The sequence below is a fragment of the Parafrankia sp. BMG5.11 genome (assembly GCF_004337455.1).
On record NZ_SJXI01000044.1, the window covers coordinates 288,358 to 346,028 of the forward strand.

Genomic DNA, 57,671 nt, shown 5'->3' on the forward strand with positions numbered 1-57,671 from the left:
CGGCCCGAGCTTCTCGCTCGCCCGCAGGATCGCGGTGGCCCGGCCGATCTCGGCGGCGGACAGCGGTTCGAGGGGATGCGCCGGTCGCGCCGGGATCGTCCCGGGCTCCGGGGACGCACTGACCGTCATGGCGACCTCCACCAACATCTCGGGTGCGTGACCCGGCACGCAAGGGACTGGGCCACCCAAAAGTAGAGGTCGCCGAACGCGGGCCATCGGCGGCCCGTTCGGCGGTTTCCGGACGTCCGAAATGGACGCCGGTCAGCATTTCCCGAGATGGGCCTCGGCAGGATTCCCGCAGCAGGTCCGGTCAGGACTCCGGAGGTGGGTACTCCCGGAGGTCAGGACTCCCGGAGGTAGGTGAGGACGGCGAGGACCCGGCGGTGGTCCGTCCCGGAGGACTCCAGCCCCAGCTTGGCGAAGACGTTCGAGATGTGCTTCTCCACCGCGCCGGCGCTCACCACGAGCGCAGCGGCGATGGCCGTGTTCGACCGGCCCTCGGCCATCAGCCCCAGCACCTCGCGCTCGCGCGGGGTGAGCGTGGCCATCGGATCGTTGCGGCGGCTGCGCACCAGCAGCTGCGCGACCACCTCGGGATCCATCACCGTCCCGCCGGCGGCGACGCGCCGCACCGCCTCGACGAACTCACGGACGTCCGCGACCCTGTCCTTGAGGAGGTAGCCGACGGCACCCGCGCCGTCCGCGAGCAGCTCGCTGGCGTACTGCTTCTCCACATACTGGCTCAGGACGAGCACCGGCGTACCGGGTACCTTGTCCCGCGCGGAGATCGCGGCGCGCAGCCCCTCGTCGCGGTGCGACGGCGGCATGCGCACGTCCACCACCGAGACGTCGGGCCGGTGCTCGACGATCGCGGTGACCAGGCCGGGGCCGTCCCCGACCGTCGCGACCACCTCGCAGCCGGCGTCGGTCAGCAGGCGGCGGATTCCCTCGCGCAGCAGCACGGAGTCCTCCGCGATCACGACCCGCACAGCACATCCTCCTCGCGTCCGTCCGGCGGCGTGAGCGGGTCGCCCGGGCGCAGGATCGCCTCGGTCAGCATGGTGACGTAGACCCCGCAGTCGGTATGCCCGTAGTTGCTGGAGAGTTCCTTGAGTATCCGGATGTCACGGATCCCCGTCTCGGGATTGACGGTCGTCGCCGCGCAGCGTGGCGTCCGTGCGAGCACGCGCGCGCGGGCGGCGCCGAGGCCGAGCTCCATGCCGGCCCAGCCGAGCTCCGCCCACGGTGCGATCCCGTCGATGTAGACGTTCGCCCGGAACCGCAGCGGGTCGACGGGCTCGCCGACCCGCTCCGCGAGATCCCGAACGGAGGCGAGATTGATCACCGAGATGGCGTGCATGAACGTGTCCCCGCCGGCACCCGTGTCGGTGAAGCGGTGCCGCCCGCGGGCGGCGACGAGCCGCGGCCGGCCGCCGAGCCGGGACCCGAGCACCGCGAGGACGTAGTCCTCCAACTCGGCGCGCCCGGCCGGGGTGTTCAGGTCGACCCGGCGCACGTCGACGAGCCCGTCACCGGGCCTGGCAGCGGGGCCGCCACCGGGCCCGTCGCCGGGGCCGTTACCAGGCACGTCGCCGGGGCCGTTACCAGGCACGTCGCCGGTGTGTGCCGCCTGCTCGCACAGGCCGAAGGTCAGCATCCCGGACGCCGGGTCGAACGAGCTGCGGATCCGCGCGAGCGCCTCGTCCTTCTGGAGCATGACGAAACGGGTCTTGGGCAGGACCTCGGGGTCTTCCTCGTCGAACATCGTGTCCGGGCGGGCGAGTGCGAACATGCGGTCACCGGGGACGCTGTCGCCCGGATGGAGCGGCACCTCCGGGAGCGCCTCGGGTGTCATCCCCTTCAACGGGTACCGGAAGAGCCGGACGACGCGGCCCACGGCGGGGCTCGCGGTCGTGCCCGCCTCGCTGCTGTCGTCCATGCCCGTGCTCAACCTTCCATCCCCGAAACCGCCGGTGTGGGCCGAAACTGTCAGTGGGCCGAAACTGTCGGAGCCGGGTGAAACCGTCTCGTCATGTTCCGCGCGACCGTACGCTCAGACCGTCATGGTCAGTGCTCGGATCACCCCTCGGACCACCTCCCGGACGGCGCGCCTCATACCCGCCCTGGCCCGGGGCGCGGGTGCGGCGCTTCTCGCGTTCCTGGTCGGTGCGCTGTGGCTGGTCGCGCTCGCCCGCCCGGCGTCCGCGCACACCGTCGGCGGGGCCGGCCCGACGAACTACCACACCACGCTCACCGGGGACCCGGCCGTACCCGGTGTGCGGCTGAGCGTCGTCGAGAACGGGAACCGGGTGCGGCTGGTGGCCACGGCGGGCTTTCCCATCCTCGTCGAGGGATACGAGAAGGAACCCTACCTACGCCTCGACACCCGCGGAGTGTGGGAGAACCGGCGTTCCTCGGCCACGTACCTCAACGCCAGCCGCACCGGCGACGACCCCGGCCCGGCCGACGTGGTCGACCCGTCGGCCCCGCCGGACTGGGTGCGGGTCTCCGCGGCGCAGGGCGGCCGCGTCGAGGCGTTCTGGCACGACCACCGGGTCCACTGGATGGGGTCGGCGGACCCGCCCGCGGTGCGCGCGGCGCCGGACCAGCGGCACCGGATCCAGGACTGGTCCGTCCCGCTGACGGCGAATGGGCGGCAGGCCGTCTACACGGGGACGCTCGAGTGGATCCCCGGCCCGTCGCCGCTGCCGTGGGCGGCGGGCACGGTCGCGGTGCTGGCCGGCACCGCCGCGCTGGGTCTCCTCCGGCAGGCGCAGTGGCCGCTCGCGGCCGTGCTGGCCGGTCTCGTCGCGGCCGACGCGACGCACTCCGCGCTGGTCGCGGCGGCGAACGCGGACGGCCGCCTCGACGCCTTCGTCTGGGGCAACGCCGTGCAGATCGCCGTGTGGGCGGGCGCCCTGGCCGGCGCGGTCCTCGTCGTCCGGCGCTCGCCGACGGGGCTCTACCTGGCGGTGAGCGCCGGGCTGCTGATCGCCGTCCTCGGCGGCCTGCCCGATCTCGGGGTGTTCGTCCGCTCGGGCACGCCGGTGGTCGGCCCGGTGCTCGTGGTCCGGGTGGTCACCGCGGTGACGCTGGGCGCTGGCGCGGGGCTGGGGCTCGCGGTGTGGCTGACATTGCGGCGTCAGCCCGAGATGTCCGTTTCATCCGGAGCGCCGGAGGTGCCGGGGGTATCCGGGGTGTCCGTCCCGTGACAAGGAATGTGGTCCTTGGCGCCAGTGACGTCCCCGCGTGGCAGGCTTGCTGACTGTGACAGGTATGCCGGGAACGAGCAGGCTCGCGAGAGCGGCCGTCTTCGGTGTCTCCTCGGCCTGCCTGGCGCTCGCGGCGCACGTCGCCGCGGGCGGGGAACGCCCACCCGCCCTGCTGGTCGCGGCCGGCGCCGGGCTTCTCACCCGGGTCGCCTACGGCCTCGCCGACCGGGAACGCGTGCTGGGGCAGATCCTCGGGGCCGTCCTGGCCGCGCAGGCCACGCTGCACACCGCCTTCGTTCTCGCGACGCACCACCCCCCCGGAGCGGGCGGAGCCGGCTCGGCACCGACCGCGGTCGCGGTGGTGGGGCCCGGGGTCGGTGAGCACCTGGTGGCCTCCCTGTTTCCCGGCGGGTCGATGGTTGCCGGGCACGCCTGCGCCGCGTCGTGCGTGGCCGTGCTGCTGCACCGGTGCGAGCGGCGCCTGTGGTCCACCGCGGCGCTGCGGTTGGCGGTGGAACGCGCCGTCACCGCCGTGGCGCGGATGACGTCCAGCGTGCTCGCCCGGCTGCGCGCCGCGGGGCGGATCGTGCCGCTCGCCGCGGCGGCGCGGCCGCGGGTCGCCGCCGCGCCGGTGACCTCGATGCCCGGGCGGGTCGCCGGCGGCGGGGCCGGTCCGGGGATCCGGTGGCACGCTCATGTCCTCCTGCTCGGAACCGACGCCGCACGGCGCGGGCCGCCGACCCGTCGACCGGGGTCGAGCCTCCGACCGGCGCTCTGACAGCGCACGGCGGAAGCCGGCACGCACGCGTCCGGAAGGTCCGCGCCGCTCGCGACGATGCGGCCTGCGATGCGGCCGTCGTGACGCTGCCGTGTCCTGACGTCGCCGTCCTTGACGGTGCTGTCCTCGGCGGTGCTGTTCGTGGCCGTGCCGCCTGGGCCCGCGCCCGCCGCTTCGCGTCGGCGCCGCCGGCCGTGCCGAGACGACCCCGGTGCTCGGGTCAGCAAATCCGATCACCGACGGAAGGCCCGACCGGCCTTCGAGGAGGACTCCGATGTCCCGCACCATCCGCACAGCCCGGCTCCGCCGTGGGGTCCTGTGCGCGCTCGCCGCCGCGGCGGGCACCATCGCGCTCGCCGTGCCGGCGTCCGCGCACGTCACCGTGTCGCCGGCGGAGGCGGCCGCGGGCGGCTACGCGACCCTGTCGTTCAAGGTGCCGACCGAGAGCGACACGGCGTCCACCACCGGGATCGACGTGCAGTTCCCGACCGACGCGCCGATCGCGTCGGTCACCGTCCAGCCCAAGCCCGGCTGGACGTACAAGGTCACCAAGGGCGCGCCGCCGGCGCCGCTCACCGTGCACGGCAGCCAGGTCAGCGAGATCGTCACCCGGATCACCTGGACGGCGCAGGACGGCGGCGGCATCAAGCCGGGCGAGTTCGACACCTTCAGCGTCTCGGCCGGCCCGCTACCGGAGAAGGGCGACCAGGTCGTCTTCAAGACCCTGCAGACCTACTCGGACGGCGAGGTCGTCCGCTGGGTCGATGTCGCGGCGGCGGGTGCCGCCGAGCTGGAGCACCCGGCGCCGACGGTCACGCTGACCGCCGCCGCGGCGGCCGGCCACGACGACGACGGTGACGACACCGCCAGCATCGAGTACACGGCCGCCACGGAATCGGACTCCACGTCGGACGGCACGGCACGCGCGCTCGGGATCGCCGGGCTCGTGCTGGGAGTCCTCGGGCTGGCCGCCGGGGCCTTCGCACTGATCACGACCCGCCGGCGGGCCTGACCCCGCGGGGTGCCTCCCACCCGCCGGTGGGAGGCACCCCGCACTCGCAGACACCGGCCGGCCGGGGTGACACCCCCGCCCTGGGCGGAACATCACCCGGAACGGAACATCATGACCGGATCCGAACGAAGGGGCTTGGAGCGTGGCGCCGGCCGCCGGCGCGCCGGCGAGCCCTCCCGCCGCCACGTAGGCGCCCGCAGGGTGCTGGCGGTCTGCGCGCTCGCCGCCGTCGCCGTGCTGGGCATGGCGCTGCCCGCGTCGGCGCACGCGGTGCTCACCGGCAGCGACCCGGTGGGCGGAGCGGCCCTCGACACCGCTCCCGCCCGGGTGACCCTGACGTTCAGCGAGTCCGTCTCGGTCAAGTCCGATTCGATCCGGATCCTGGACACCGCCGGCGCCCGCGCCGACGAAGGCGGCGCGCACGCCGGTGCGGCGGCGTCGCAGGCGACCGTCGCCCTGCGCGCCGGGCTCGGCCGGGGCACGTACGTGGTGAGCTGGCGAGTCGTCTCCGCGGACAGCCACCCGGTCGGCGGCGCGTTCGCGTTCGGGGTCGGAGGCCCGCCCGACGCCGGCGCAGCGGCTGCCCTGCCCTCGGGCGGCGGCGGGTCCCGGGTGGTCGGGGTGGCTTTGGGCACGGCGAGGTTCATCGCGTTCGCCGGGGCTGCGCTGCTGATCGGCGCCACCTTCTTCGTGGCCGTCCTGTGGCCCGCCGGGGGGCGCCGCTCCGCCCCGGTCCGGCTGATCGCGGCCGGCTGGCTGCTCAGCCTCGTCGGCGCGGTCGGGATGCTCCTCTTTCAAGGGCCCTACACGGCCGGGTCCGGAATCTCCGGCATCTTCCGCGGTGACCCGCTGGCCACCACCCTGGACGGCCGTTACGGCCAGCTCCTGGCGATCCGCGTGCTGGCGCTGCTGCTGGCCGTGCCGCTGCTGCGCCGGCTGCGCGACCCGGAGATGATCGAACCGGGCGACGACGGCGTTCGCCACCCGTCCGGGGCCGGCCGCCGGGGACTGGTGGAGCTCGCCGGCCTCGGCCTGGCGCTTGTGGTGACCATGGCGATGATCGGCCACGCGAGCGCGGGGGAGACGGTCTGGCTGGCGACGGCCAGCGTGACCCTGCACACCGCGGCCATGGCGATCTGGCTGGGCGGGCTGTGCGTGCTCGGCCTGACCCTGCTCGGCTGGTCCGGGCAGGGCGCGGGCGACGGCCACGGCAGCAGCACCGGCAATGACACTGGCGATGACGGCGTGGGCCGCGACGCGAGCCTCGAAGGCGAGCCCGTGCCACCCGCCCACGCGGTCGAACTGGCCCATGTCCTGCCACGCTGGTCGAGGACGGCGACGATCGCGATCGCCGTGATCGTCCTGACCGGGGCCTTCCAGACCTGGCGGGAGATCGGCGAGTTCGGGGCGCTGTTCGACACGACCTACGGCCGGTTGCTCCTCTACAAGCTCTGGTTCGTCCTCGGCGCGCTCGGGCTGGGGTTCCTCGCCAGGCGCTGGGTGCTCCGGCACTACCACCCCGAGCCGGGGCCGCAGGTCACCTCGATCGCCCTCACCGGGCTGCGCCGTGGCGTGCTGTTCGAGGTTCTGATCGGTGCCGTGGTCCTGGCGGTCACCGCGATCCTGGTGAACACCATCCCGGGCCGGGACTCCTACGCCCCGCCCTTCGCCAGGACCACCGTCGCCGGCCCGCTCACCGTGGACATCAACGTCTCGCCCACCCGCACCGGGGCGCAGACGATGCACGTCTACACCTACGACCCGCAGGGCCGGCCGCAGCGGCTGGTCGAGGCCAGCGGGGAGCTGAGCCTGCCCTCGGCGGGTGTCGGCCCCCTACAGGTCCCGCTGGTGGAGGTCGCTGACGGCCACGCCGTGGCCGAGGGAGTGGGCGTGCCCCTGCCCGGCCAGTGGCAGCTCCGCTTCACCCTGCGCATCAACGACTTCGACCAGTACGTGACGACGGTCTTCTACGACGTCCGCTGAACTCCGCCCGCTCCGTTGCCTCGGCCGCGTAGGGACTGGCTGAGGCAACGCGCTTCGGTTGAGCTACTTCCGATCGGTTGAGCTACTTCCGACTCGGGATTAGACCGGGACCGGGCTCTGCACGTCTTGGGCGCCCGACGGGAGGCGCTGGTCGCCGGCCGGTCCCGGTGCGGTCGTCGCCGGGGCCGGTGCCTCACTGGTCGGCGGCGCCGGGGCCGGAGCGGTGCTCGGGGGCGGGGCGGGCTCGGAGGTCGTCGCCGGCGGCGGCGTCGTGGGAGCCTCGCCGTCCGGCGGCGTCGTCGGGGTGCCCGTGGCCGGGGGTGCCGTGGTGGCCGGGGGCGGCGTCGTCGGGCCGGGGGTCGTGGTGGGGCCGGTCGTCGCGGGCGGTGTCGTCGGCGGGGTCGTCGGCGGCGGCGCGGGCGCGTTCGTGGTGGGCGGCGGCGGTGTGCTCGGGGCCGGCGCGGGTGGTGCGGCGGGCTGGTCGGCGCCGCGCTGGCCGGTGTCGACCTCGCGGACGACCTGGCCGGGTCGGGATACACCGGGACGGCTCGTGTAGGCGCCCGCGACGGTCGGCACCACAGTGGGCGAGGGCGCCTCGGACGCGACCGGCGGCCGGGCGATCGTCGGCAGGGGGCCGGGTGGCGCCGAGGGGGCGATCGCGACGATGCCGGGGCCGCCGTCGGCGACCAGCGCGGCCTCGCCCGCGGGCCAGGAGATGACGGCGGTGAGCCCGGCGACGGCGACGACCAGGGCGGCGGCCACGGCGATCGCGGGCCGGGCCCGGAAGTCGGCGAACCCGCCGGACCCCGCGGCGTCACCCGGGTAGGCGCGGTCCACGGGGATCAGCGGGAGGACGTTCCCGTACCGGTCCTGGGCACCGGCACCGGCCGGTGCCATGGTCTGCTCATGCTGGTCGTCCTGGCGCTGCGTGCGCAACTGCCCGGTGGACGGCGAGATGACGGTTACGGCGTCCTCAGGGGCGTAGCCGCCCGTGGGGCGACCGTCCGCGACCGGTGCCGGACCGCGGCGGTCCTGGGTCGGGAAGGCCGAGGCGGTGAAGGCCGGGACGGCCGGGCGGCTCGGGGCGGCGGCACCGGGATGGCCCGGCACCCCGCCAGCAGCCAGGCCCGCCGCGGCGGCCAGGTCGTCGACTCCGGCAAACGCGACGCCCGCAGGCTCGGTACCGGCGAACTCGGAGCCGGCGCGCTCGGCGGCTCGGCGGCTCGCGGCCGCCGCAGCGGCTTCGGCGGCGACGGCCGCGCGGTCGAAGGTGCGCTCCAGACCGGCCCGCAGGCTGGCCGGCGCGGGCACCACGGCGCCGTCGAGCAGCTCCTCGGGTGAGACGCCGTGCGGGACGGGAACGCTGCGCGCCTGCGGGGATCCCGACCAGGCCAGCGCGCTGCCGCGGGCGAGCTCCAGCAGCCAGGGGCGCAGTCGGGTCGGGTCCGAGAGCGGGTTGAGCCTCGTCCTCGCCACGAGGGCGAACGCGGTGCCGGCGGCCGCCCGCGCGACCGTCGGGTCGCCGAGGATCAGCAGGCACATCGAGAAGACGTCGTCGGCGTAGCGGTTGTACAGGTCATCGAAAGCCTGACGATCGCCGCGCCGAACCCGCGCCACCAGGTCCGCGTCGTCGTTCATCCGCTCAGCATCTCCCCGTGACGGCGTTCCTGACCTCGGCATCGGGACCAGGCTCCCAACCATTGTGGTGCCGGCCTGGTCACCGGTCAGGCAGGTCAATAGTAGGAGGTGCGTCATCCTGTTGGGGTGAATGCTGGGAAGATCTTTTGTCGCCAGCTCGACACCACGGTCAGCTTGACGCTGATCGTGGTGTCGTATCCCACTTCGTCGGGCGCGCTGACCACCTTATACGAAGGCAGCTTCGACGTATCCGCTCCGGCATCGCCGGGGCCGGACCGGTCCAGGCGACTGGTGAAGAAACCGCCTGGTATTCCCGAGAACCATCGTCAGTGTGGTGATCAGGAATTGGGCGGTTGTTCGAGCAGCGTGACCGTCGCGGTCTGGCTGGAGCCGTCGCGCTGGTAGGTGACCTGCACCTGGTTGCCGATCTCGTAGGACCGGACGGCGGCGATCAGCGAATCCACGTCGGTGACGGCGCGATCCCCCACTTTGGTGATGACGTCACCTACGCGCAGGCCCGCTTTGTCCGCCGGGCCTCCGCTGACCAGGGAGCGGATCTGCGCGCCCGTCCCACTCGCGGCCGTCGACCGGGTGTTCTCGTCGGCGGTGGAGGCGCTCACACCCAGATAGGGGTGCTGCGCTGCGCCGTTGTCGACGAGCTGGCCGGCGACCTTCTCCGCGTAGTTGCCCGGAATCGCGAAACCAACCCCGATGTTTCCGGACTGCTGACTACCACCAAAGGGTGAACTGCCGCCGACCGTCGCGATTGCGGTGTTCACGCCGATGATCTCGCCCTTGCTGTTCACCAGCGGCCCACCCGAGTTGCCGGGATTGATGGGCGCGTCGGTCTGGATCGCGTCCAGGACGGTGTTCTGCTGGTCCCGCACGGTCGCGTCGCCGGTGCGGACGGGCCGGTGCAGCGAGCTGACGATGCCGGAGGTGACCGTCCCGTTGAGGCCCAGCGGGCTGCCGACGGCGACGACGAGCTCGCCGACCTGCAGTGCGTCGGAGTCCCCGAACGTGGCGGCGGGCAGGCCGGTAGCGTCGATCTTGACCACGGCGAGGTCGGAGCTCGGGTCGGTCGCCTTGACCTGCGCGTCGAAGGTCCGGCCGTCCTGCATCGTGACCGTGAGGGTGCCGCCCTGCGAGGCGCCGGACACCACGTGGTTGTTCGTGAGGATGTAGCCGTCCGCGCGGATGATCGTCCCGGAGCCGGTGCCCGACTCCTGGCTGGACTGTTCGGCGATCGTCACGACACTGGGCAGGATCGCCTGCGCGGCCGCGGCGACCGTGTTGTCCGCGGCCGGAGAGACGCCGGCCGTGCCGGTCGACTGCCGCAGGCCGGCGGAGGAGGTCACCACCGCCGGGGAGTCGTCGCTGGCGACGAGTGCGCCGACGCCGCCGCCGATGCCGCCCGACACGAGCGCGATCGCCAGCGCGGCCGCGATCATCCGACGCCGGCGCATGGGCGCCGGGTTCGGCTTCGCGGGGGTGAACCGCCCGTAGGGGTCGGAGCCGCCCGGTGACCCGGGCGCCCGGCCACCGGGTGCCTGACCGCCGGGAGCCGCTCCGGGCGGCACCGGGGCGCCCCAGCCGGGATGCCCGGGGTTCCACCACGCGCCGGACTGCTGCTGGCCCTGGCCGGTGGCCGGGCCGCCCTGGTCGACCCGTTGCGTGCTGTCACCAGCGCCGGCGGTGGAGCGGGGGTCGGCCCAGCCGGAGGTCTGGGCGTAGGGCGCGGTCGGCCGGGGACCCTGCTGCGGGCCCGGCTCGTAGGGCCCACCGGGCGCGCCCGTGCCAGGCGCCGGGCCGGCCGGGTGCGGCGCCGGCGGGGGGCCCGCCGGAAAACCGCCGGTCTGGTCAGGACGGCTCGGGCCGGGCCCGGCCGGCGGCGTACCGGGGTACTGCTGATGTTCGACGGGATTCGACCGTGGGTCCACCGACCCCTCCGAACTGTTCGCCTCGGCCCTGGTCCGCTCCGGCGCGTCGTCGGGCGGAGCCCAAGGGGACCGGGCGTCGTGCGTGGCAGTCATGGTAAGCACTTTCCCCCGGGACCCTGAGCGATTCCTGAATTCCAACCTACGTTCCGCTTAGTCGGCGCCGCGAAGGGTGTCCGCTCCAGGACATCCTGCCCGAGTCTGGAAATGGCATCCGTTGTGGCCCCGGCCCGTGGCCCCGGCTCTGGTGCCGGCCCCGCGCGCAGGGCGGCCGGGTCGCGCGCTCCTGGGCTGGTCACGGCGCTGGACTGGTCGTGGTGCCGGCTCCGCCGGGCACTCCGCCTGGCTGCTGACCGTGGCCGGCCTCCGTACCCGCGGCGCCTGCCGCGTCCCCCGGCGTGCCGGTGCCGGTGCCGTTCACCGTCGCCCGGCCGCCAGCAGGTCCCGGATCTCGGTCAGCAGCCGGGTCTCGTCCGTGAGCGTCGGATCGTCCAGCGGGGACGTCTGGCCGCGCCGTCGCCGCTCATTGATCCTGCTGACCGGTGCGACCACGACAAAGTAGATCACCGCGGCGATCGAGAGGAACGCGATGAGGCTGTTCAGGAATCGACCGTAGTAGAAGACACTGTTGTTGATCGTGAAGGTGAGCTGTGCGAAGTCCGGCTTCCCGATGATCGCGGCGATGAGCGGGGTGAAGAGGTTCGCGACCAGCGACGTGACCACCGCGGTGAAGGCTGTGCCGATCACGACGGCGACCGCGAGGTCGACGACGTTCCCCCGCAGCAGGAACTCTTTGAAGCCCTTCATGCATCCCCCCGGACGTCGACTTCCCCGCGATGCCGTGCCGAGTGTGTGACCGCCCGATCGGGTGGTTCGCGGTGGTTCCCACCCGCCACACCATCGGGCCGGGTGCCGCGACCGCCGGTGCCGCCCGCGCCGGCCGGCGACGTCGGCCGTCGGTGATGGCGAGGACACTAACGGCGGTGGCGGCGGCCGGCAGCGCGATGAGCCGGGGCCGGCGAACTCCGGCGGGCCGACTTCCCCGGCAGGTCGGGAAATGGGCCACGAGGTGGGCTGAATGTCAAGGGGGCTCGCGCAACACTTCCGCAACGGCGTGATACACCGGTATCCGCTGGGTATTCCCTGCATGGCCCGGAATCGGAGGTTGTCTGGTGACGGACGGTGCGTGGAGAGGTGACCCTCGGGATCCGGCTGGGCCCGGCTACCGGGAACGGCCGCCCGGCGCACCGGACGACCCGGGGCCGGACGGCTACTGGGACGGCCCGGACCAGCATCAGCAGTACCGGAACGATCCCCGCGCCAACGGTCCCCACCAGGGCGTGCCGCACTACCAGGGCGGCCCGCCCGCGGGATATCCCGACGGCGCCCAGCCGGGCGGCGCCTACCAGCAGCCGGGATACCCGCCGGCCGCCGACCCCGGGCGCGCCTACGGCCCCGGCCCCGGCGGCGGTCCCTACCCGCCGGCGGGCCCGGCGGGAGGCCAGTACTCGCCGCCGCCCGGTCCCGGTGCCCGCCCGCCCGCGGGCGGTGGCGCGCCCTATCCTCCGGGCGGCCCGGGCCCCGCGACCGGCCCGTACCCGCCGCCCGGCCCCGCCACGGGCGGCTACCCGTCAGCGGACGGCCCGAGCGGCCCGGCCAGCCCGGGCGGTCCGGGCGGTGGGGGTGCCCGCCGGGACTCGACCTCCGTCCGCGGTGCCCTGGTGCCGCGCGCCGGTGCCGGCCGTGCCCCGACGCGCCCGCCTGGGTCGACCGGTCCGGCGCCGCGGCAGGCTCCCGAGCGGGGGAGCGCGGTAGATGCCGGCGCCGCCCGTCCGGACCTGTATCAGCCGGAGCCGTCCCGAGCGGCCGCGCGCCCGGGGACGGACCCGGGCGCGCGCCGGGGCGGTCCCGACCCGGCCTACCGGGACGCGGCGTACCCGCAGATGGCACACCGCGACGTCGCGGTGCCCGACGCCGACCCGCGCGACGCCGGGCGGCGGGACGTGCCCTACCGCGACCAGGAACGCGGATACCGCGACGGACCCGCGCGGGACACGCCGTACCGCGACCCGGACGGCCCGGCTGACGACGACGGCCGCGGCCCGATGCCCGGCACCGGCCCGCGCGCGCGGGCCCGGGCCGCCCGGCGCGCCGGCGGCCAGGACGGCACCGGCCCGCAGGACCGGGCCAGATCCACGGGCGCCGGCACCGAGGTGCTGGGAGCCGTCGGCGTGGCTTCCGCCGGGACCGGGCCGCGCCGGGCCGCGCCCCCGCGGCAGGGCGGCTTCGACGAGGTCGACTTCCCCGGCGAACCTGACTTCCCGGACGACGGCGACGGCCTCGACGGTCCGGACGGCGGCGAGAGCGCCGGGCTCGGGCCCTTCCTGCGCCGCCTCGTGATCGCCCTGGTCGTGCTCGGCGTGGCCCTCGCGGTGGGCGTCGGTGCCGGCGTCATCTGGGAGAAGGTGCGCCCGAGCGGCGATACGGCGACGACGGCGAACACGCCCCCGACGGCGACGCCCGGCACGGGCCCGTCGGCTTCCCCCGCGCCGTCCACCGGTGCCCCCGCGGGCGGCGGCCAGCCGCAGGCCGCGGTGCCCGCGGACTGGGTGGCCTTCACGGACCCCGACCAGAAGGCGACGTTCTCCCATCCGCCGACCTGGAAGCAACGACGGGACAACACCGGTGTGTTCTTCGGGGAGCCGGGGGCGGGTGCGGTGGGCACACCCGCCGAGTACGGCCCGCAGATGATCGGCGTCGCCCGGGTCGCGGGCGCGGACGCCGCGACGGCGCTCAGCCAGGTCCAGGGCAGTGAGTTCGGCAGCGTCTCGGGCCTGACCCAGGACCGCTCGGGCCCGGCGACGGACACGTCCGGCGCGACCGTGCAGGAACTGGCGGGCTCCTACGACCGTGACGGCCAGCGCGTCTCGTACCTCATGCGCACGAGCGAGGCGCCCGGCGCGGTCTACGTGCTCATCGCCAGGGTTCCGGCGGACGCCTCGGCGTCACTGAACACGATGATGGGCGCGCTGCGCGCCTCGTTCCAGCCGGCCGCCTGAGGCCAGCTCAGCCGCCTGACGCCGGCTTGGTTGTCTGACGCCGGCTTGGCTGTCTGGGGGTTGTCTGGGGCCGGCTTGGCTGTCTGGGGCAGGCAGGGCGGGATCGCTCAGATCCGGGGGCCGGCGGTGGCCGAGCGGGCCGGCCCCAGCAGCTCCCACAGCACGGCGGCCGTGTCGAAGGAGCCGGCACCGGTCAGCGGCGGCCAGCCGTGCCCCAGCGCCGGCAGCACGTACTGCACGAGGCGGGCGGACGTCGAACAGGTCGTCTCGTGCCGGACGGCCACCGGCGGCGCCTGGACGGGCGGCGCGGGCGGCTGGGTCGCGGGCGCGCCCGGTCCCGTCGCCGGCGGCTGGCCGAGCGGTGCCTGGCCGAGCGGTGCCTGGCCGAGCGGTGCCTGGCCGGCCGCCGGCGGTGTGGTGGCGGGCAGCAGCCCGGGGCCGGCGGCGGCGATGATCGCCGGGTCGGCTGGCCCGGCGGTGCCGGACCCGGCCGGGTCCACCGCCCCGACCTGGGCTCCGGTCGCGCCGATCGGACGGCCGTCCGCGCCGGTGGTCGTGGTGTCGGCGGGCTGGGTGGGTGACGGGCAGCCGTCCACCGCCCGGAACGGGGCGAGGCTCACCTCGACGGGCGTGATCCCCGTCTGCAGGGCCTCGGACCACAGCGCGCCGGCGTACGGGACGTGGCCGTCCATTCCGCCGTGCACCGACACCATGGTTACGGGCGCGGGCGGAGTGCAGTTGAAGGTCTGCAGGCTGGCGGCGACGACCGCGAACCCGGCGAGCTCGTCCCCGTGCTCGCAGGCGTAGCGGTAGGCCAGCATGCCGCCGTTCGACAGCCCGATGATGCTGACCCGGCGCGGGTCGATCGGGTACCTGCTCTCCAGGTGCGCGATGAGTGAACGCAGCCAGCCGACGTCGTCACTGCTGGCGGCCGCGGCCGGGCCGCAGCAGGTGCCCGCGTTCCAGGACATCCCCAGCCCGTCGGGGTAGACGACCGCGAAGCCGGCCGACCGGGCGAGCGCGTCGAGCCCCCAGCCGTGCTGCGGCTCGGTGCCATCGTGGTACAGGCTGTGCAGCGCCACGACCAGCGGGTACGGCCCCGGCGTGCCCGTGTCCGGCAGCGTCAGCCGGATCTGACCACCCCGTCCACTTTGCTCGAAGGCATCGGGACCGATCGTCGGCGGCGGGGTGGGGATGGTCCCCTCGTCGCTCGTCGGGCCGGGCCGGGCGCTTGGCCCGGCCCCGCCCGCGAGCCCGCACCCGGCGACGACCAGCAATGCCGTGAGCAGGGACATGAGAAGCCGTACCGCGACGAAGCGGCGGCTGCGGGCGGCCGACACGACCGGTATTCTGACGCGCCGCCCACAGGCCCGCGCGTCAACGGTGTCGTTGATTACTCTTAGTGTTAGGGCTGATACGTGCGAGGTCGTTCTCATTTGCCCGCACCACGTTCAGGCGGGGCCGGTCACGTGGGGACCAGCGCTCGGGCACGGCCGGTTCCCCACCTGTCGGTTCTCTTCCGGCCGGGGCCATGCCACGCGGGTTCACGTGCAGGGGCATGACGTTCCTCGAGTCGACGTCGAACGAGCGCGGATCGCCGCTCGGGACCGCCGACACCCCGCTGTCGACCTTGCCCCTGTCTGACTTGCTCCTGTCGATCCTGGTTCTGTCGCGACCGTCCTCGGCCGCCCCCGCCCCGGAGCCGGCGGTGCTCGCGTCCATGATCCGCGTTGCCTGGGCGCGGTCCGCGCCGAGCCCGCGGGGCTCGGTGGACTCGGCCGCGCTCCGGTAGCGATCGAACGCGACCTGCGCGCGGGTCTCCAGGTCGTCGACCTTCGCGAGCGATTCGCGGACCCGTCGTTCGCCGGCCGGGCCGGCGGCCAGCAGATCGGACAGGCAGTGGTCCACTGCCCTGCGAGCCGCCAGCCATCCGAGGAGCAGCCGTGAACGTTCCATGTCGGATGGCTCGTTCACCGAGATGTCCCTTCGCTCGCAATCTCTCGACGCCGGTGCGGCGTCGCCCCCCGCGAGGTCCTGCTTGTCCGCGTTGCGTCCTGGCGTAGGTGTCTCCCACCGTCGTGCGGCGTGGCGCCGACGCCGCGCCGCCACCCGAAGTCTTCCCTTCCCAGAGTGCCCCACCCGGCGGCGCGGCGCGTCGCAGTTCGCCGAACGCACACCCACACGTCAGTCGGAAACAGCGCCAGGGAGCTGGTTCTCCCCCCGAACAGGGGATGTCGGCGGCGTGCCGGGGAGCCCCGACGGCGATGGCAGGGTTGTGCGTGGCGACGCGGGTGCGGGATCCGTGGACGGTACCCGTCCCGGCACGTCGGCCGTCGAGGGGGCCCGCGGTAGCGCTCCCGGCGGGGGCGGTGGCACGGGCACCGCTGACGGCGCCGGGGTTCGACGCCGCTCCGACGCCGTTCCCCGCTCGGACGCCGTTCCCCGCTCGCCCGGTGGCGGGACGGGCGGGTGCCGCGGTGTGGGCGCCGGTGCCGGTGTGGGCGCCGGCGCCCACACCGGCACCGGAGTCGGCGTGGGCACGGACGCCGGTTCCGTCGCTGGCCCCGGGTGCGGGCGCGTCTGGGGCGCTGTGCGGCGCGCCACCGCCGTACCCGGGTCGGGTACGGGCACGCCGCGGTCCGGCCCCGGCTCACCGAGGGGTGCCATGGGCGTGCCGCAGGGCGGCGTGGCTGTGTCACGGCTGGCTGGCGCGGGTGGTGGGGGCGTGCCGCCGGGCGGGGTGGACGGCCGTCCCGGGGGGCTCTGGCCGGCGCTGTTCGGCGGTGCCCACCGCGCCGCGCCCCGGTTCGCGTGCCAGGCGGCGCGGGCCTCTCCGGCGCCGTCCTCGGCCCGGTCGAGGATCTTCTCCCAGCGGCTCTGCATCGGCCGGACGAGACCGCCGCCCACTCCGACCACCACCACTCCGGTGCAGGCCGCGAGCACTGCGTAGAGCAGCGGTGTGGTGACCGACGTCCCGATGCCGAGCTCGTCCAGCGCCGCCTTGCCGAAGGCGAGGACGGCGAACCCGGCGACGGCCCGGCTCAGCGCGTTGCCGTGCCGCAGCCCGGCGAACGACTCGGTGACCAGGCGCCGCGCCCAGGCGGCCAGCGCCAGCCCGAGCAGCGCGATGACGGCCGCGAGCAGCGCGCGGGCGAGCAGCGCCAGCGCCGTGCCGGCCATCCGGTCGGCGGGACTCGGCCCGAACACCCCGAGCGCCGCACGCAGGATGGCCAACAGGCAGATCACGGCCACCACCCGCAGCAGCCATCCCCTGATCACCCCGGTCTGGCAGCGCAGCAGCCGCGACGCGCCGGCCCGGTCGAGCGCGCCGTCGAGGCCGGCCTGCTCCAGCACCCGGTCCGCGGCGTGGAGCGCGCCGCGGACGACCACGGCTCCGACGGTGAGGACGAGCGCGAAGATCAGGATCTTGGGACCGATCTGCGCGATCCGTGACCACGCGTCCGAGACGCCCTGATCCCACTGCACCGCCTGCGTCATCGCGACAGCACAGCAGGAAGCCTCTGACCGCGGGTCCATGCCACGCCGTGACCTCGCGTGACATCGGAGTGGTCTCCGTTGGTGACCCGTGGTGACGGGCTACCGTCCGTCGGATGAGCTCGCCCCCCTCGACGCAGGCGGTGTGGTGGCTTCGCCGTGACCTCCGCCTCGACGACAACCCGGCGCTGCTCGCCGCCGCCGAGTCCGGCCGGGTGCTGGCTCTCTTCGTCCTCGACGACGCGCTGCGGCGCCCGTCCGGTCCCGTCCGCCTGGCGTTCCTCCACCGGTGCCTGCGCGACCTGGACGCCCAGCTCGGCGGCCGGCTGTGCATGCGCACCGGAGACCCGGTGGACGTCGTTCCCGCGCTCGCCCGCGAGATCGCCGCGGACGCTGTCCACCTCGCGGCCGACCACGGTCCGTACGGCTCCCGCCGTGACAAACTCGTGGAACGCGCCCTGGCCGCGGACGGCCGGCAGCTCGTGCGCACCGGCTCGCCCTACGCGGTAGCGCCCGGCCGCCTGCGCAAGGCCGACGGGACGTCCTACCGGGTGTTCACGCCCTTCTACCGGGCCTGGAAGGAACACGGCTGGCGCGGGCCGGCCATCCCGGCGGATCCGGTCTGGCTCCAGCCCGCCGACCTCGACGGCGGCAGCGAACCGATCCCGGCGGATCCGGAGCTCGGGGGCACCGAGCTACCCCCGGCCGGCGAACACGCCGCACACGAGCGCCTGCGTGCCTTCCTGACCGAATCGCTGGCCGGCTACGCGGCGCACCGCGACGAGCCGGCCGCGGCCGTCACCTCCCGCCTCTCGCCCTACCTGAAATGGGGCTGCATCCACCCGCGCACCGTCCTCGACGCGCTGCGCACGGCCACGGCCACGGCCACGGCGAGCGAATCGGGAGACGCCGTACCCGGCTGGTCCGGGGCCAGCCGGGCTGGCGGCGCTGGCGGGGCCGGTGCGGCTGGCGGGGGCGGCGGGCTGGCCGGTTCGGCCGAGAAGTTCCGCTCCGAGCTCGCCTGGCGGGAGTTCTACGCGGACGTCCTCGCCGGCACCCCCTCGTCGGCCCGGACCGACCTCACCGACACCCTGGCCGCGTTGGCCTACGAGCCTCCCGGTGACACCTTCGAGGCGTGGAAGTGGGGCCGCACCGGTTACCCGATCGTCGACGCCGGCATGCGCCAGCTCCTCGCCGAGGGCTGGGTGCACAACCGGGTCCGGATGATCGAGGCCTCGTTCGTCTGCAAGGACCTGCACGTCCACTGGACGCACGGCGCCCGCTGGTACCTCGAGCGCCTCGTCGACGGCGACCTCGCGTCCAACAACCACGGCTGGCAGTGGACGGCCGGCACCGGAACCGACGCCGCCCCGTACTTCCGGGTCTTCAACCCCGTCTCGCAGGGGCGCAAGTTCGATCCCGCCGGGGAGTACATCCGCCGATGGGTCCCCGAACTGCGCGGCCTCCCGCCCGACGCGGTGCACGAACCGTGGAAACTCCCGGCCGGCCCGCCGAACGGCTACCCACGCCCAGTCGTCGATCACGCTGTCGAACGCCGGGAGGCCCTCGACCGCCACGCCCGAGCCCGACACCACGACTAACCGGCTTAACCGGCATGACCGGCTCGGGCACCACCGGGCCGGGCGGGTCCGCGGCGGATCGCCAGGTTCGCCCCACTATCGGGCCGACTGGTCGTGCCGCAAGTGAAGGTCGTGTCGGTTATCCGACAGCGCCCGATTCTGCGGACCGCCGGTTCCCGCCGTGGGGATTGGCCACCCTTGATGTGGGCAGGGAGACGGCGGGCTCGACTCCTCGCCCGTCCGACCGGTGGGGAGGTGACGGGCTCCGCCGGACGTGGTCGCGCCGGTGCGGGATGTGGAGGGCAGCCCGTACCGGCGCGTCACGGAGGTCGCGGCCGTGTCTGTCCGCGCTCGGAGGGGGCGCTGGGCCACACGGTCGCGGCCCGAGGCGATCCCGCCCGCAAGCCTGCGGATTCAAGAGATCGTCGGCCCCGTCCAGGGCCGGACGAGCGATCGCGCAGGTCCAGGCCGGCCCCGCGCGGCATCCGGCCCGGCGCAGCATGCAGTGCGGCGCCACGCTGCGCCGACCCACGCGCCCCCGCGACCCGCGGCACGGAGAAGACCACACCAAGCCCTAGGCGATGATCTCCACCGGTGTCCCCAGCGGGACGGTCTGGGCCAGTCGGGTGATCGCGTCGTTGCTCAGGCGGATGCAGCCGTGGCTGACGTCCCGGCCGATCGAACCGGGCTCGTTCGTCCCGTGGATGCCGATCACCGGGTCCCGGCCGCCGAACGAGTCCAGGCTGGTGGAGAAGCCGCTGAGCCCGAAGGCGTACGGCCCGTAGGGGCCGCCCGGGTTGCTGGGCTTCAGCAGTTCCATCAGGAAGAAGCGCCCGCCGGGCGTCGGGGTGTCGGTGGTGCCGATCGCCACCGACTCTTCCGCAATCATCTTGTCGTTGCTGTACAGCCGCAGCTTGTGCGCGCCGCGGGCGACGACGATCCGGTAGGGCGTCTGGCTGGCCGTCACCTGCTCGGCCTTCACCCAGCCCGAGCTCCCGTTGGGCTCGACGGGCAGCAGAACCTGCCACCAGCCCGGCATTTTCGCCTGGACGAGGAAGACCCGCGGCGCGCCGTTCTCGTTCGGGTTCGACAGGCTGGACGTCGGCTTCGCCGCGTTCGGCGCCTGGTAGACGTCGACACTCGCGCCGGTGGCGGTCACGACGGTGCTCGCGCCCTGCCCGAGGCCGGCGACGGCGGCGAGCTGGCTGCGCACCGGCTCCGGGACCTGGCCGGACGCCGCGGTCGAGTCGTCCCCGCCGCAGCCGGTGAGGATCACGCCGCCGAGCACGACGGCCAGCGCCGCCGTGCCCACCCGGGCCAGACCGCGACGTCCCGGCCGGCGCTCCTCGGCCAGACTGTCACCACCCGGTGCCGGATCGTGGCCGGGCAGCGGGCCGCGGTTGGACGTCGCGTCGTGGCGAGGAGTCGCGACGTGGGTGGTCATGCCGGCGCCGCTGGTCATCTCGTGTAGTAAGGCTCGGCCCGCACCGCCGTAGCCACGGCCGGGTCGGCGACGGGGAGCGAGACCTGGGGATCGACCGGCGGGGCCGTCCCGGCGCAGTCCGAGACGCCCACGGTCGGAACGGTCACGAGGAGGTAACCGGTCTCGGCGTCCCACGGGGAGGCGATGACCGCCATCGCGTGGGTCTGCAGCGGCAGGCTCTGGCCGGGGCCGATCTCCGAGATCCCGGCGCCGAGGCTGGTGTCGAACCAGCCGAAGCCGAGGGCCTTGTCGGAGGTGTTCCGCAGCGTCCACTCAGGGCCCGGGGCGCCGCAGGTGAAGGTCAGGACGAGCGGGTTCACGTCGAAGTCCTCGATGCCGTCGATCTCCTTGTCGAGCGGCACCTTGAAGGGCAGCAGCGACAGGAACCCGTCGAGGATGGGGTCGCCCGTCCCCGAGCTCGGGGTGGGCGAGGGCGTGCCGGTCGTCGTGGTGGTCACGTCGACGCCGGGGGTCGCGCTCGGGTCCGCGCTGGCCGTGGCGGAGGGGTCGACGCTCGGCGTGGCGCTCGGGTCGAGGCTCGCCGTGGCCTCGGCTGTCGGAGTGCCGGTGGGCGTCGGGGCGCCGCCGAGAATGTCGCCGGTCGTGTCCGGGGTCGGCGTCGCGGTCGGCGTGGCGCTCGTCGTCGGGGTCGGTTCCGGTGTGGTTGCTGAGGCCGGCGTGGCCACTGAGATCAGGGCCGCGCCGAGAACGCCGGCCGCCATGGCCCGCATTCTTGTGATCCGCATGAATCCGTCTCCCTCGACTGTGACGGGTCGCCGCGACACCCGCCGTCGGCGCCCGCCGAAGCGTCGACGGGCCGGAGGGCGGCGCGTCGACGCAGGGCGCGGATCAGCGTTTGCCGATCAGTTATGACTGCACGCAGGAAGGTACCAATGCCTGGTTCGTCACGAGGTGGGCGGGTCTGGCGTAGCGGGAACGTTGGGTGTTCGTCAGTGTTAATCGCGTATCGCCCCGGCGGTGTCGTGCCTCCGTCGCCAAATCGGGATCGCGGCCGCGCGCCCGCCGGCCCGTCACCCTGGAATGACAGTGCTGGCATTTCGGACACTGTGACGATATAGACCGGTTCGCCTGCCTTCAGGGCGCCAGGCGCTCGATGACCCATCCCGGGGCGTCGGCGGGCCTGCTCGGTGCGCCGCCCGGCCCGGCGTCCGGTGTGGTGCCGGAGGATCGACGGAGAGTGGTTAGGCGATAGCGCAGACGGTCGTGGAGGCGGTCCGGGCGCCCCTGCCAGAACTCGATCGAGGTCGGGACGAGCCGCAGTCCCCCCCAAAAGGGGGGAGTCGGCACCGGTTCGGCGGCCGGCCACCTCTGTCCCAGCCGGGCGAGCCGCTCGGTGAGTACCGCGCGCGAGTCGATCACCTGGGACTGGTGGCTCGCCCACGCCCCGAGCTGAGATCCCCGCGGCCGGGACCGGAAATAGGTCTCGCTCTCCGCCCGTGACACGCGTTCAATCGAGCCAGCGACGATCACCTGGCGTTCCAGCGGGTACCACGGGAAGAGCAACGACCCGTACGGATTCGCCGCGGCCTCGCGGGCCTTCGTCGAGGTGTAGTTCGTGAACAGCGTGAATCCGCGTGCGTCGAACCCCTTCATCAGGACAGTGCGGGAACTCGGCCGCCCGGCCTCGTCGGCGGTGGAGAAGATCATCGCGTTGGGCTCGCGGATCCCCGCCCCCGGGGCCGAGGCGTCGGTGAACCATTCCTGAAACTGTTCGAGCCATGTCGGAGCGAGCATCCGCTCGTCGAACCGGCCCGGGTGGTAGCCGCGCCGCTGCACAGCCGGGTCGGGCACGGGCGGATCGTGCACGGGCGGTTCGTGCACGGGCGGATGGGCGGCCATGCCCCGATCCTGGCAGCCCGGTGGCACCCTGCGTCGATGTGACTGGCATCACCTCGGACGGTCCTGCTCCAGGTGATCGGTCGAAACCACGGCAACCGCCCCGGCACAGGCGATGCCGGGCCGTGCGGAACGCGACTCATCACGCCCCGTCCGGTGGCGTTGCCGTGTCTGACAGGGCAGGATGCAGACGGACGATTGCGCCGTTAACACAGGACTGTCGTGGCAGGACAGAGCTGTCGTAGCAGGCAGAGCTGTCGTAGCAGGACTGTCGTGGCAGGACTGTGGGGCGCGAGAGACGACCGAACGACGGGCGAATCCGGCGTATCGGGACAGCGGCGGAACGGGACGGCACGACGACCGCTGTGTCGGCGTGCAGCTTGGCCGGCCACGCGGTTGCCGCGGTCGGCCGGTCCCGGCAGGGCCCGTCCCGTGGCCGGCCGAGACAGAAGCGGAGATCCGGACTCGATGGCCGAGAAGACAAGCGATTTCAAGCCGGGCCTGGAGGGCGTGATCGCCTTCGAGACCGAGATCGCCGAGCCGGACAAGGAAGGCAGCGCGCTGCGCTACCGCGGCGTCGACATCGAGGATCTCGTCGGCAAGGTCGACTACGGCCACGTATGGGGCCTGCTCGTCGACGGGTCGTTCGAACCCGGACTGCCGCCGGCCGAACCGTTCCCGCTGCCGGTGCACTCCGGCGACATCCGGGTGGACGTCCAGAGCGCGCTGGCCATGCTCGCCCCGTACTGGGGCTTCGGCCAGTTGATCGACATCGCCCCCGAGCAGGCCCGTGAGGACCTCGCCCGGTCATCGGTGATGGCACTCTCCTTCGTCGCGCAGGCGGCTCGCGGCCTCGGGCAGCCCGCCGTGCCGCAGAAGGAGGTCGACCGCGCCCGCACCATCACCGAGCGGTTCATGATCCGTTGGCGCGGCGAGCCGGACCCCAAGCACGTCCAGGCCGTCGACGCCTACTGGGTGTCCGCCGCCGAGCACGGCCTGAACGCCTCCACCTTCACCGCCCGCGTGGTCGCCTCCACCGGGGCGGACGTCGCCGCGGCGCTGTCCGCGGCCGTGGGCGCGCTCTCCGGGCCGCTGCACGGCGGGGCGCCGTCCCGCGTGCTGGCGATGCTGGACGAGGTCGAGCGCACCGGTGACCCGGTCGGCTACGTCCGCCGCGCCCTGGACCGCAAGGAGCGCCTCATGGGCTTCGGGCACCGGGTCTACCGCGCCGAGGACCCGCGCGCCCGTGTGCTCCGCCGCACCGCCCGCGACCTGGGCTCGACCCGGTACGAAGTGGCCGAGGCCCTCGAGGCGGCCGCGATCGAGGAGCTGACCAACCGCTACCCGGACCGCCCCCTCCGGACGAACGTCGAGTTCTGGTCGGCCGTGGTGCTGGACTTCGCCGAGGTGCCGGCTCATATGTTCACGTCCATGTTCACCTGTGCCCGCACCGCGGGCTGGAGCGCTCACATCCTGGAGCAGCAGCGCACCAGCCGGCTCATCCGCCCGTCCGCCCGCTACGTCGGCCCCGCGCCGAGGCCGCTGGGGGATGTCCATGCCTGACGCCCCGACGATCGTCCTGCCGGACTCACTGCGCCCGGTCGACGGTCGGTTCGGCTGCGGGCCCTCCAAGGTCCGCGCCGAAGCCGTGCAGGCTCTCGCCGCGAGCGGGGCCTCCCTCCTCGGCACCTCGCACCGGCAGAAGCCGGTGAAGAACCTGGTCGGACGGGTCCGCACCGGGCTGGCCGACCTGTTCTCCCTTCCCGAGGGCTACGAGGTGGTCCTCGGGATCGGCGGCGCCACCGCGTTCTGGGACGCCGCCGCCTTCAACCTGGTGCGGGAGCGCTCCCAGCACCTGGTCTTCGGCGAGTTCGGTGGCAAGTTCGCCGACACCACCAAGGGCGCCCCGTTCCTGGCCGCGCCGTCGGTGGTCAGGTCCGAGCCGGGTACCCACCCGGACTGGGCTCCCGAGCCCGGCGTCGACGTCTACGCCACGCCGCACAACGAGACGTCCACCGGCGTGGCCCGGCCGGTGCGCCGCCCCGTCGGCGCCGACGCGGGCGCGCTGCACCTGGTGGACGCCACCTCGGGCGCCGGCGGCCTGCCCGTCGACCTCACCGAGGTGGACGTCTACTACTTCGCGCCGCAGAAGTGCTTCGCCTCCGACGGTGGGCTCTGGGCGGCCCTGATGTCGCCGGCGGCGATCGCCCGGCTCGGCGAGATCGCGGCGACGGACCGCTGGATCCCGCCCTTCCTGGACCTGACGACCGCACTGGACAACAGCACGAAGGACCAGACCTACAACACCCCGGCCGTGTCCACGCTGTTCCTGTTCGCCGAGCAGCTCGACTGGATGCTGGGCAACGGCGGCCTGGACTGGTGTGTGCGCCGCACCGGAGAGTCCTCCTCGATCCTGTACAACTGGGCCGAGAAGACGCCGTACACGACGCCGTTCGTCACCGACCCGGCGCACCGCTCGCAGGTCGTCGTCACGATCGACTTCGAGGGCGTCGACGCCGCCGCGGTGGCCAAGGTGCTGCGCGCCAACGGCGTGGTCGACGTCGAGCCCTACCGCAAGCTCGGACGCAACCAGCTCCGGGTGGCCTGCTTCCCCGCGGTCGAGCCGTCGGACGTCGAGACCCTGACCAGCGCCATCGACCACGTGGTCGAGCGCCTGTAGCCGGGACGGGGCCGCCTCCCGGGGCCGATGCGTTCGGCCGTGAGGTTGGCACCTGAGTGCTGATATCGGGCCGAGGAGACAACGTGTCTCCTCGGCCCGATCGCTTGGCAGAGCCGGCTCCGGGACTCCGGCCGGGTAATCACTGGCTCCAGGTATGACGGATCGAGTCGGGCATTTCAGCCAGCCTGCTCGCCCTTTGGTTTCGTTCTCGCCCTTTCGGAATGGAATCCGCCGACATCGACCCCCGAAACGGCGAGGGAGATACCAAAGGGCGAGAATGGGGACGGGCCCGAACGCCACGGACCCGGGAGCGGGGCACCCGGGTCCGTGGAACGTGTGCGGGCCGGTGGAGAGCTAGTCCTGCGCGACGGCCCTGCCAACGGCCGTCGCGCCCTGGCCCTTGAAAACCCTGACTGACTGAAAAAGTCAGCGCAGCGGGCGGCTGGGGGCGGCCTGCGCGGCCTGAGCGGCGATCGGGTCGGTCTCGGCGTCCGTGGCCGCGGAGCGGACGTGCATCGGGACGTAGGGGCGCTCGTCGTAGCCGATGTAGAGCTGGCGCGGACGGGCGATCTTCTGCTCGGGGTCGAGCAGGCCCTCCTCCCACTGGGCCAGCCAGCCCGGCATCCGGCCGATCGCGAACAGCACCGGGAACATCTCCACCGGGAAGCCCATGGCCTGGTAGATGATGCCGGTGTAGAAGTCCACGTTCGGGTAGAGCTTGCGCGAGATGAAGTACTCGTCCTCGAGGGCGATCCGCTCGAGCTCCATCGCGAGGTCGAGCAGCGGGTTCGTCCCGGTGACCTTGAAGACCTCGTCGGCGACCTGGCGGATCACCCGGGCCCGCGGGTCGTAGTTCTTGTAGATCCGGTGGCCGAAGCCCATGAGCTTCTTCTTGCCGTCCTTCACCTGGGCGATGAAGGCGGGGATGTTCTCGACCGAGCCGATGTCGGCGAGCATCCGCAGGACCTGCTCGTTGGCACCGCCGTGCAGCGGGCCGTAGAGCGCGGCGATCGCCGCGGCCGCGGCGGAGAACGGGTCGGCCTGGGAGCTGCCGACGGCCCGCATCGCGTTGGCGGAGCAGTTCTGCTCGTGGTCGGCGTGCAGGATGAACAGCACGTCGAGGGCGTGCTCGAGGTTCGGGTCCGGCTCGTACTTGAGCTCGGTGGCCTTCCACATCATGTTGAGGAAGTTGCCGGCGTACGAAAGATCATTATCCGGGTAGACGTACGGGAAACCGACCGAGTGCCGGTAGGAGAACGCCGCCAGGGTGGTGATCTTCGCGATGAGCCGGACGATCTGCAGCCGGCGCAGGCCGGGGTCGTCGATCGTCTTGGCGTCCGGGTAGAAGGTCGACAGCGCGCCGACGGTCGACACGAGCATGCCCATCGGGTGGGCGTCGTGGTGGAAGCCGTCGATGAACTTCTTGATCGACTCATGCACCAGGGTGTGGTGCGTGATCTCGTCTTCCCAGGTGGAGAGCTCGTCCGAGGTGGGGAGCTCGCCGGCCAGCAGCAGGTAGGCGACCTCGAGGAAGCTGCTCTTCTCGGCCAGCTCCTGGATCGGGTAACCGCGGTAGCGCAGGATGCCGGCGTCACCGTCGATGTAGGTGATCGCGCTGCGGCAGCTGGCCGTGTTGGTGAAGGCGGGGTCGTACGCCATGAGACCGAAGTCGTCGTCATCGACCTTGATGGCACGGAACGCACTGGCGCGGATCGTGCCGTCAGCCACCGGTACCTCGTACGTCCGACCGGTGCGGTTGTCGGTGACAGTCAGGCTACTGACCTGCTCGGTCACGCCGGGCTCCTCTCGCCATGGCACTGCCGGGTGACGGCGTCGGCCACCTTCGGGCGCGCGCCCGGTTCGGAGCGCTCTCGCCGGTTCACTGGTTCGGTTGTCCCCAAGTCTCGCGGTTCGGGCCATCACATGCGCGTGATCGGTGGCCTCCGTCCCACGTGTGCTGTGCCACCCTCTATGCCTCCTACCTGCGGGTGGCATCATCGTTGCCCCTCCTGGTAAGGGACAGCCTGATTTGGGCACGTTCGGACGCGCCGGTCGCGGCTGTCAGAGGTGTCCCGAGGAGACCAGGCCCGGCCAACACCAACGGCGGCCGCCAATTTAGCGAGATTGGTCACACATCATCGGTCGGGGGTGCCGGCCGGGGGTGCCAGCCGTGACCGACCGGTCCCGGGATCAACCGCGATCTCAGCACCCACAGTCGCAGACCTCACACGCATCGCAGCAGTCTCCGCAGCGTTCGCACCAGCTCTCCTGCCGCCGTGCTCGCCGGCGCGCCCGGCGCCGGGCGCGCCGGCGGCGCCACCAGCCGCCACCCTCCGCCGGCGCGGTACCGGCGAACGTGCGGGTCACCGAATGCGTGAGCTCGTCCACCAGGAGCACACGCAGCAGCGCCGCGTCCGCGGACGGGACCAGCGTGAGCTCGTCGACCGCCAGGCGCAGCCCGGTCAGCGCGTCCAGGCACAGCGACCGCGCCGCGGCGTCGGTGGTGCCGCTGGCGGTCAGCGGGTTCCAGTGCCCGGCCCTCTCGTCGGCGGCGCGGTCGGTCACGGCGTCCAGGAGGTGGGTGAGCCGGCCGAAGAGCCGGCCGGCCTCCGCCAGTGTCCCGGCGTTCTCCGGACGTTCCGCGAGCTCGGCGCAGTGGCGGAACGCCGCCGCCGCGGCGGCCTCGGTCGGGGCGGTGAGCGCGAGCAGCATCCCTGCACGGCCAGCGGTCCCGGCGGTCGCGGTCTCCAGCGCGAACTGGCGGTGCACCGACTCGACGAGCTCCGTGGTGTCGAAGCCGACGCGGCGCCCGGCGCGGTCGGCGGCGCGGTCGGCCGCGCCCGCGGCGCGAGCGGCGCCGGCGCGCAACAGCCGGGTGCCGGCCAGGCCGTCGCCGTCCCGGGCGTGGTCGTGGATGCGTGCCGCCGCCGCGGCCAGTGACGCCGAGGCCGCCAGGGTGATTCCCGGATCCTCGGCGGTGACGACCCGCGCCGTCCGCATGGCCCGCAGCGGGCACGGGCCGGCTGTCCGGCGCGCGGCGGCAGCCGGGCGCTGAGCGGCCACCAGCAGCGAGAGGACGACGCCGTCGCCGGTTGTCGCGAGCCGGGCCGGCTGGCCGGCGGTGTCCCGCAGCGCCAGGCACAGCCCGCAGAGATGCGCCGACCAGAGCTCGTGCGCCGCGGCACCGAGACGACCCCGGCATGGCCGGATCAATCCGAACACGCTGGGACCTTACGGCGGCGGACTCTACGGCGCTGGCGGGCCCTCCGGCGAGCGCGGGACGACGCCGCCCGACGACCGCAACCAGGCGAGTACGGCGAGCACCCGGCGGTTGTCGTCGCCGGAGACCGGCATCTCGAGCTTGGTGAACACGCTCGCGACGTGGTTCTCCACCGTCTTCGCGGCCAGGTGCAGGCGTACCGCGATCCCGGCGTTGGAGCGGCCCTCCGCCATCTCCCGCAGGACGGCGCGCTCCCGCCTGGTGAGTCGGTCGAGGGCCTCGGCCTTGCGGCGGTGGGTGAGCAGGCCGGCGACGATCTCCTCGTCCACGACGAGACGGCCGTCCGCGATCCGGCGCAGGCCGTCGAGGAGGTTGCCGACATCCTCGACGCGGTCCTTGAGGAGGTAGCCGGTGCCGCCGCGTCCGTCGCCCAGCAGGCGGACCGCGTAGCGGATGTCCGCGTAGGTGGAGAGCACCAGGACGCCGACCCCGGGGTGCAGGCCACGGATCCGCTCGGCGGTGACGAGCCCCTCGTTGGTGAAGGTCGGCGGCATGCGCATGTCGAGAATGACGACGTCGGGAGGTTCGTCGGCGATGTGTGCGAGGATCTTGTCCGGTTCGGCGGCCTGCGCGATGACCTGCACGCCTGCCGCGTTGAGCAGCATCGCGAGGCCTTCCCGGAACAGCGCTGAATCGTCCGCTATCGCTACCCGCATGTCACCGCCCACCTCGTGCGTCGCTGCTCCACGGGATGCTCGCCGTCAGCCGGGTGCCGCAGCGCTGCGGGCTCGACAGCGTGAACTCGCCGCCGAGTGCGCGGACCCGGTCGCCGAGGCCGGCGATTCCGCCGCCGTCGCTGATGGCCGCACCGCCCTTCCCGTCGTCGGTCACCTGGATGAGGAACTGGCCGCCGAGCATTTTGACCGTTACCCGTACATGGCTGGCATCCGCGTGTTTGACGGTATTCGCCAGAGCCTCGCTCACGGTGTAGTACGCCGTGGTCTCCAGCGTGGTATCGAATCGATCGTCAGGCACATCAAGGTCGACATCCACAGGAAGCGCCTCGGTGACGTTCTCGAGTGCCGCTTTCAGTCCGCTCTCGCTCAGCGCGGGCGGATGGATGCCGCGGGCGAGTCCGCGCAGCTCGGCGAGCGCCGCGCGCAGGTCCTCCCGGGCTCCATCGAGGGCGGCGACGGTGGCCTGGTCGGTGGACTGCTCCCGGGCGAGCCCGAGCCGGGCCGAGAGCGCCAGCAGCCGCTGCTGCGCGCCGTCGTGCAGGTCGCGCTCGATCCGCCGGCGCTCGGCGAGCCCAGCCTCGACGAGTCGGGTCCGGGTCGCGCGGACGGCGTCGAGCTGGGTGGTCACCGTGGCGTGCAGCCGCGCGTTCTCCAGCGCGATGGCGCTGGCGTTCAGCGCGACCGCGACCAGGTCGCGGTCGCGTTCCAGCGACGAGTGCGCGGAGAGCACGGCCAGCGGCGCGCCGGCCGTGGTGTGGACGGGCAGCGCGAGCTGGGTGCCTCCCGCCGCGGGCGGGACGGCCGGCAGGCCGTCGGCGTTCACGTGGAAGCCGCGTTCGGGCATCCACAGGTAGAGCTCCGCGCCGTCGTCGCCGACCGCCGCCCGCAGCACCTCGCGGACGGCCGCCGGCGTCGGCGGCGTGCTCAGCCCGCTCAGCAGCTGGGCGATGCGGGCCCGGGCGAGATGGCGGCGCACAGCGGCCACGGCGAAGGCCACCGGGATGGCGAACAACGCCAGCGCTATCGGGATGAAGACCGGATCGACCTCGGCGCCCTGCGGGTAGTGGACGAACAGGTTCACCACCGCGGCGATGGTGAAGGCGGTGAGCACGCAGAGGGAGACCGGCCCGAGGGTGCGCCGCTCCAGCGCGGAGGCCCGCCGGTAGCGCCGGGCGATGGCCAGGCCGAAGGCGACGACGACCACGAGGCTCAGTGCGTCGAGGGTGTGCACGACGATGCCGAACACGCCCGCGTCGATCGCGGAGCCGTACCACCACACGCCGGGGGCGTAGCCGAAGGACTCCGGGCGGGACAGTGCGATCAGCACGAGGTTGCCCACCGGGATCACCGCGACGGCGGTGCCGAGCAGCACTCGTTCACTGGTGTCGTGCAGACGCCCTGACGGGTATCGAAGCACGCCCCAGCCGAGGCAGACCCAGAAGTGGTTGTAGGCGAACGAGGAGAGCGCAGCGGACGGGCCGGCCTCCCAGGTCGCCACCCAGGACGCCGTCCAGAGCACCCCGCCGAGGATGAACGCGCTGCTCACGCTGCCGAGGGCGTCCTCGTCCAGGAGCAGGAGCCCGGTGAGGACGAAGGTGAGGGAGACGAGGACGTTCAGCGCGGCGGCGAACGGCGTCGTGGACCACGCCGGCCACTGGGCCGCGACGGTGATCGCGACCGTCGTGACGCCCGCGGTGGTCAGGACGGCGGAACGGTGCCTGGCGGCGATTCGGGTCAGGGGTCGCGGCAGGAACGGATGCGGCACCTCAGGCCACCACCGATCGCGACGATCTCACTCGACAAGGGTTACACACCAGGCCCTTCGGCCTGAGGGTTACCCCCCAGGCATCGAGGTGGGAACTACCCCGCAACCTTGGAGGTCTCCCCGAAGCGGGGCTGTGTCGTGTCGGTGAATAGTGGAGCCGACTCGCCGCGTGGCCGTGAGCGGGTGTCCCGGACCGTCGGGGGCCGGACGCTACCGGGGGGTGGCCGGCTCTCGACGCTCCGCGCGTGTGCCCCGCCTGTTGTCCGGTCGGTTCGTTCGTTCATCCGTCCCGGCGGGGCGGGGCGGGGCGATCTGCCGCGGAGAGGGCGCCGATTTCCCGGTCGCGGGCCCCCTCGGCCGCGAGGTGAAATGGACGTCCTAATCGCTCTTGAAGTTTAGCGATGCTAACGAGTACTTTCGAGAAATGGAGAGCGTGAGCGCGGCGGAGCTCGCGTCCACCCTGCGCCTGTCGGTCATGCGGCTCTCCCGGCGAATGCGTCAGGAACGCTCCAGCACGCTGACCCCGACCCAGGTCGCCACGCTCGCCACGCTCGCCCGGCATGGGCCGATGACGCTCGGTGAGGCGGCGGCGCACGAGCGGGTGCAACCACCGTCCATGACCCGGGTGATCGCGACCCTGTCCGAGGCCGGTCTCGTCCATCGTGGTCAGCATCCCTCCGACGGCCGGCAGGTGATCGCCGAGGTCACCGAGGCCGGCCGGGAGCTGCTCGCCGCGGACCGCCGCCGCCGTGACGAGTGGCTGGCCGAGCGCCTGGTGGATCTCTCCCCGGCCGAGTCCGACGCGCTGCGGATCGCCGCCCCGATCCTGGACCGCCTGGCCGGCCTGTAGCCGTGGGGATGTTCCGGTAACCATGGGGACGCCGCAGTAGCCATGGGAATGGTCCGGTAGCCGTGGGGATGTTCCGGTCGCTGTCGGTCCGCAACTTCCGCCTCTTCGCATCCGGCCAGCTGGTCTCGCTGATCGGGACGTGGATGGGCATGACCACGCTCGACTGGCTGGTGCTGGCCCTCGGCGGCGGCGGGACGGAGCTGGGGATCACCCTGGCGCTCCAGTACGGCCCGATGCTGCTGTTCGGGCTCTACGCCGGCGTCGTCGCCGACCGGTTCCCCAAGCTGCGGCTGCTGCTGATCACCCAGAGCTCGGCGGCGGTGCTGTCCGTCGCCGCATGCGCGCTGATCGCTTCCGGGGCGCTGCGCATGCCGATGCTCTTCGTCCTCTCGGGCCTGCTCGGCGTGGTGACCTCCTTCGACGCTCCCATCCGGCAGGCGTTCATCGTCGAGATGGTCGGCGCCCCGCTGCTGCCGAACGCCGTCGCGCTGAACAGCATGATCTTCAACGCGGGACGGATCGCCGGACCGGCCGCGGCCGGCGGGCTCATCGGCATCGCGGGCACCATGCCCGGCGCGGCCTGGGTGTTCGGCCTCAACGCGCTGTCGTTCGCCGCGGTGCTGACCGGCCTGGCGCGCATCCGTACCGGGGATCTCCTGCCGGCCCGACCCGTCCAGCGGGCCCGGGGGGCAGCTGCGTGCGGGGCTGAGCTACGCCGTCCGGCACCGCGAGATCGCCACGCCCATCCTGCTGGTGGGCATCGTCGGCGCCCTGGGGCTGAACTTCCCCGTCACGGTCGCGCTGATGGCCAGCGAGCAGTTCGGCGGGGCGGCGGCCACCTACGGCCTCCTCACGGCGATGCTGGCGGTCGGCTCCATCGCGGGCGCGGCCGTGTCGGCGCGGCGCCTGGACGTCCCCCGCCACACCACGCTCATCGCCGCGACGGCGGCCTTCGGGGTCTCGGAGACGCTGTTCGGGCTGATGCCGAACCTGTGGCTGTTCGCGCTGCTGGCCATCCCGACCGGCGCCTGTGTGCTGCTGGTCAGCACCATGGCGAACGCGCTGGTGCAGCTGAGCACCGACGATGCCATGCGGGGCCGGGTGATGGGCGTGTTCCTGCTGGTCTTCATCGGCACGACGCCGATCGGCGCCCCGATCGTCGGGGCGGTCTGTGAGGCGTTCGGGCCGCGGGCCGGCCTCGCTCTCGGCGGGGTGAGCTCGCTGCTCGCCGCCGCGATCGTCGCGCTGTTCGACCTGCGCCGCCCGCCCGCCGCGGCACGGGCAGCCGGCCCCGGCCCCGCGGGGCCGGGGCTCGCCGTGGGCGGGCTCAAAGCTCGACCCAGCCACCCCGCTTGTGAGACGCCGCGGCCGCCACCTGCAGGCGCGTCGCGGTGAGCAGGTCGTGGAAGGTCGCGCCGCGCACCAGGGCCGGGTCGTCCAGCTCGGTGGCCCGCACGACGTCGTAAGTGGCCTCGACCAGGCCGGGCCGCTCGGCGGGCACCGTCGGCATCCACAGGTCACGGACGCCCGTCCCGTCCTGCCGGCGGACCCGCCGCCCCTGGACGACCATGCGGCCCGCCTCGCCGCAGACGGTCACCGTGGCGGTGGCGATCTCCCCGCCCATCCGCTCGTTGATCAGGATGGTCGTCCCGTTGGCGGCGAGCAGGGCCAGGGTGACCGGCGCGTCGGGGGTGAGCGTGGTCGCCGGCATGCTGCCGGGATCGGCGCACACGGCGAGGATCTCGCCGCACCAGCGCAGCGTCAGGTCGATGATCTCGGCCCGGCCGATCGGCCCGGACGGCGCGCCGACCACGGTGATCTGGCTCAGCCGGCCCAGCGAGTGCACCGACGCCTGGACGTGCCACGCCGCGGGCCACGCCCGGCCGTCCAGGGCGACGACGTGGGCGAGATCGGCGTCCTCGGCGATGTCGGCCACCGCGCGCAGCGCCTCGGCCTCGGCCGTGGCCGGCTTCGCGAGCAGGACGTGCAGGCCGGCCTCGGCCGCCCGGCGGGCCACGATGTCGGACGCCGGCGGCGACATCTCGATGCAGACCGCCTCGATGTCGTCCGACAGCAGGGCGATCAGGTCGCTGTAGGCGCGCGGGGCCTTCGCCTCGGCGGCCCAGGCCAGCGACTCCAGCGGCTCCGGCGCCAGCAGCCCCACGACATCGACCCCGGCGTCACGCAGGACGTCTGCCGTCGAGCGTTCGGAACCGTCGGTGACCAGGGCCATCGCGACCGGGAGGTCGGGCTGCCTGCGCCGGGCGGCACGGCGGTCCGAGCGCCAGGCTCTGGACAGGCCGGGATCGCGGGGCGCCACCAGTTCGGGGACCGTCGTCACAGCTCCGATAGTGCCCCCGATTGCCGTCCGCCGGTGGGCGGTCGGGCCGATCCCGTCGCCAGACCACCCACTCGAACCAGCCCGCTGTGACCAGGACGCGCCACGCCGCTCGGGTGTGCCCGTCGTGACGGGTGTGTCAACCAAGGTTGACGCGACAGGGATGTCAACGTAAGTTGACGTCCATGAGTGCAACAGCCACGACGCTCGCCGGCGCGGCGTCCGACGACGACCCCCGGGTGGGGCTCGCCGCCGTCGCGTCGCTGCGGGCGTTGCTCGAATCCCTGGAGGAGCTCCAGGTCGCCAACGCGCGGAGCAGAGCCTGGTCCTGGCAGGAGATCGCGGACGTGCTCGGTGTGAGCCGGCAGGCCGCCCACAAGAAGTACGGCCGTCGCTTCGGGAAGGGGAGGTAGACCGTGCTCGAACGATTCACGGAGGAGTCCAGACGGGCGGTGCGGGCGGCCGTCGACGCGGCAGTCCTGGAACCCGGCGAACGGGTGCACACGGCGCACCTGCTGCTCGGCCTGGCCATCGAGGGCGGCGCGGTCGGCCGGGCACTGGCCGGGCTCGGGCTGGACGAGGCCGCCCTGCGGGGCGAGCTCGCCGGGGCGCGGGTGATCTCCTTCGGTGGGCGTGATCTCGACACCGACGCCCTCGCCTCCATCGGGGTCGACTACGACGCGGTGCGGCGCGCCGCCGAGCAGCGCTTCGGGGAGGGCGCGCTCAACGGCGCCCTCGGTGGCACGCTCACCCGCCGCCCACCGCGGCGATCCTGGTTCCGGCGCCGCGGGCCGGTCCGTCTCGCCGGCGAGGCGAGGCGCGCGCTCGAACGCACGCTGCGCGTGGCACAGGCTCACGGTGCGAAGAGCATCGAACCGCGGCACCTGCTGCTCGGCGTGCTGAGCAACCCGTCATGCATCGCGGTCCGCCTGATCGAACGGCGCGGGCTGACAGCCGACCAGGTCCGCGCCGCACTGTGACGGTGCCGGGATCAGGGCCCAGGCCAGAGTCGAGGCCGGGCCGGCAGCGGCTCTTCGTCGCGCTGCTGCCACCGGCGGAGGTGGTGCGCGAGTTGGCCACCACTGTCTCCGAGGCAACCGCCGCCGTGGGGGCGGGCGTGCCGCGGCTTCGCTGGACGGATCCGTCGCGGTGGCACGTGACGCTGGCGTTCCTCGGGCCGGTCGAGCCAGGGACGCGGCCCGCGCTCGCCGAACGGCTCGGTCGGGTCGCCCACCGGCACGGCCCGGCCGAGCTGCGCCTCGACGGCGCCGGCCGCTTCGGCCACCGGGTGCTCTGGGTCCGGGTCGCCGGCGATCTCGGGCCGCTGGCGGCGGGGGTGCGCCGCGCGGCCGTCCGGGCCGGCGCGGACGGCGGCGACGACCGCCCGCTGCGGGCCCACCTCACCCTGGCCCGCGTTCCCGAGGGCACCGCCGCCGACCTGCGACCACTGGTCCGCGCCCTCGGCGAGATCATGAAGCCGTCGGCCTGGACGGCGCGGACCCTGACCCTGATGAGCAGCGTCGGTGGGCCGTCCCCCGTCTACAGCGTCGAGGGCGAGTGGGACCTGAGCGGCTCGTCACCGGCCGGCCGGTAGCGGTACCCGACCCGCCGGACCGTCTCGATGTGGTCCCGGTGATGGCGGCCCAGCTTGCGCCGTAGCCGAGTGATCATGACGTCGACGGTGCGCGGGGCGGACGCGCCGAGGGCGCCGGGATCCTGCCGCCACACCTCGCGCAGCAGCTCCTCCCTGCTGTGCACACGGCCCGGGTTGCGCACGAGGTAGTCGAGCACCTCGAACTCAAGGTAGGTGAGGTCGATCGGCCGTCCGTCGACCAGGACCTGCCAGGCCAGGCGGTCGACGTCCACGGCGCCTCTGACGGGTGTACTCGCGACGAAGCCGGCATGGGCTGCCACGGACGCCTCCAGGCGATTCGGATTGGGCACGAGGTCGGATGACACGAGTGTGTTGAACGGGCCGGGTGGGATGAACGGGCGCGGTGACGTGGGGCGGGAGGAGCCGCCGGGAGCTCGCGGGGAGCGGGCGGGAGCCGGAGCCCCTTGTCACTGTTACGAGCAACCCGTGATGTCCTCGCTGGTCGTTCGGACGGAGCCGGTCCAGCGCAGGTCCGGCAGGTTGACGACGATCGCGTCCTGGGTGCTGCGGGCGATCACCACCAGGGCCTCGTGCTCGGGATCCGGGTTCTCCTCGCGGTGCGGCACCCACGGCGGAACGAAGATGTAGTCCCCCGGCGAGGTCCGGATACGGATCTCCCGCGGCGGAGCGCCCGAATCGCTCCCGCCACCGTTCTCGCCGCTCCTGCCGTTGCCGCCGTCCGCGCCGCTCGCGCCGCCGTGGCTCGCGACGCCGGTGTCGTCCCCCGCGAGCTCGTCCGCCGGGAAGACGAACTCCGGATGCCCGCTGACCACGTAGATCGCGGTCTCGGACCGACCATGGTGATGATTGGCCGACGCGGTAGCCGGCGCCACGTGCGTCTGGCCCATCCACAGCTTCGACGAGCCCACGGTGCGCGCGCTCACCGCCGCCAGCCGCCGCATCCCGGATGTCTGCGCCGTCTCGGGATCGAGCGCCCAGGGCGCGATGTGATGCAGCCGCCGATGAAAGGCGTCGATCTCCTCGGGGGACGGGACAAGATCGTCAATGGACGGAACGTGCAGGTCACTCACGGGTCGGCGCTCCGGTGCTGAGGTCGGTGGTGCGGTCGGTCGGGTCTGTGGCAGCACATCGCGTCGGCGGACGCGCCCGCTGGAGGCGGCCCCGGGCCAGCAGCCGCGCCCGCCGCACCGTCGCGCCCGCCCGCTGGCGGGGCCGCGTTCGGGCATGCTCCCGTGCCGCCGTCCACCGGTGCCGGACAGGACCGGCGGGGCGCCGGACGTCACCGTCCGGACTTCGGGATGGCTGGTGGCGGTGTGATGCGCGTGGCAACGGACGCGGGCGGTGGCGTGGTGCGGGCGGCCGGATCGCGGCGACGGGCCCGCGGGCGGGGGCCGTGCCGCGGCGCGCCACGGGCGGCGTCAGTAAGCCGAACAGGCGGCGGAGGCGACCCGCAACAAGTCGATGTGCCCACGCGTCACGAGGTAGGCCGGCTTCAACACAGAAGCAACGGAAACACGCCGGCGGATCGCCGCCAACCGATCAATGATGTGATCTGATTCACTTTATCACCGCTTGACTGAACAAAGCGGCGCTCCGCACAGTTCTCGACGTGGCAGCTTGCGTTCTCCCCACCCGTCGGCCGCTGCCATCGCACAGGTCCTGGTTCGCCTCCCGCCCGCTGCTCACCCGTCGGCGCTGCGTCGACTACGGTCGCGCCACCCGCTGCCGCTGTCGCGCCACCGCCCGCTCCTGACGAAGCCGGTCCGCCGCGCGTGGGTCGCCCCGGTCGCGCGTCCGATGCGTGCACCTGTTGTGGTCTGTTCCGCCGTGGCCTGATCGCCCGGCGGTCGGATCTGCCGCGCGCTGCCCGCCTGCCACGGCGGCCGGGCTTCGCACGGCGGCCAGGCTTCGCACGGCGGCCAGGCACGGCTGGCGGATCAGGCTCGGCACCCTCCCGGTCGCGGTCCGGGCCGTCCCCGCGGCACGGTTCCGCCGACCGGCGCGAACGCCCGCGCACCCGGGTGCCGGACGCCCGTGCCATCGGTGACCAGCGACGACAAATGCACCAGTGCCAGCGATGACAAGTGACAGTGCCGACGAGCGATGGCGACGGTGAGTGACGGTGAGTGACGAGGACGAACTCGCGCGAAGTCCAGCCAGCGAACCCGCTCCGCGACGTCCATCCTGACCGGAAGGCCGCTCATGCCACAGACCGCATCTCCCGCTTCGCCGCGCCTCGTCGTCATCATCGGCAACCCACGGCCCGGCTCCCGGACGCTGACCCTCGCCCGCTTCCTCGCGGAGCGGATTGCGGACGAGCTGCCGGTCGCGAGCATCGAGATCATCGATCTCTCCACGCTGGCCCGGTACCTCTTCGCCGACGACGGCCGGGTCGCCGCGGCCCTCACGGCCGCGGCCGAGGCGGATCTGCTGATCGTCGCGTCGCCGGTCTACAAGGGCAGCTACACCGGTCTGCTCAAGTCGTTCCTGGACCTGCTGCCCGGTGGGGCGCTGCGGGGGGCGACCGCCGTACCGGTGGTCATCTCGGCGGCGCCGGACCACTCGGTGGCCGGGGAGCTCTACCTGCGCCCGGTCCTCGTGGAACTGGGTGCGACCGTCCCCGCCCGGTCGTTCGCGGTAATCGAGGAGCAGCTCCCGGACCTGGACATCGTGGTCGACTCCTGGGTTGTCTCGCACGCCCCCGTGCTTCGCGCCAGCGTCGCCGCACACACCGGGACGGCGCTCTTCGCCCAGGACGTCCGGGTGGAAAACGACCTCGTGGAGACGGCTCGATGACGCTCGACACCCTCGGCCGCGACCCCTCGCCGCACCCGGACCAGCCACGGACGGCTCCAGCACCGGAACAGGCGTCCCCGTTGTCCCAGGTGCCCTCGGTCTCGGTGGCTCCCGCACCGGTTCCGGTGCCGGCGGCGCCGCAGTCGGGGGCGGCGGTCGACCCGGCGGCGCTGCGCAGTGCGTTCCGCCGGCACGCGGCCGGGGTCACCGTCGTGACGATGATCGGTCCCCGGGGTCCGGTCGGCTTCACCGCGACGTCGGTCGCCTCCCTCTCCGCGGATCCGCCGTTGCTGTCGCTGTCCCTGTCCGCGACGTCGTCGAGCGCGCCGGCGCTGCTCGCCGCCGGCACCCTCGTCGTCCACCTGCTCTCGGACGGCCAGCAGGAGCTCGCCGCGCGGTTCGCGACCTCGGGCATCGACCGGTTCGCGGAACCGACCCGCTGGCGCAGCCTGCCCACCGGCGAGCCACTGCTGGTGGACGCGGCCGTGTGGCTACGGACCCGCATTCACTCCCGGCTGAACGCAGGCGACCACCACCTGGTGATCGCCGAAGTCCTGGAAACCCGCTCCCACCGCCAGTCCCAGCCCCTCATCTACCACAACGGCGCCTACGGCACCATCAACCCCAACAAATAGGAATAATCCCCCCATAAGCCCCCCGATAACTCCGGGTCGGGCGGAGCTCCGACGAAGTGTGGCGACTGAGTGAGTCCATGGACTCACTCAGTCGCCACACTTTCGCTACGCGCGGTCATATTGTCTACTTAATTGGTAGAGAATATGGGCTATACTCTTGGTGTGCGCGTGTTTTTCCGCCCGGGAGGAGGGCCGGCATGGCGCTGCCTGATTTCGTCGTCATCGGGGCTCCCGAAGCCGGGACGTCGAGCCTGCACGCCGCGCTCACCCGCCACCTGGGCCTGGCGATGTCCCCCGTGGCGGAACCGGGCTACTTCCTGACCTCCGGACGTCCCCGGGACGACGCCAGCCCCCCCGGCCACGGCGGCGGTGCCAGCTCCGGCGGTCCCGTTGGCCCTGCCGGCCATCCTGGTCTCGGCGGTTCCGCCAGCCCCACCGGTCTCTCCGGCCCCGGTGGCTCCGGTGACCTCGCTGGCACCGGGGGATCTCGGGCCGCGGGCGGTGCTGGCTTAACCAGCGAGAACTACATTTGGTGCCTTTCGGACTATGAGACGTTGTTCCGGGGTGGTGACGGGCGTCGTCCGCGCGGTGAGAGCACTCCTTACTACCTTGCCGAGTTCTCCGCCCAGCGGCGGATGCACGAGCTCCTGCCCTATCTGCGGATGATCGCCGTCCTGCGTGACCCGGTGGAGCGCGCCTACGCGAACTGGCTCGCGCACCGAAGGACCGGGCTGGAACCGCTGCCGACCCTGATCGAGGCGCTCGACGCCGAGGAGGAACGGTGTGCGGCCGGCTGGAGTCGCAGGTGGCGGTACGCCGAGCTCGGGAGGTACGGCGTCCAGCTGCGGCGGTTGTACACCCTGTTTCCGCCGAGCCAGGTGCTGCTGGTGCGTTACCGGGACCTGGTCCTCGAACCCGCGGCCGTGCTGCGCCGCGTCTGCGGATTCGTCGGGGCGGTCGACCCGGCGGCCGGTTTCGGGTGCGACAGCCGGATTTTCGCGCCGGCGACAATCGATCCCGGCACGACGCGCGTTGTCAGGGAGGCGGTCCCGGCGGCCGTCGATCCGATGGACGCCGTGCTGGCCGAGCTGCGGCGCAGCCTCAGGCCGGGTCCGCCGCCACCGCCCGGCCTGCGCGAACAGGTCCTCGACCGGTTCCGGGACGACATCGCCCTACTCGGCCAGCTGACGGGATCCTCTTTCGCGGAGTGGCTCGACCGCGGCGACCTCCCCCTGACCGCCGGCCGCTGACCCGCGCCCGCCGGCCCGCCGACGGCTGACCTGCCGGAGGTGGACGCGCGGCCTGAAGACGGTAGCGTCGGCCCGGATGAGCACACAAGCGGGTGACAAGGCCGAGCCGGACGTGGTGGAACTGCGTCCGCTGCCCTACGACGGTGTCCGCTCCGTCGCGGTCGGCACCGTCATGTGGCTGATCGCCCTACTGGTCATGATCCCGTTCGCCGACGATCTGCGGGCGGATGGCCGGCTCTGGTGGATCGCGACGGCGGCGGTCGGCTTCGTGCTCGGGCTCATGGGCCTGTGGGTCGTCGTGCGACGCCGGAATCGGCTGCGCGCGACCGCCGCCGAGCCCGACTGAGCACCAGAAGTCAAAGATCGTCGAGGTCGTCCTCGGCCTGACGGCGGCCGGCGCCGTCGGGATCCCGCAACGCGGCGGCCAGTCCGTGCCGGCGCTCCCACTGGCCGGCCCGCCAGGCCAGAGCCCGGGCGAGCGCGTCCGTGCCGGCCTCGGCGTCGACGTGGATCTCACCGCCGATGCCGCCGACGACCCGCCACGGCACCCGGACCCGTCCCCCGCCCAGGCTTGAGATCCACAGCTCGGGATGGACCTGGTACCGCGCGACGAGGGGACGTGCGGCGCCCGGCACCGCGGCCAGGTCGACCCCGTCGAGCGAATCCGGGGTGTCCGCGGCCCCGACCAGGGTCGCGCTCCCGACGACGACCGCGTTGCCGGCCACCATGACGGTCCTCGTCACGGCCCTGCCCGGAACCGCACCGCGGACGCCACTGACGCCACCGCCACCGGTACCACCGCGACCGGTGCCGGCTCCGGCCGAGACAGCGCTGCCAGCGATGGAACCGCCGGCCTGAACGGTGCTGTCGATCAGAACAGCGGATCCACCGAATCCAGCGGATTCGCTCAGTCCAGCGGATCCACCCAGTCCAGTGGATTCGTCCAGTACAGCGAAGTCGGCCAGCTCCGAGGCGAGACGCAGCCCGAGGATGTGCGCGGCCTCGGCGGCGCGATCCAGTGGCAGGCGCAGCGCGGGATGGTCGGCGCCGATCACTTCGAGCAGGTCCGGTGCGTCCACGACCACCACGTCGGCGGAGCGGAACACCCCGGTCGGGGTTCGTACGGTCAGCGGCGGATCCAGCCTTGGGCCGGTCGTGCCGGAGGGGTCGGCCCCGAGCAGGCCGGCCGCGCTCACCGCGGCCATGTAGAGCGTCCGGGCCGCCGGCCAGCCGATCTCGCGGTCGGCGTCGCCGAGCCGGTCCAGCAGGTCGATCACCGCGTCCGGGTCGGTGAGCACGTCGTCGAGGGTGAGCCGGCAGCCGAGCCGGCGCAGCAGCTCCGGGTCGACGCCCGGCAGCGGCGCACCCGGCGCGAACAGCCCGGTCAGCAACGGATCGGCGCCGGGCAGGACGAGCTCGCCCGGGGGGAGCCGGGTGTCCGGGTCGCCATCCACCGGCAGCAGCGCGTGCCGGGCCAGCCACCAGCGGGTGTACGAGGGTTCGGCGCCGAGAACCACCCGGCGCAGGGGCGGGCGGGCGAGCTCCGCAAGCGCCTCCGGCCATGCGTCGGGGTCGACGAGCTCAAGGTCGCGGACGGCCGCGAAATGCCGGACAACCCGCGGCGCCCCTGGCACACCGTGCGCTCCCGGCACACCGTGTCCACCCGGCACGCCAGCCGCGCCGGGCCCGCGGCCGGAGCCTCGCCCGTCACCGGAAGCCGCGGTGCCCCGTTCCCCCGTCCGGTCGGCGGCATCGTGGACGTCGTCCGCCCAGGTGTCGCTGTCGTCAAGCTCGAGCAGGACGGGCTCGTCCGGGTCGAGGGTCACGTCCGACGCGTAGAGGACGCCGAAGGTCCGCAGGACGCCGACGGCTTCGAGGACATGGTCCGGCCAGGCGGTGCTCAGCCGTGGGTCCAGGGCGCCGAACGGCGCGTCCTCGGCCAGCAGGCGGTCGAGCGGTCCGTCGGCGATCACCAGCTCGGACGCGGGCGCGAAGCCGCCGCCCTGTTCCGGGAGCAGCAGCCCACCCAGCCACGACGGCATCGCGGACGGCCCCTGCTCCGGGTGCGGATCACCCACGGTGTCGGACGGGAAGCCGCCGCCGTCCAGCCCGTCATTGCGGTCGTGCCCGTCCGAATGGACGGTGCGCCCGTCTGAACTGGTGGCGTGCTCGTCCGGATGAGCGGTGTGTCCATCCGGGACAATCGCGCGCACCAGCGCGAGTACGGCGGCGGCGAGGGCGTCCAGCTCGCCGGGGTCGTCGTCGGGGTCGGCCTGGGTGACGGCCTCGCGTACCGCCGGGTCCCGCAGCACCCCGGCCGGCGTGCCCTCCGAGGCGCCCAGGGTCCGCAGCGCGTCGCGGGCCGTACCCGCGCACGCGTCGGGATGGACGACGCGCAGCGGCAGCCCCGATCGGGCCAGGGCCACCACGTCCAGATCGGGGGTGGGTAGCAGGGCCCCGCGCGGTCCGGTGACCATCCGGCTGGGTGGTGTCGCCAGGTCGGCTCCACCCCCGTCCGGTCCGGTCCCGGTGGACGGATCAGCATGGGCGAAGGCCGGCGTGGAGCCGAGGTCGTCGCCGTCGGGCACGACCACGACCGGAACCGGCAGCGCGCCCAGGGCGTCCCGGTCGGGTGCGGTCAGCAACAGCGGGTACAGCCCGGCCCACCAGGACGGCGTCCGCCGCATGCCGCGCAGGACCTCGACGACGGCCCCGGTGTCCAGGCGGCGGACGCCCAGGAGGTCGAGGGCGGGCCGGCGGCGCCGGGTGGCGAACTCGGCCGGCAGCAGCCCGTCGAGCACGGCCTCGTCGGCCGCGGCCTCGTCAGCCTTCCCCGCCGCGGCAAAGTCCGCCAGGTCCGGGTCCGTCATCTCCGTCCGGTCCAGGTCCAGGTCCGCCAGGTCTGTCAGGGCCGCGCCGTCCGGATGGCGGGGGTCACCGGCGCCCGCCCCGCCCCCGGTGAGGTCGGTGCCGGAGCCCGTCTCGGCGCCCGCGCGCAGCAGGTCGGTGACGGCGTCCGTGGCGGGGCCGAGGTCCAGGACGAGGCAGTCCCGGCCGCGGCGGCCGCCCGGCAGGACGGGGGCGTCCGGCAGCAGCGCGAGCAGGCGGTCGCGCAGCCGGCCGTCCACCTCGCTGCGGGGCAGCCCGGTCGGCACGAGGTCCAGGACGGTGAGGGGATCGGGAGCCGCGTGGCGCTCCCCGTCCGCGCCGTGGTCACCGCTCTCGGCGCCGTCCGGTCGGGCGGTGGCCAGGTGAGCGGCGAGCGCGACGACCGTGTCGGCGAGCCGGTCGGTGAGCCAGTCCCGCAGGGGCCCGGGCACGGTGTGCCGTCGGGACGGATCGAGCGGCAGGTCGACGCTGATCAGCGCGGGCAGGCCGACGGCCTCGTCGGTCGGCTGCGGCGCGCGCACCACCTGCGCCACCTCGGCGGGCCAGCCGCCGTCCGGGATCATCACCCGGGCGTTGTAGGTGGTCCTGTCACGCTCCTCGACCGGGCGGTCGGCGAGCAGCTCGGACGGGATCGAGCCGCGGTGGACACAGCCGCGCCACCGCGTGCCGTCGACGGTGGCGATTTCGAGGTCGGTTCCGTCCGGCCCGGGGAGCACCGGCTCCCAGACACACCGGTGGGTTCGGACGTCGCCGTCCACCTCGACGACGATCTCCTCAAGGCCGGGCAGGACGAGGGGCAGCGTGGGGTCGAACGCGGCGATGAGCTCGCGTGCCGTGGCCGCCGCCGCCGTGTCCCGCAGCGGCAGCCGGACGACGGTGTCGAACCCGTCGCCGGGCCCGGACGCCGGGTCGCCGAGGTCGAAGGGCAGGCGCAGGACGGGCACGGCGCCGGCGCGGCGGTCGAGCTCGCGGCGCAGTGCGTCCGCGCCCGTCGCGACAACCAGGTCGGCGGTGCGCTGGCGCGACCACTCCACCCCGCGCCACGCCACGCCGTGCCGTTCCACCCCGCGCAGGTCCGTACTGTGCTGGTCCGTACTGTGCTGGTCGGCGTCACGCCAGTCCGCCGCGTCGCCGGGGCCCGAGGGCGCCCGGGAGACGATCGACGGCGTGTCCGTCACCGCGAGGACCGCGGCGAAGCCGGCGCCGAAGCGGCCGACTGCCTGCACGTCGCGCTTCGCGGACGCGCGCAGCGTCGACAGGGCCTCGACGCCGGCGGCGGTCAGCGGGGCGCCGGTGTTCGCCACCTCGAGCAGCCCACCCGGCCCGCCGTGCGGGTGCTGCTCCGACGTGAGCCTGATGTGTACCTTTGCCGGCACACCGGCGGCCGCCGCCGCGTCGACCGCGTTCTGGAGGAGCTCGACGAGCAGGCGGTCCCGGTAGGCGCCGAGAGCGGCGTCCTCCTCGGCGTTCGCGTCCTCCCGGAAGCGGCTCGCGGAGGCGGCCCACGCCTCGATGACACGTGCCCGAAGCGCCGCGGTGTCGAACGGGGTGGCATCCACGGCCTCATCCTCGCCCGTGGCGGGACGGCCGAGCGGCGAGGGGTGCCGCGACCGGCGTCCCGAGAGACGCCGCCGCCGCGCGGGACCGCTGTGCGCGAGCGCCGTGTGGACGCCGGTGGGACAGCGGTGGGACGGCGGCACGCACGAGAGGGGAGACGAGTCCGGTGGCACGGGGCGATGCGCAGGACGGCGATGCGCGCGGCGGCGCGGCCCGGGAAGGTACTGCGCGGGGTCGCGCGGGGCGGGGGGGCTCGGCGCGGCGCGGGGGGCGCGGCGGCGCGGCGGGATTCGCTCCGGCGCTGCCAGGGGCCCTGGAGGAGCAGTGGAAGGCGATCTCCGGCCACGTCGGCGGGCTCCCCGACGAGGCGTTCGCGGCCCCGAGCGCACTGCCCGGCTGGACTACCGCCGAGCTCGTGCTGCACACCGCGCGCTCGGCACTCACCCTCAGCGCCGCGCTGCGCGGGGACCCGGCGCCAGGCCTGGCCAGGGGATCAACGCCCAGCCTGGCCGGGGGATCAGCGGGCGGCTCGGGCGGAGGACCGGCGGGCGGCTCGGGCGGAGGACCGGCGGGCGGCTCGGGCGGAGGACCGGCGGGCGGCTCGGGCGGAGGACCGGCGGGCGGCTCGGGCGGAGGACCGGCGGGCGGCTCGGGCGGAGGACCGGCGGGCGGCTCGGGAGCGGAGTCGAGCCTGGCCCGGACCGGCGGTGCGCCGCTCGTGACCGCGGCCGACTACCTGGCCGGCACCGGAGCCCGGGCCGGGGCGATCGCGGCCACGGTCCGGGATCTCGCCGCCGGCCAGGCTCCGGAGGCGGTGCGCGTGGCCTTCCGGGACGCCGCCGCGGGCGCTGCGGCGGACCTGGCTCGCCTCCCACCGGACGAGATCGCCGACCGGCTGGTGATCACCCCGGGTGGGCGTATGCGGTTGGGTGAGTTTTTGCTCACCCGAGCGGTGGAAGCGGTCGTCCACGGCCTGGACCTGGGTGTGCCCCCGGCGCGCCCCGCGTTGAAGACCGTCGTGCGGCTGTTCACGTCGATGCTCGCCCAGCGCGCTCCGGGGCACGCGGTGGAGCTGCGGGTGCCCCCCTTCTCCGCCGTGCAGATCGTCGAGGGGCCTCGGCACACCCGCGGTACACCGCCGAACGTCGTCGAGGCCGACCCGGCCGCGTTCGTCCTGATCGCGACGGGCCGGCTGGCCTGGGAGGCGGCGCTCGCCGACGGCCGGATCCGCGCCAGCGGTGAGCGTGCCGATCTACGGTTCCTGCTGCCGCTGCTCGCCTGACCGCATCCGGCCCGCCTGCCGGACAGCACCGGGCCGGCCTGCCCTGACGGCATCCGCCGCCCGCTCGACGGCACCCGCCGTCCGCCTGACGGCGCCTGGATGTTTGTCTGGTCGCAACCGGGCGGGCCGGTGTGCGTGTTTGTCGTGTTTTCTTTGTGACCTCTGCGTCGCGTGACGGGGGAGATCGCGCTCGACCGGCCGATCGGCGTCCCCGCTGCTAGCGTTGGTTATGTGGGGAGTCGAGGGCGGGCGTGAACGTCGGGTGGTCCCGGGGTGCTTCCCGTGGCTGTCGGTTGATGTGAGTGTCGTCATGCCCGGGGGTGTCACGACATTGCCTTGAACCCGCCCCGTTCCTCCCGACATCTCGGTCACCCTGACCTCTCTAGGAGACCTGGTGCCACACGTCGCCCACAGCGACGACCCCGCATCTCGCCGGGAGTCGACGTCCGTCCGCCGCCCGCCGCAGTCTCGCGACGGCCGCCGTCGCGACGGCCTTCTCCACGGTGCCCCGCGCAACGGTGATCCTCTCGGCGGTGATCCTCTCGACAGCGATCTTCTCGACGACGATCCCGGCCCGCGCGACGCCTGTGGCGTCTTCGGTGTCTGGGCGCCCGGGGAGGACGTGGCGAACCTCACCTACTACGGCCTCTACGCCCTCCAGCACCGCGGCCAGGAGGCCGCCGGGATGGCGGTCGGCGACGGCCGCACCGTCGTCGTGTTCAAGGAACTGGGTCTGGTCGCCCAGGTCTTCGACGAGATCACCCTCTCCAGCCTGTCGGGGCACGTGGCCGTCGGGCACACCCGGTACTCGACCACAGGCTCGTCCACCTGGGAGAACGCCCAGCCGTCCTACCGGACGGCGGGTTTCGGCGGGCCGATCGCGCTCGGCCACAACGGCAACCTGACGAACATCATCGAGTTGGCCGGGTCGCTCGGCGACAGCGAGGGCGGCCAGGGCGCCACCACCGACTCCGACCTGATCACCGCGATGCTCGCCGCGCATCCTGGCCCGACCCTGGTCGACGCCGCGATGGACGTCCTGCCCCGGCTGGCGGGGGCCTTCTCGCTGGCGTTCGCGGACGCGTCGACCCTGTACGCGGCGCGGGACCCGCACGGCATCCATCCACTGGTGCTGGGCCGGCTCGACGACCGGCCGGACGGCGCGTGGATCGTCGCCAGCGAGACCGCGGCGCTCGACATCGTGGGCGCCCGCTTCGTCCGCGAGATCGAGCCCGGTGAGCTGGTCGTCATCGACGCAGGCGGCCCGCGCTCGCTCACGTTCGCCCAGGCCGACCGGCATGTCTGCCTGTTCGAGTACGTCTACCTCGCCCGCCCGGACACGACGATCGGTGGCCGGTCGGTGCACGCCACCCGGGTCGAGGTGGGCCGGCGGCTCGCCCGGGAGGCACCGGTCGAGGCCGACCTGGTGATCCCGGTCCCGCAGTCCGGTGTGCCGGCCGCGGTCGGCTTCGCCGAGGCGTCCGGCATCCCGTTCGGTGAGGGCCTGGTCAAGAACTCCTACGTCGGGCGGACGTTCATCCAGCCGTCGCAGACCATCCGCCAGCGGGGCATCCGGCTCAAGCTGAACCCGTTGCGCGACGTCATCGAGGGCCGCCGGCTCGTCGTCGTGGACGACTCGATCGTGCGTGGCAACACCCAGCGGGCCCTGGTGCGGATGCTGCGCGAGGCCGGGGCGACCGAGGTGCACGTGCGGATCTCGTCGCCCCCGGTGCGGTGGCCCTGTTTCTACGGCATCGACTTCGCCACCCGCGCCGAGCTGATCGCCAGCGGCTGTGGCGTGGAGGAGATCCGGCGCTCGCTGGGCGCCGACTCGCTCGCCTACGTCTCCCTCGAGGAGCTGGTGGAGGCCTCCGAGCAGCCGGCGGACGCGCTGTGCCGGGCCTGCTTCGACGGCATCTACCCGGTTCCGCTCGCCGACTCGGACAAGCTGGGCAAGTACCGGCTGGAGCCGTTCGGGCCGCAGACCACGGAGGAGGTCATCGCGCAGGCCCTCCGGGAGCGGGTGACCCTGGGGATGAACGGCGCGGACCCGTCCCCCGACAATCACGATCTCGATCTCGACCTCGAACCCGTCCCGCTCGAGCCCGCCCAGGACGTCGGCGCCGCGCGCGCGAACGGGGCACGGCCCGACGGGACGAGAGCCGACGCCGTGGCGGTCGACGGCGCACCGGCCGACGGGTTGGCCACGAACGGAGCCATCACGAACGGCGTGGCAGCCAATGGGGTGGCCACGAACGGCATGGCAGCGAACGGAGTCGCCACGAACGGGGCCACGGTGAACGGAATGACAGTGGACGAGGTGGCAGTGGACGGCGCACCGCTGGGCAGCGCGCGGTGGTGAGGCACGCCAACGGATCCGGCCAGGGCTCAGAGGCCGGCGGCCAGGGGAGCACCACCGAGGGGCGCTCGGTCTCCTACCGGGACGCCGGGGTCGACGTCGAGGCCGGCGACCGGGCCGTGCAGCTCATGCGCCAGCACGTCGCCCGCGCCACCCGGCCCGAGGTCGTCGGGTCACTCGGCGGCTTCGCGGGCCTGTTCGCGCTGGACGTGGCCCGTTACCGGCGCCCGCTGCTCGCCTCGTCCACCGACGGCGTGGGCACGAAGATCGCCCTGGCCAGGGCGATGGACGTCCATGACACGGTGGGCATCGACCTGGTCGCCATGGTGGTCGACGATCTCGTTGTCTGCGGCGCGGAGCCGCTGTTCCTGCTCGACTACATCGCCTGTGGCTCCCTCGAGCCGGCGCGGATCGCCTCGATCGTCGCCGGGATCGCCGCCGGCTGCGAGCAGGCCGGGTGCGCCCTGGTGGGTGGCGAGACCGCGGAGCACCCCGGCCTCATGGGAATCGACGACTACGACCTGGCCGCGACGGGGGTCGGGGTCGTCGAGGCCGACGCCGTGCTCGGGCCGGAGCTGGTCCGGCCGGGGGACGTGGTGGTCGCGATGGGGTCATCCGGTCTCCACTCCAACGGTTTCTCGCTGGTAAGACACATCCTGTTCGGTCCGGTCGAGCCTGACCAGCCCGGAGGCGTCTCCGTGGCGGGTCGGGAGGCACTGGCGAGGCGCGAAGAGGCCCTGGGGACGACGCTCGGACAGGCGTTGCTCACGCCCACCCGCATCTACGCCCGGGACTGCCTGGCCGTCATCGAGACGGCCGAGGTGCACGCCTTCGCCCACATCACCGGCGGCGGTCTCGCGGCGAACCTGGCCCGCGTGATCCCGCCGGGGACGGCTGCCGTCGTGGAGAGATCGACCTGGGCTCCGCCGGCCGTGTTCGGCCTGCTCGCCGAGCGCGGCGGGGTGAGCGAGGCCGACATGGAGGCCACGTTCAACCAGGGGGTCGGAATGGTCGCGGTCGTCGCTCCCGCCGAGGCCGAGGCCGTGGTGCGGACGCTGGCTGACCGCGGCGTCGCTGCCTGGATCGCGGGACGGGTCGAGCCGCTGCCCGGCGGAGCTGGAGAGGACGGCGTGGCGCGCCTCGTGGGCACCCACCCCTGACGCGGCCGGCGGCCCGGCCACGGGCGGCCCTGGTGCGGCTCGCCCCGCCACGGCCGCCCGGGCAAAGAGGCGGCCGGTCACGAGCCGGCTCGTCGGGGGCCGCGTGCGGACCAGCCCGAACACCTGCCCGCGGGACATCCACGTGGGCGGCCGGCCATCACTGACATGGGAGGCTCCTCGGTCGGGAAGATCCTGACCTCTGAGACTCTAGGACGGAACACCGACAGTTCCGCCCAGCCTGGCTCGGCGCCCGGTGTGCCCGCGCGAGGCGGGCGTACCGGACTCGATCTGCTGCCGACATGGACGACCACCTGTCGCCAGGTGGTCGCAGCCGGTCCCCCGGATTTCCCGGAGGCCCGGCGTCGGCCGGGGCAGCCCCGGGTTCAACGGGACGAGCGGTGCTCGTCCTCATCGTCCAGGTAGGCGTCGTAACCGTAGTCGTCATCCGAGTACGGTTCGTCGCTCTCGGTCTCCCGCGTAGTACCCGCGCCCAGATCCGCCTTCAATCGGTCGAGATCCATAGTGGGCGAGTTGTACTTGAGCTCGCGGGCGACTTTCGTCTGCTTGGCCTTCGCTCGGCCGCGCCCCATGGCTCGACCCCCTCGAACATGACGACGGGGACCCGCCCCGGTGCTCTCACTGTCTCGTGCTTCCCGAGACTACAGGGATCGCAGCCTACTCGGCACGCCAACCCGACAGTTACCTGTCGTCGGACAACACGGCGGAGATCATCTGACCCCTACGGATGGTCCCGGGACTCCCCTGACAGCGGGCCCGCGGGCCCGCCGCGACGCCCGCGCGCCGGTGCCCGATGTGCCCAGCGTCACGGCTTCCGGGGGCGGGAAAGGCGTGCTGGCACACGGGTTCCGGGCGTGCCCGCCGGTGACGGTCAGGGCAGCAGGATGCCCCGCAGCCGGCCGATGTCGGTCATCCGGCGCTCTGCGAAGCGTCCCGCCGCCACCGCCGGGGTGGCGCCCTCCGCCTCGGCGAGCCGGAAGATGTCCAGCGCCGTGTCGAAGATCCGGGCGGCCCGGGCCCTGGCCCGTTCCGGGGAGTACCCCTCGATCTCGTCCGCCACCTGGATCAGTCCGCCGGCGTTGACCACGAAGTCGGGCGCGTACAGCACGCCCGCGTCGGACAGGACCTTGTCCATGCCCGGGTGGGCCAGCTGGTTGTTCGCCCCGCCGCAGACGATCTCCGCCCGCAGCGCGGGCACGACCTCGTCGGTGAGCACCCCGCCCAGCGCGCAGGGCGCGTAGATGTCGACCTCGGCCCGGAGAAGCTCGTCGGGGTCGGCCACCAGCTGGACGTCGGGATGGCGGGCGCCCAGCCGCCGCAGGGCGCCCGGATCGGTATCCCCGGCCAGAACGGTCGCCCCCTCCTCCACCAGGTGCCCCACGAGGCGCAGGCCGACCTTGCCGACCCCGCTGACGGCGACCCTGCGCCCGGCGAGCGAGGGTGTCCCCCATCGGTGCCGGGCGCAGGCGCGCATCCCCTCGAAGACGCCGTACGCGGTCAGGACCCCGGAGTCGCCCGAGCCGCCGTGCGCCGGCGAGCGGCCGGTGACCCAACGGGTCTCCCTGGCGACGGTGTCCATGTCCTCGACGTACGTCCCGACGTCGCAGGCCGTCACGTAGCGGCCGCCCAGCGAGGCGATGAAGCGCCCGTAGGCGCGCAGCAGCGCCTCGGTCTTGTCGCGGGCGGGGTCGCCCAGGATGACGGCCTTGCCGCCGCCGAGGTCCAGGCCCGCGCAGGCGGCCTTGTAGGCCATCGCGCGGGAGAGCGCGAGGGCGTCGGCCAGTGCGGACGCCTCGTCCGGATAGGCGTGGAACCGGGTGCCTCCCAGCGCCGGCCCCAGCGCGGTCGAGTAGATGGCGATCACGGCGCGCAGGCCACTGGCCCGATCGGAGCAGAACACCACCTGCTCGTGCTCCGCGCCGGCCTCGAACACCGACGAGACTCCCGTGGACGTGCCGACCACCGCTGACATGACCGAGCCTCCCTCCGGACGGCTCCGCGAGCCGACGGCCCGTGAGCCCTGTGCGCGGCGGGCTCCCGCCGGCCGCTGCGGCGAACATTACGGGCCCGGCCCGCGCGGCTCCTGTCGTGCGGGCCGCCGCCGTCCGGGCGGCCCTGACGGGCGCGGAGCCGGCCCGGGAGGGGGTCCGGCGGGGTTGCGGTGCGGCTGGCGCTACCGGGTCTCACCGGGGCGATCGCGCGGGTTGCCCGACCTCTCATCGCCGCCGGGCCCGCCGCGTCCGTGGTCCGTGCCAGGATCGGAGGCATGCCAGGATCCAGGGGCATGTCCGCACCTGTTCCGGCCCTCCACGGGGGGTCGGCGTCCGTGGCGATCCCGCTGCCGGCGGGCATCGCGGGTGACGCCGCCGTCGAGGCCGGTGTCTAGCGTGGCTGTCGTCTCACCCGCTGCCTACCTGCGGGTCTACGAGCCATTGGCCGCCTTCCCGCCCGCGGACCGCGTCCGTTGGCAGCGGTACGCGGCCTCGGGGCCGCCCTCGCGGCGCGCGGGCGCCCGGCGGGAGCGGGTCGTGGCGCTGGTGGCGGCCGTCCGGCCGTCGCTGGACGTCGCCGACGAGTCCGCCTTCGTCCAGTGGGCGGACGGCCTGATGTTCGTCTGCCCGTGGTCGACGCAGCTGCGGGTGTGGCAGGCGGCGATGGAGTTCCGCGGGCTGATGCCGGAGCGCGTCGCCGAGGCCTTCCTCCCGCGCCGGCTGGTGGACCCGGCGGAGACAGAGCTCGACCGGTGGAAGGCACGCCGGCCCGAGATCAAGGTCCATGTCCAGACCTGCACCTGGATGGTGCCGCCGACCTGGTTCGTACTGTTCGACCCAGCGGAGCGGGCGTTGGTCACCGGTGACAGCGCCGACCGTTCCATGGTCTACCGGACCACGATGAGCCTCGCTCGCCGCCGGGTCGGCCGCGCGGTGGAGGCGATGGAGACCCTCCGGGCGGCGAACACCGACGCCCCCGCGATCGAGGGCGTCGCCGAGCTGGCCCGTTGGCTGGGGTCCTTCCATCCGCAGAGCAGGGTCGAACTGGACTACGACGGGCTAGTTGACCTGCTGGACGACGACATGCTGCGGCGGGACACATCCGTCGAGGACATCGTCGAGGCGGTCAGCGCGTTACGCCGTGGGCGAACAGACCTTGCGGTCGAGGCGTACGAACGAGTGCTGATCAGGTGGAGACCCCTGCAGTCACGGGAATCTGCCAGTTGATCGGCGCCGCCTGTTAGCGCAGCGTTGCCCTCCGCTTCGGACGAGCTGTGACTAGTCAGCAGATGGTCCTGACGTGCCATGTCCGAAATGCCCCCGAAGGATGCCCGATCTGTATGGGACGGAGCGACGCTCTGTGACGGGAGGCCAACGCAATGACGACGAGAACGCCGGATGCCGAGCCGCTGCTGACGCCCGCCGAGGTGGCCACGATGTTTCGGGTGGACCCGAAGACCGTGACCCGGTGGGCCAAGGCCGGAAAGCTGACCTCGATCCGGACTCTGGGCGGTCACCGCCGGTACCGCGAGGCGGAGGTGCGTGCCCTGCTGAAGGGAGTTCCGAGCATCGGAAGTGACATCTGATAACTGCGCCGAACCGGCGCTGATGGCGGCGTCCTGGTAGGACCAGGCGTTCGGCGGCTGCCCGGCCGGGCGAACAACCCGACGGCCGGACCCGCCTGCTGAGCGGACGTCCCATATGCCTGAACTCTCCACCGCTCCGGGAGGGCGGTGGTGGTTCACGTGTCGAAACCGACGGGCGGCACCCATGCTGTCCGTCGGTTTCGTTCGTTCCAGCCCGCCTCGCGGGTGCGCACGCACCCGCGTCGCGGCCGGAACGGCGGCTTGGGAGGGCGGCTGGGGACGGCCGTCGCCATGTCGGCTCGGGGCGGCCTTCGCCGTGCCCCAACTCGGGGCGGCGTTCGTCATGCCGCGCGGGAGCTTGGGGCCATGCGCGATCTTGCGTGGTTCGGCGGCGCCCGTGAGGCTGTTCGCATGGTGGGAACAGCCGGCGGCCGGGCCGTGGGTCGACGTGGTCCGCGGGCCCGAATGCCGGGTGCCCTCCTGGCCTTTCTCACCGTGGTGCTGCTGGTGGCCCTGTGTCCGGCCTGCGGCGGCGGGGCCGGGGGACGTCCCGGAGCATCGGGGGCGGGCACCGGCGCGGCGGGAGGCGTCGGCGCGGCGGGCCCCGGCGGGGTGACGGCGACGGCCGTGCCGGTCGTGGCGACCACCGGCGGCGAGGTCCGCGGGGTGGCCGAGGGGCCGGTGCTCTCCTTCTACGGGCTTCCTTACGCGGCACCGCCGGTCGGTGCGCTGCGCTGGAGGGCGCCCGCCCCGGCGGCCCCGTGGAGCGGCGTGCGGGACGGCTCGGCGCGCGGCCATCCATGCCCGCAGGAGGGGCCACTGGCAGCCGGCGCCAGCGAGGACTGCCTGTTCGTGAACGTCACCATGCCGGCGGACGCGCCTCGGGCCACCGGGACGCCGCCGGCCGCGGGCGGCGGCGGTACTGGCGGTAGCGGTGCGGGGCTGCCGGTGCTGGTGTGGATCCACGGCGGCGGCTTTGTCACCGGATCGGCCAACGATGTGGACATGTCCGCGTTCGCGGCCGGCGGGCCCGCCGTGCTCGTGGGCGTCAACTACCGGCTTGGCGCGCTCGGCCAGCTCGCGCTGCCGGCACTGAACACCGAGTCGGGCGGCGACGCGGGCTCGTACTCCCTGGCGGACATCATCGCTGCGCTGCGCTGGGTGCGGGCGAACGCCGCCGCCTTCGGCGGGGACCAGGGGAACGTGGCGATCTTCGGAGAGTCCGCCGGTTCGGTGAACGTCTGCGGGCTGCTGGCAGCGCCGTCCGCGCGCGGGCTGTTCCAGCGGGCGGTCATGCAGAGCGGGCCGTGCCAGTGGTCGCTGCCGACCATGGCCACGGCCGAGGGCACGGGCCAGCAGTTCGCCGCCCGAATGGGCTGTACGGACCCCGCCGGGGTGCTCGACTGCCTGCGGGCGCGGCCGGTGGAGCAGATCGTCGCCGGCTCCGGGCAGGCGGACATCCTGACCGCTCCGACCTGGGCGCCGGTGGTCGGCAGCCGGACGCTGCCCCGCTTCCCGGTGGATGCCGTCGCCGCCGGCTCGGCGGCGGGGGTACCGGTCCTCCTCGGGACGGTGCGCGACGAGGGGCGGGCCTTCACCTCCAGCTACGACTCCGGTGGGGAGCTCACCGCCGAACGGTTCGCGCAGATCGTCCGGGCGGAGATCCCCGACCGGGCGGACGCTGTCCTCGCGGCCTACCCGCCGGGGGCCGTCCCCGCCCGCGAGCGGCTCGCGCAGGTGATCACCGACCGGGTCTTCGCCTGCCCGACCGCGCACTCCGCTGACCTGTTCAGCCAGCCCCGCGGCCAGCCCGGGTCGGGGGCTGTCGTGCCCGGGCGGGCGTTCATGTACGAGTTCGACGTCCCGGGTCTCGGCCCGGTGACCGACAGCGTGGCCACGGGAGCCACCCACGCCGGGGAACTGCCGTACCTGTTCCGCTCCGCCGCCTCGGACGCGCCGCACGCGGGGGCGACCGCCAGCGAGCGCGCGCTGTCCGCGGCGATGGTCGACTACTGGACACGGTTCGCCGCCACCGGTGATCCGAACACGCCTCCCGCCGAAGCCGTCGGTGTGGGATCCGGGGAGCGGGTGCTGCCGGGCTGGCCGCCCTGGCCGGGGGAACGGAACTCGACCGTTCCGGACCGGCTGGCCCTCGAGCCAGGCGTGCTGCTTGCACGGTCCGGCTACGCCGTGGCACACCACTGCGACCTCTGGGGCTGACCCGCGCCCCGGTGATTGTTGCCGTCTGGGCGATTCACGGGTTTGCGTGCGATCGCCCCGTAGCTGCTGACCTCGGCATCCGTGAGCTCCGCCGACCCGTCCTCCGGCTGCCAGCGATGGGCCGGGACCAACCCGGGCGCCACCAGCTCGAGGTCGCCGAGCAACGCGGTGATCTCGGCGCGGGACCGGGGCTGGAAGAGGATCCCGCGGTCCTGGTAGATCGTGGTGCCGAGCTCGGCGACCTCCGGGGCCACGAAATCCCCGGTCGCGTGGGTGATCGCCAGGTAGCTACCCGGAGCGAGAGCCCCGAGCAGCTCCTGGACGATGCCCGCCGGGTCCCGGTCGTCCGGCACGAAGTGCAGGATCGAGAACAGGGACAACGCGACGGGCTGGTCGAGGTCGAAGATGTCGCGCAGCTCGGCGGAACGGATGATCCTGCTGGGATCGAGCAGGTCCGCGTCCAGGTAGGCCGTCCGGCCCCGCGGGGTGCTCGTCAGCAGGGCGCGAGCGTGCGACAGCACGATCGGGTCGTTGTCCACGTACAGGACCCGAGCCGCGGGGGCGGCCGCCTGCGCCGTCTCGTGCAGGTTGGGGCTGGTCGGGATGCCCGTCCCGATGTCGAGGAACTGGCGTATCCCGGCGTCGCGGGCCAGGTGGCGGATCGCCCTCGTCATGAACGACCGGCCCTGTAACGCCGCCGTCCTGGTGGCCGGGTAGACGGCCATCAGGTCTTCGGCCGCTTCGCGGTCGGCGGGGAAGTTGTCCTTGCCGCCGAGGAAGTAGTCGTACATCCGGGCGGAATGTGGGACGTCGGTGCGCAGCTCGACCTGGGGCGCACTCCGGTGCGCCGGCCATTTCACCTCAGCGCGCGTGGCCTCGTCCATCCCCGCCTCCGGGCTGTCGCAGTCACCCCTGGCCGCCGTCGCCCAGGCGGGTGCTCTCCGCGGACCGCCCGCGACCAGCCGCTTCAGGACCGGTCGGCGGGGGGCGGGACGTCCGGAACCCGCTCGTCGATGAGCGCGCCGGTCGGGAGCCGTCCGGGCGAACACCACCAGAGCCGGTACCGGAGACCGCGCACCGTGCTGGTGTTGGCACGATGTGTGGAGGGCACTTGCCGCGATTATGTCGAACTCGGACAGTTCTCGCGCCCAATGTTTCATCGAGGGAATCCATGGACCGATTGATCCCGATCCGTCGGGCCGGATCTCGCCATGATCATCTGGTCCGACGGGTCGGTCCGCCCGACGGACCGACCCGGACGGGTGGATCGATCCCAGGTCGGCGGAGTGTCCCGGGCCCGAGCGGCCTCCGTCAGGTCGGGCGGGGCGCGCCCCGGTAGGTCCCGAACGACCAGCTGTTTCCCTCGGGGTCACGGGCGGCGAAGTCCCGTGATCCGTAGTCGGTGTCGTGCAGTTCCACGGTGATCTCCGCTCCCGCGGCCCGGGCGCGGGCGCACAGGGCGTCCGGCTCGGCTGTCACCACGTAGGCGCCGAAGCCGCCCGGCTGGAAGGCCCACGGATCGTCGGGGTTGTCACGGGTCGAGCCGAGCATGACACCACCGCCCTCCGGCCACGCGAGCTCGGCGTGGTCCACCCGGTCACCGGCTTCGCCGTGGTCGGCGGGGCCGTACGAGACGACCTCCTCGAAGCCGAACGCCTCGGTGAGGAAGGCGATCAGCGCCCGCGCGTCGCGGGCTCGCAGCGTCGGCCAGACCTGGGGCGGCGGTGCCTTGTCATCGTTCATGACTGGTTCGCGTCCTCTCCACGGCAGACTCTCCGCGGCCGATGGTCAGCGGACCCGGGACGGGTCCGGCCCGTCCAACGATCCGCCGAACCCAAGGCCCCCGGCTTGGACGTTTCGGAACTCCCCGGTGAGCCACCTCCGAAGGGCAACCGGTGCTTGTGGTGCACTGGTCACGGTTCGCCCTGAAACGAGTTGTGCCAGGGGTGTACGGGCCGGACGGCAGGGAGTGACCTGACCCGCGCGGGACCGTGGAGGAGACTGTGCCTTTCACGTTGAGTCATCCCGTCGCGGTGCTGCCGCTGCGGCGGCTCGGGCTGCCGATGAGTGCGATGGTGGCCGGGTCGATGGTTCCTGATGTGCCCGTGTTCCTCGGGTGGTCGGCGATGTACCACCTCAGCCACAGTCTGCTCGGTGTTGTGACCTTCGTTCCGCTGCTGTCGCTGGTCGCGTTGGGCGTCTGGTTCTGCCTGGCTCGCGATGCCCTGCTCGATCTGGCTCCGGATCCGGTCAGGCGGCGGCTGCCTCCCCGGGCACGGCCCACGGGACGTCAGTGGCTGCTGGCCCCGGTGGCCGCGGTCGTCGGAGGCCTGACGCACACCGGGTGGGACGCCTTCACGCACGAAGACCGGTGGGGTGTCCGTCATGTGGCCTGGCTGAGCGCCGACCACGGAGCCCTGCCCGGCTACAAGTGGCTTCAGTACGGCATGGGCGCGGCCGGGCTGGTCGTTGTCGCGGCGGCTGTCGTCGTCCACCTGCGGGCGCTGCCACGGGGACCGCGGCGGCCACGGCGGTACTCGGCGGAGGCGGCGGTTCTTCCGGCGGTGGTGGCCCTGGCAGCGGGGGTCGGCGCTGTCGTCGGCCTGGCGCAGGCGTCGAACGGGCTGCATGCCGTCGCCTTCCGCGGCGTCGTCACCGGTGTGATCGCGCTGGTGGCGGGCCTGTTCCT

General features: G+C 73.5%; 49 protein-coding genes and 1 pseudogene (2 of these 50 only partly in view). 25 read left to right on the forward strand and 25 right to left on the reverse strand.

The annotated features are described in order from the left end of the window. From E0504_RS28545 to E0504_RS28555, 3 genes are all read right to left on the reverse strand, one after another. Positions 1-129, reverse strand: the beginning of a protein-coding gene (locus E0504_RS28545; RefSeq protein ID WP_243657655.1) for a primary-amine oxidase. It extends 2,031 nt beyond the left edge of the window; the window shows 129 of its 2,160 coding nt (coding positions 1-129); its start codon is at positions 127-129; its stop codon lies off the left edge, out of view. 212 nt (positions 130-341) lie between these two features. After that, entirely contained in the window at positions 342-989 is a 648-nt protein-coding gene (locus E0504_RS28550) for a response regulator transcription factor (RefSeq protein ID WP_018504007.1), read from the reverse strand. Next, positions 977-1,939 (reverse strand): MOSC domain-containing protein, encoded by a 963-nt coding sequence (locus tag E0504_RS28555; RefSeq protein ID WP_131626124.1) that lies wholly within the window; start codon positions 1,937-1,939, stop codon positions 977-979. The genes E0504_RS28550 and E0504_RS28555 overlap by 13 nt, the downstream gene beginning before the upstream one ends. A 124-nt stretch (positions 1,940-2,063) precedes the next feature. On the opposite strand from E0504_RS28555, the gene E0504_RS28560 reads away from it, so the two are divergent. The 4 genes from E0504_RS28560 (at position 2,064) to E0504_RS28575 (ending at position 6,985) form a co-directional block, all read left to right on the forward strand. Next, positions 2,064-3,212: a hypothetical protein gene (locus E0504_RS28560; RefSeq protein WP_131626125.1), complete on the forward strand. Its 1,149-nt coding sequence runs from the start codon at positions 2,064-2,066 to the stop codon at positions 3,210-3,212. A 64-nt stretch (positions 3,213-3,276) separates the two neighbouring features. Further along, the gene (locus E0504_RS28565; RefSeq protein WP_112107783.1) at positions 3,277-3,990 is read left to right on the forward strand and encodes a hypothetical protein; all 714 of its coding nucleotides are present in this window, start codon (positions 3,277-3,279) and stop codon (positions 3,988-3,990) included. A gap of 274 nt (positions 3,991-4,264) precedes the next feature. Then, on the forward strand, positions 4,265-5,002 hold the full coding sequence (locus E0504_RS28570) for a YcnI family protein (RefSeq protein ID WP_112107784.1): 738 nt from the start codon (positions 4,265-4,267) through the stop codon (positions 5,000-5,002). 111 nt (positions 5,003-5,113) lie between these two features. Beyond that, positions 5,114-6,985 (forward strand): copper resistance protein CopC, encoded by a 1,872-nt coding sequence (locus E0504_RS28575; protein ID WP_112107785.1) that lies wholly within the window; start codon positions 5,114-5,116, stop codon positions 6,983-6,985. Positions 6,986-7,084: 99 nt separating this feature from the next. On the opposite strand, the gene E0504_RS28580 is transcribed toward E0504_RS28575, so the two are convergent. The 3 genes from E0504_RS28580 to mscL all read right to left on the reverse strand — a co-directional run bounded on the left by E0504_RS28580 (position 7,085) and on the right by mscL (position 11,367). Beyond that, positions 7,085-8,623 (reverse strand): RNA polymerase sigma factor, encoded by a 1,539-nt coding sequence (locus E0504_RS28580; protein WP_243657656.1) that lies wholly within the window; start codon positions 8,621-8,623, stop codon positions 7,085-7,087. A gap of 338 nt (positions 8,624-8,961) precedes the next feature. Next, positions 8,962-10,656 (reverse strand): trypsin-like peptidase domain-containing protein, encoded by a 1,695-nt coding sequence (locus E0504_RS28585; RefSeq protein ID WP_112108562.1) that lies wholly within the window; start codon positions 10,654-10,656, stop codon positions 8,962-8,964. Positions 10,657-10,977: 321 nt separating this feature from the next. Continuing rightward, the gene (mscL, locus tag E0504_RS28590; RefSeq protein ID WP_018504000.1) at positions 10,978-11,367 is read right to left on the reverse strand and encodes a large conductance mechanosensitive channel protein MscL; all 390 of its coding nucleotides are present in this window, start codon (positions 11,365-11,367) and stop codon (positions 10,978-10,980) included. Positions 11,368-11,732: 365 nt separating this feature from the next. On the opposite strand from mscL, the gene E0504_RS28595 reads away from it, so the two are divergent. Next, complete coding sequence (locus tag E0504_RS28595) at positions 11,733-13,619, forward strand: hypothetical protein (protein WP_200835449.1); 1,887 nt, start codon at positions 11,733-11,735, stop codon at positions 13,617-13,619. 107 nt (positions 13,620-13,726) lie between these two features. On the opposite strand, the gene E0504_RS28600 is transcribed toward E0504_RS28595, so the two are convergent. From E0504_RS28600 to E0504_RS28610, 3 genes are all read right to left on the reverse strand, one after another. Continuing rightward, a complete protein-coding gene (locus E0504_RS28600) occupies positions 13,727-14,959 on the reverse strand; it encodes a PHB depolymerase family esterase (protein ID WP_112108561.1) in 1,233 nt (410 codons plus the stop codon). A 37-nt stretch (positions 14,960-14,996) separates the two neighbouring features. Further along, entirely contained in the window at positions 14,997-15,593 is a 597-nt protein-coding gene (locus E0504_RS28605) for a hypothetical protein (protein ID WP_235014736.1), read from the reverse strand. Between the two features lie 210 nt (positions 15,594-15,803). Then, the gene (locus tag E0504_RS28610) at positions 15,804-17,117 is read right to left on the reverse strand and encodes a hypothetical protein (RefSeq protein WP_243657657.1); all 1,314 of its coding nucleotides are present in this window, start codon (positions 17,115-17,117) and stop codon (positions 15,804-15,806) included. 113 nt (positions 17,118-17,230) lie between these two features. Here E0504_RS28610 and E0504_RS28615 point away from each other — a divergent pair, with 113 nt between their 5' ends. Then, on the forward strand, positions 17,231-18,715 hold the full coding sequence (locus E0504_RS28615; RefSeq protein ID WP_373693944.1) for a deoxyribodipyrimidine photo-lyase: 1,485 nt from the start codon (positions 17,231-17,233) through the stop codon (positions 18,713-18,715). Positions 18,716-19,268: 553 nt separating this feature from the next. Here the strand turns inward: E0504_RS28615 and E0504_RS28620 are convergent. From E0504_RS28620 to pdxH, 3 genes are all read right to left on the reverse strand, one after another. Beyond that, positions 19,269-20,138, reverse strand: coding sequence for a L,D-transpeptidase (locus E0504_RS28620; RefSeq protein WP_373693945.1), 870 nt, complete (start codon positions 20,136-20,138; stop codon positions 19,269-19,271). Positions 20,139-20,152: 14 nt separating this feature from the next. Beyond that, the gene (locus tag E0504_RS28625) at positions 20,153-20,923 is read right to left on the reverse strand and encodes a hypothetical protein (protein ID WP_071064942.1); all 771 of its coding nucleotides are present in this window, start codon (positions 20,921-20,923) and stop codon (positions 20,153-20,155) included. A gap of 349 nt (positions 20,924-21,272) precedes the next feature. Next, positions 21,273-22,037, reverse strand: a complete 765-nt coding sequence (gene pdxH / locus E0504_RS28630; RefSeq protein ID WP_112107856.1) for a pyridoxamine 5'-phosphate oxidase — start codon at positions 22,035-22,037, stop codon at positions 21,273-21,275. 465 nt (positions 22,038-22,502) lie between these two features. On the opposite strand from pdxH, the gene E0504_RS28635 reads away from it, so the two are divergent. Together E0504_RS28635 and serC are read left to right on the forward strand one after the other, a co-directional pair. Next, the gene (locus E0504_RS28635; protein WP_020464606.1) at positions 22,503-23,597 is read left to right on the forward strand and encodes a citrate synthase 2; all 1,095 of its coding nucleotides are present in this window, start codon (positions 22,503-22,505) and stop codon (positions 23,595-23,597) included. After that, complete coding sequence (gene serC, locus E0504_RS28640) at positions 23,590-24,714, forward strand: phosphoserine transaminase (RefSeq protein ID WP_112107855.1); 1,125 nt, start codon at positions 23,590-23,592, stop codon at positions 24,712-24,714. Before E0504_RS28635 ends, serC begins: the two co-directional genes overlap by 8 nt. Positions 24,715-25,140: 426 nt before the next feature. Here serC and E0504_RS28645 read toward each other — a convergent pair whose 3' ends face one another. The 4 genes from E0504_RS28645 to E0504_RS28660 form a co-directional block, all read right to left on the reverse strand. After that, on the reverse strand, positions 25,141-26,508 hold the full coding sequence (locus tag E0504_RS28645) for a citrate synthase (RefSeq protein ID WP_020464604.1): 1,368 nt from the start codon (positions 26,506-26,508) through the stop codon (positions 25,141-25,143). Between the two features lie 408 nt (positions 26,509-26,916). Continuing rightward, positions 26,917-27,936, reverse strand: a complete 1,020-nt coding sequence (locus E0504_RS28650) for a DUF5685 family protein (RefSeq protein ID WP_112107854.1) — start codon at positions 27,934-27,936, stop codon at positions 26,917-26,919. Positions 27,937-27,960: 24 nt separating this feature from the next. Further along, positions 27,961-28,650 carry a response regulator transcription factor gene (locus E0504_RS28655; RefSeq protein WP_112107860.1) on the reverse strand — a complete coding sequence of 230 codons (690 nt, stop codon included), beginning with the start codon at positions 28,648-28,650 and terminating at the stop codon, positions 27,961-27,963. A gap of 1 nt (position 28,651) precedes the next feature. Next, a complete protein-coding gene (locus E0504_RS28660; RefSeq protein WP_112107853.1) occupies positions 28,652-30,436 on the reverse strand; it encodes a sensor histidine kinase in 1,785 nt (594 codons plus the stop codon). Between the two features lie 424 nt (positions 30,437-30,860). Between E0504_RS28660 and E0504_RS28665 the strand changes: the two genes are divergently transcribed. The 3 genes and pseudogenes from E0504_RS28665 (at position 30,861) to E0504_RS53565 (ending at position 32,681) form a co-directional block, all read left to right on the forward strand. Further along, positions 30,861-31,286 carry a MarR family transcriptional regulator gene (locus E0504_RS28665; RefSeq protein WP_112107852.1) on the forward strand — a complete coding sequence of 142 codons (426 nt, stop codon included), beginning with the start codon at positions 30,861-30,863 and terminating at the stop codon, positions 31,284-31,286. A 68-nt stretch (positions 31,287-31,354) separates the two neighbouring features. After that, a pseudogene (locus tag E0504_RS54360) lies at positions 31,355-31,873 on the forward strand (MFS transporter); the annotation flags it as partial. A 160-nt stretch (positions 31,874-32,033) separates the two neighbouring features. Then, the gene (locus E0504_RS53565; protein ID WP_373693947.1) at positions 32,034-32,681 is read left to right on the forward strand and encodes an MFS transporter; all 648 of its coding nucleotides are present in this window, start codon (positions 32,034-32,036) and stop codon (positions 32,679-32,681) included. Here E0504_RS53565 and E0504_RS28680 read toward each other — a convergent pair. Then, entirely contained in the window at positions 32,614-33,627 is a 1,014-nt protein-coding gene (locus E0504_RS28680) for a Gfo/Idh/MocA family oxidoreductase (RefSeq protein WP_112107850.1), read from the reverse strand. The genes E0504_RS53565 and E0504_RS28680 overlap by 68 nt on opposite strands. Before the next feature lie 182 nt (positions 33,628-33,809). Between E0504_RS28680 and E0504_RS28685 the strand changes: the two genes are divergently transcribed. The 3 genes from E0504_RS28685 (at position 33,810) to thpR (ending at position 35,218) form a co-directional block, all read left to right on the forward strand. Beyond that, complete coding sequence (locus E0504_RS28685; protein ID WP_071064933.1) at positions 33,810-34,037, forward strand: hypothetical protein; 228 nt, start codon at positions 33,810-33,812, stop codon at positions 34,035-34,037. 3 nt (positions 34,038-34,040) lie between these two features. Continuing rightward, complete coding sequence (locus E0504_RS28690) at positions 34,041-34,604, forward strand: Clp protease N-terminal domain-containing protein (protein WP_071064932.1); 564 nt, start codon at positions 34,041-34,043, stop codon at positions 34,602-34,604. A gap of 92 nt (positions 34,605-34,696) precedes the next feature. Beyond that, a complete protein-coding gene (gene thpR / locus E0504_RS28695; protein ID WP_235014357.1) occupies positions 34,697-35,218 on the forward strand; it encodes an RNA 2',3'-cyclic phosphodiesterase in 522 nt (173 codons plus the stop codon). Here the strand turns inward: thpR and E0504_RS28700 are convergent. The 3 genes from E0504_RS28700 to E0504_RS54365 form a co-directional block, all read right to left on the reverse strand. Beyond that, positions 35,164-35,538: a winged helix-turn-helix domain-containing protein gene (locus tag E0504_RS28700; protein WP_020464595.1), complete on the reverse strand. Its 375-nt coding sequence runs from the start codon at positions 35,536-35,538 to the stop codon at positions 35,164-35,166. The genes thpR and E0504_RS28700 overlap by 55 nt on opposite strands. Before the next feature lie 153 nt (positions 35,539-35,691). Continuing rightward, positions 35,692-36,309 carry a cupin gene (locus E0504_RS28705; protein ID WP_112107848.1) on the reverse strand — a complete coding sequence of 206 codons (618 nt, stop codon included), beginning with the start codon at positions 36,307-36,309 and terminating at the stop codon, positions 35,692-35,694. A gap of 348 nt (positions 36,310-36,657) precedes the next feature. Then, positions 36,658-36,738 carry a putative leader peptide gene (locus tag E0504_RS54365; RefSeq protein ID WP_368672102.1) on the reverse strand — a complete coding sequence of 27 codons (81 nt, stop codon included), beginning with the start codon at positions 36,736-36,738 and terminating at the stop codon, positions 36,658-36,660. 703 nt (positions 36,739-37,441) lie between these two features. Between E0504_RS54365 and E0504_RS28710 the strand changes: the two genes are divergently transcribed. From E0504_RS28710 to E0504_RS28725, 4 genes are all read left to right on the forward strand, one after another. Continuing rightward, positions 37,442-38,035, forward strand: a complete 594-nt coding sequence (locus E0504_RS28710) for an NADPH-dependent FMN reductase (RefSeq protein WP_112107847.1) — start codon at positions 37,442-37,444, stop codon at positions 38,033-38,035. Next, entirely contained in the window at positions 38,032-38,670 is a 639-nt protein-coding gene (locus tag E0504_RS28715; RefSeq protein ID WP_112107846.1) for a flavin reductase family protein, read from the forward strand. Before E0504_RS28710 ends, E0504_RS28715 begins: the two co-directional genes overlap by 4 nt. A 197-nt stretch (positions 38,671-38,867) precedes the next feature. Beyond that, entirely contained in the window at positions 38,868-39,920 is a 1,053-nt protein-coding gene (locus E0504_RS28720) for a sulfotransferase (RefSeq protein WP_112107845.1), read from the forward strand. A 76-nt stretch (positions 39,921-39,996) separates the two neighbouring features. Further along, positions 39,997-40,266, forward strand: coding sequence for a DUF2530 domain-containing protein (locus E0504_RS28725; RefSeq protein ID WP_071064927.1), 270 nt, complete (start codon positions 39,997-39,999; stop codon positions 40,264-40,266). Between the two features lie 10 nt (positions 40,267-40,276). Here E0504_RS28725 and E0504_RS51430 read toward each other — a convergent pair whose 3' ends face one another. Further along, entirely contained in the window at positions 40,277-44,368 is a 4,092-nt protein-coding gene (locus tag E0504_RS51430) for a sacsin N-terminal ATP-binding-like domain-containing protein (protein ID WP_207974597.1), read from the reverse strand. A gap of 164 nt (positions 44,369-44,532) precedes the next feature. On the opposite strand from E0504_RS51430, the gene E0504_RS28740 reads away from it, so the two are divergent. The 3 genes from E0504_RS28740 to purM all read left to right on the forward strand — a co-directional run bounded on the left by E0504_RS28740 (position 44,533) and on the right by purM (position 49,167). Then, positions 44,533-45,648 carry a sterol carrier family protein gene (locus tag E0504_RS28740; RefSeq protein WP_131626129.1) on the forward strand — a complete coding sequence of 372 codons (1,116 nt, stop codon included), beginning with the start codon at positions 44,533-44,535 and terminating at the stop codon, positions 45,646-45,648. Between the two features lie 394 nt (positions 45,649-46,042). Further along, on the forward strand, positions 46,043-48,010 hold the full coding sequence (gene purF, locus E0504_RS28745) for an amidophosphoribosyltransferase (protein ID WP_112107844.1): 1,968 nt from the start codon (positions 46,043-46,045) through the stop codon (positions 48,008-48,010). Next, the gene (gene purM, locus E0504_RS28750) at positions 48,004-49,167 is read left to right on the forward strand and encodes a phosphoribosylformylglycinamidine cyclo-ligase (RefSeq protein ID WP_112107843.1); all 1,164 of its coding nucleotides are present in this window, start codon (positions 48,004-48,006) and stop codon (positions 49,165-49,167) included. The genes purF and purM overlap by 7 nt, the downstream gene beginning before the upstream one ends. Before the next feature lie 383 nt (positions 49,168-49,550). Here the strand turns inward: purM and E0504_RS28755 are convergent, their stop codons facing one another. Both E0504_RS28755 and E0504_RS28760 read right to left on the reverse strand, forming a co-directional pair. Further along, positions 49,551-49,757: a DUF3073 domain-containing protein gene (locus E0504_RS28755; protein ID WP_018503970.1), complete on the reverse strand. Its 207-nt coding sequence runs from the start codon at positions 49,755-49,757 to the stop codon at positions 49,551-49,553. Between the two features lie 299 nt (positions 49,758-50,056). After that, positions 50,057-51,157: a Glu/Leu/Phe/Val dehydrogenase dimerization domain-containing protein gene (locus E0504_RS28760; RefSeq protein WP_071064923.1), complete on the reverse strand. Its 1,101-nt coding sequence runs from the start codon at positions 51,155-51,157 to the stop codon at positions 50,057-50,059. Between the two features lie 415 nt (positions 51,158-51,572). Between E0504_RS28760 and E0504_RS28765 the strand changes: the two genes are divergently transcribed. From E0504_RS28765 to E0504_RS28775, 3 genes are all read left to right on the forward strand, one after another. Beyond that, positions 51,573-52,403 carry a hypothetical protein gene (locus E0504_RS28765; protein WP_020464584.1) on the forward strand — a complete coding sequence of 277 codons (831 nt, stop codon included), beginning with the start codon at positions 51,573-51,575 and terminating at the stop codon, positions 52,401-52,403. A gap of 152 nt (positions 52,404-52,555) precedes the next feature. Next, complete coding sequence (bldC, locus tag E0504_RS28770; RefSeq protein WP_006540950.1) at positions 52,556-52,762, forward strand: developmental transcriptional regulator BldC; 207 nt, start codon at positions 52,556-52,558, stop codon at positions 52,760-52,762. A gap of 366 nt (positions 52,763-53,128) precedes the next feature. Next, positions 53,129-54,982, forward strand: a complete 1,854-nt coding sequence (locus tag E0504_RS28775; RefSeq protein ID WP_243657658.1) for a carboxylesterase/lipase family protein — start codon at positions 53,129-53,131, stop codon at positions 54,980-54,982. Here the strand turns inward: E0504_RS28775 and E0504_RS28780 are convergent. Both E0504_RS28780 and E0504_RS28785 read right to left on the reverse strand, forming a co-directional pair. After that, a complete protein-coding gene (locus tag E0504_RS28780) occupies positions 54,946-55,866 on the reverse strand; it encodes an SAM-dependent methyltransferase (RefSeq protein ID WP_112108810.1) in 921 nt (306 codons plus the stop codon). The two genes, E0504_RS28775 and E0504_RS28780, sit on opposite strands and share 37 nt — an antisense overlap. Positions 55,867-56,293: 427 nt before the next feature. Continuing rightward, complete coding sequence (locus tag E0504_RS28785; protein ID WP_112108811.1) at positions 56,294-56,725, reverse strand: VOC family protein; 432 nt, start codon at positions 56,723-56,725, stop codon at positions 56,294-56,296. 260 nt (positions 56,726-56,985) lie between these two features. Here E0504_RS28785 and E0504_RS28790 point away from each other — a divergent pair, with 260 nt between their 5' ends. Continuing rightward, positions 56,986-57,671 carry the 5' portion of a DUF4184 family protein gene (locus tag E0504_RS28790; RefSeq protein WP_235014860.1) on the forward strand. The gene runs 202 nt beyond the window's last position, so 686 of the gene's 888 nt are visible here — the first part of the coding sequence; its start codon is at positions 56,986-56,988; its stop codon lies beyond the right edge, outside the window.

Bases quoted from the DNA above. Each gene is read 5' to 3' on its own strand.
- E0504_RS28555 (WP_131626124.1), bottom strand. From the start codon at position 1,939: ATGGACGACAGCAGCGAGGCGGGCACGACCGCGAGCCCCGCCGTGGGC.
- E0504_RS28560 (WP_131626125.1), top strand. From the start codon at position 2,064: ATGGTCAGTGCTCGGATCACCCCTCGGACCACCTCCCGGACGGCGCGC.
- E0504_RS28565 (WP_112107783.1), top strand. From the start codon at position 3,277: ATGCCGGGAACGAGCAGGCTCGCGAGAGCGGCCGTCTTCGGTGTCTCC.
- E0504_RS28570 (WP_112107784.1), top strand. From the start codon at position 4,265: ATGTCCCGCACCATCCGCACAGCCCGGCTCCGCCGTGGGGTCCTGTGC.
- E0504_RS28575 (WP_112107785.1), top strand. From the start codon at position 5,114: ATGACCGGATCCGAACGAAGGGGCTTGGAGCGTGGCGCCGGCCGCCGG.
- E0504_RS28580 (WP_243657656.1), bottom strand. From the start codon at position 8,623: ATGAACGACGACGCGGACCTGGTGGCGCGGGTTCGGCGCGGCGATCGT.
- E0504_RS28585 (WP_112108562.1), bottom strand. From the start codon at position 10,656: ATGACTGCCACGCACGACGCCCGGTCCCCTTGGGCTCCGCCCGACGAC.
- mscL (WP_018504000.1), bottom strand. From the start codon at position 11,367: ATGAAGGGCTTCAAAGAGTTCCTGCTGCGGGGGAACGTCGTCGACCTC.
- E0504_RS28610 (WP_243657657.1), bottom strand. From the start codon at position 17,117: ATGACGCAGGCGGTGCAGTGGGATCAGGGCGTCTCGGACGCGTGGTCA.
- E0504_RS28615 (WP_373693944.1), top strand. From the start codon at position 17,231: ATGAGCTCGCCCCCCTCGACGCAGGCGGTGTGGTGGCTTCGCCGTGAC.
- E0504_RS28620 (WP_373693945.1), bottom strand. From the start codon at position 20,138: ATGACCACCCACGTCGCGACTCCTCGCCACGACGCGACGTCCAACCGC.
- E0504_RS28625 (WP_071064942.1), bottom strand. From the start codon at position 20,923: ATGCGGATCACAAGAATGCGGGCCATGGCGGCCGGCGTTCTCGGCGCG.
- pdxH (WP_112107856.1), bottom strand. From the start codon at position 22,037: ATGGCCGCCCATCCGCCCGTGCACGAACCGCCCGTGCACGATCCGCCC.
- E0504_RS28635 (WP_020464606.1), top strand. From the start codon at position 22,503: ATGGCCGAGAAGACAAGCGATTTCAAGCCGGGCCTGGAGGGCGTGATC.
- serC (WP_112107855.1), top strand. From the start codon at position 23,590: ATGCCTGACGCCCCGACGATCGTCCTGCCGGACTCACTGCGCCCGGTC.
- E0504_RS28655 (WP_112107860.1), bottom strand. From the start codon at position 28,650: ATGCGGGTAGCGATAGCGGACGATTCAGCGCTGTTCCGGGAAGGCCTC.
- E0504_RS28665 (WP_112107852.1), top strand. From the start codon at position 30,861: ATGGAGAGCGTGAGCGCGGCGGAGCTCGCGTCCACCCTGCGCCTGTCG.
- E0504_RS28685 (WP_071064933.1), top strand. From the start codon at position 33,810: ATGAGTGCAACAGCCACGACGCTCGCCGGCGCGGCGTCCGACGACGAC.
- E0504_RS28710 (WP_112107847.1), top strand. From the start codon at position 37,442: ATGCCACAGACCGCATCTCCCGCTTCGCCGCGCCTCGTCGTCATCATC.
- E0504_RS28715 (WP_112107846.1), top strand. From the start codon at position 38,032: ATGACGCTCGACACCCTCGGCCGCGACCCCTCGCCGCACCCGGACCAG.
- E0504_RS28720 (WP_112107845.1), top strand. From the start codon at position 38,868: ATGGCGCTGCCTGATTTCGTCGTCATCGGGGCTCCCGAAGCCGGGACG.
- E0504_RS28725 (WP_071064927.1), top strand. From the start codon at position 39,997: ATGAGCACACAAGCGGGTGACAAGGCCGAGCCGGACGTGGTGGAACTG.
- E0504_RS28755 (WP_018503970.1), bottom strand. From the start codon at position 49,757: ATGGGGCGCGGCCGAGCGAAGGCCAAGCAGACGAAAGTCGCCCGCGAG.
- E0504_RS28760 (WP_071064923.1), bottom strand. From the start codon at position 51,157: ATGTCAGCGGTGGTCGGCACGTCCACGGGAGTCTCGTCGGTGTTCGAG.
- bldC (WP_006540950.1), top strand. From the start codon at position 52,556: ATGACGACGAGAACGCCGGATGCCGAGCCGCTGCTGACGCCCGCCGAG.
- E0504_RS28775 (WP_243657658.1), top strand. From the start codon at position 53,129: ATGCGCGATCTTGCGTGGTTCGGCGGCGCCCGTGAGGCTGTTCGCATG.
- E0504_RS28780 (WP_112108810.1), bottom strand. From the start codon at position 55,866: ATGGACGAGGCCACGCGCGCTGAGGTGAAATGGCCGGCGCACCGGAGT.
- E0504_RS28785 (WP_112108811.1), bottom strand. From the start codon at position 56,725: ATGAACGATGACAAGGCACCGCCGCCCCAGGTCTGGCCGACGCTGCGA.